Origin of the sequence: Bacillus cereus group sp. BfR-BA-01360 (genome assembly GCF_022663595.1) — a bacterium.
Lineage (GTDB): Bacteria > Bacillota > Bacilli > Bacillales > Bacillaceae_G > Bacillus_A > Bacillus_A cytotoxicus.
Window position 1 is genome coordinate 1 of sequence record NZ_JAKUFV010000010.1, and the last position, 57,671, is coordinate 57,671.

The window sequence follows — 57,671 nt, forward strand, 5'->3', positions numbered from 1 at the left end:
CTCAAGATTTTTTTGATTATAAAACATGAAAACGCCTCCTTTCTTTTTATTATTCTAGAAAAGGAGACATTTTTAAAGGTTTTTTTAAAAAATCGTATTGACAGAGTTGTTTTTCAACACTCTGAAAAAAAGAGAGGAGATTCTCCTCTCTTTTTTTTATGTGGAAAATCCATTGATTTCATTGTACTTTTAACTTCCCTATTAGGGTGAAATCATATAATATAGTACGTAGGTGTAAAGTAAGCAAGGGGGGAGTGGTCTTGGATGATTGAATGGTATTTTGAATATGAAATACATAAAAACCGACCTGGCTTGCTTGGTGACGTTTCTTCGTTAATCGGTATGCTTGGTATTAATATCGTCACAATTAATGGTGTGGATAATGCAAGGCGCGGTCTTTTGCTTATGTGTGATAATCAAGAGCAAATTTCGAGGCTTGAATCAATTTTAAATACGATGGATAATATAACGGTAACGAAATATCGTCCGCCAAAACTCAGGGACAGGCTAGCGGTAAGGCACGGCAGGTACATACAACGAGATGCTGATGATAAGAAAACATTTCGATTTGTACGGGATGAATTAGGGCTACTTGTTGATTTTATGGCAGAACTAATGAAAAAAGAGGGCCATAAACTTATCGGAATAAGAGGAATGCCTCGCGTTGGGAAAACGGAATCTATTGTTGCGGCAAGTGTTTGTGCGAATAAGCGTTGGTTGTTTGTTTCGTCTACCCTTATTAAACAAACGGTACGTAGTCAATTGATTGAAGATGAGTATAGCGACGATAATATTTTCATATTAGATGGAATTGTTTCAACAAAGCGCGCAAATGAAAGACATTGGCAGCTTGTACGTGAAATTATGAGGTTGCCCGCAACAAAAGTTGTAGAACATCCAGATGTATTTGTGAGTCAATCAGAATACACACTTGATGATTTTGATTATATTATTGAATTGCGTAACGATTATGATGAAGAAATTCAATATAACTTAGTAGATGAAATTGAGCAGGGAACGCAAAATAATTTCTCTATGTTTGACTTTTAAAGAAATATTGAGGTGTTAGCAGTGACGGAATTAGGACAAAAGCTGAAGGAAGCAAGAGAGGCAAAAGGCTTGTCTATTGATCAGCTACATGAGATTACAAAAATTCAAAAGCGTTATTTAGTAACAATTGAAGAGGGCGACTACAGTATATTACCGGGAACTTTTTATGTACGTGCATTTATTAAACAATATGCAGATGCTGTTGGATTAAACGGAGAGGAATTGCTTGTAGAATATCAAAGTACAATACCACAATCTGAATCTCATGATGTACCACAAGTATCAACCGGTCAAAAAACACAGGAAACAATACAAAAGGCAACATCGCTTCCCATTGCAGATCATATGCCGAAAATCTTAATTGCATTATTGGTAATTGCGTTAGGAGTAGTGATTTGGTTTGTTTTCCAATGGGTAACTGCAAAAGATGATGGTGCAGTAGCACAAAACAAAAGTGAACAAATTGAAGTGCAAAAAGCAAAGGATTCTCCGTTAGATGAGAAAAAAGATGAAAAAGGGGAAGAACTGAAACAAGAAAAAGCAAATCAGGATGAAACAAAAAAAGAAGAGCAAAAGAAGGCTGAGCAACAAGCGCAGCAACCATCGACAGGGCAAGATGAGATAAAGCTAGTTGGCACAAAAGAGAAAGTATCTACGTATGAAATCAATAATAAGGAATTACAACTAGAAATATCTGCCAAAGGAACGACTTACGTAGATATTAAAGATGAAAATGGTAATGAAATTTATAAAGGGACATTAGAGGCAGGGCAAACTGTTCCACAAAATTTAACAGAGAAAAAAGAAGTGCGATTAAATATCGGTAACGCACTAAATACAGAAGTTAAAGTAAATGGAAAAGTTGTGAATTACGGTTTAAATGCTGAGGAAGCATTGCACCAAAGAATGGTGATTAAAAACTTAGGGGGAGAACAACCTGCACAATAATAGTCATCGCTTCGATGACTTTTTTCAATGAACAAATGTTTGTGACATGATGGAGGAATAGTTGTGAACTTACCAAATAAAATTACGATATCTCGAATCTGCTTAATTCCAATTTTTTTGGTCATTATGATCGCGCCTTTTGACTGGGGTTCATATACAATTGGAAACGTAGATCTACCAATTCAACATTTAATCGGGGCGCTTATTTTTATTATTGCATCAGCTACTGACTGGATTGATGGGCATTTAGCAAGAAAATATAATCTTGTTACAAATTTAGGGAAATTTCTGGATCCATTAGCTGATAAATTGCTTGTTTCAGCGGCGCTTATTACATTAGTTGAAATGCAATATGTACCAGCGTGGATTGTAATTGTTATTATTAGTCGTGAATTTGCGGTTACAGGCTTACGACTTGTATTAGCTGGTACTGGAGAAGTTGTTGCAGCTAATATGTTAGGGAAAATCAAGACGTGGACACAAATTATTGCAATTTCAGCCTATTTATTACATGATGTGCCGCTAAACTTAATCCATATTCCAGTAGCTGATATTTTTATATGGATTGCATTGATTTTTACAGTTATTTCTGGATATGATTACTTTTGGAAAAATAGAGCTGTTTTTGTCAATTCAAAATAGCAGTTTATGGGGGAATCGGAATGAATGCCGAAATTATTGCGGTTGGAACAGAATTATTATTGGGGCAAATTACAAATACAAATGCGAAGTTTTTATCCGAAAAATTAGCTTCTATTGGAATAAATGTGTATTATCATACTGTAGTAGGTGATAATACACGTCGGCTACAAGAGGCTATTCGCACAGCTGAAAAACGTGCAAACATATTGATTTTTACTGGCGGACTCGGACCAACAAAAGATGATTTAACGAAAGAAACCATTGCATCGATTGTTAAGGAAGACCTTGTTTATGATGAAGCGGCACTAACATCAATTCGTGAATATTTTAATCGAACGGGTCGTGAGTTCACAGAGAATAATAAGAAACAAGCACTCGTTTTGAAGGGTTCAACTGTATTTGCAAATAATCACGGTATGGCGCCAGGCATGGGATTACATAAAAATGAAAAAGTGTATATTTTATTGCCAGGTCCACCGAAAGAAATGCAACCAATGTATAATAGCTATGTAGATCCATTCTTGCGCAATGTAACAACTGGTGAACATATTTATTCTCGTGTCCTTCGTTTTTTCGGTATTGGTGAATCGCAGTTAGAAGTAAAAGTACAAGATTTAATTGACAACCAAACGAATCCGACAATTGCACCGCTAGCTTCTGATGGAGAGGTAACGTTGCGATTAACCGCGAAACATCAGAATGTAGAGCAAGCGGAGTTATTAATTCAGCAGGTAGAACATTTAATCTTAGAGAGAGTAGGCGAATTTTTTTACGGCTACAATGAAGATTTCCTTCACCATAAGGCAATTGAGTTATTGAAGAAAAAAGGTTTCACTCTAGCCTGTGCTGAAAGTTTAACAGGCGGTCTTTTTGGCAATCAAGTAACGGAAAATGCTGGTGTGTCTTCTGTTTTTAAAGGTGGCGTAATTTGCTATCACAATGATGTAAAACAGCATATTTTACAAGTTCCTAAAGAGACTTTACAAACGGCAGGTGCGGTGAGTGAAGAATGTGCGCGTTATCTTGCTGAAAATGTAAAATTACTTTTAAAATCGGATATTGGAATTAGTTTTACGGGGGTCGCAGGACCGGATGCTTCAGAAAACAAAGAACCTGGAACTGTATTTATCGGTTTAGCAATCAAAGATGAACCGACAATAGTTTTTCCGCTTTGTTTAAGTGGGAGTCGTCAGCAAATTCGTGAACGTACTGTGAAATATGGATTTTATCATTTATACAAAAAGCTAGAAGAGATGTAAGTTTCTTCTAGCTTTTTTATAGTAAAAATGCGTTTTTATAAATTGGAAATAAAAAAAATCGAATAAATGTTCGATTTTTGTTGGCAAATTAAAATAAAAATAGGTATAATAAGATTAGCAATTGAGTTAAGGAGGAATTTGAATGAGTGATCGTCAAGCAGCTTTAGATATGGCGTTAAAACAAATAGAGAAGCAATTCGGTAAAGGTTCCATTATGAAAATGGGAGAGCAAGCTGAACGCAAAGTTTCAACAGTACCGAGCGGTTCGTTATCACTTGATGTAGCATTGGGAGTTGGTGGTTATCCACGCGGTCGTATTATTGAAATTTACGGACCTGAAAGCTCAGGGAAAACGACAGTTTCCTTACATGCGATTGCAGAAGTGCAACGTCAAGGTGGACAAGCAGCATTTATTGATGCGGAGCATGCGATGGATCCTGTATATGCACAGAAATTAGGTGTTAACATCGACGAATTACTATTATCACAGCCTGATACAGGGGAACAAGGGTTAGAAATTGCAGAAGCATTAGTACGAAGTGGTGCAATTGATATTATCGTAATCGACTCTGTAGCTGCCCTTGTACCAAAAGCGGAAATTGAAGGAGAAATGGGTGACTCTCACGTCGGTTTACAAGCACGTTTAATGTCACAAGCACTTCGTAAACTTTCAGGTGCAATTAATAAATCAAAAACAATTGCAATCTTTATTAACCAAATTCGTGAAAAAGTTGGAGTTATGTTCGGGAACCCAGAGACAACTCCAGGTGGTCGTGCATTGAAATTCTATTCAACAATACGTCTTGAAGTACGCCGTGCCGAACAATTAAAGCAAGGTAATGAAATCGTTGGTAATAAAACGAAAGTAAAAGTAGTGAAAAATAAAGTAGCACCGCCATTCCGCGTGGCAGAAGTGGATATTATGTACGGAGAAGGTATTTCAAGAGAAGGCGAAATTTTAGATATGGCTTCTGAATTGGATATCGTTCAGAAAAGCGGTGCTTGGTATGCCTATAATGAAGAGCGTTTAGGACAAGGACGCGAAAATGCAAAACAATTCTTAAAAGAAAATCCAGATATAAGAGATGAAATTGCATTCTTTATTCGTGAGCATCATGGAATTGGTGAAGATTCTGCTCCTGAAAATATGGAAGAAAGCACAACTCTTGATTAAAAAGACACGATTTCGTGTCTTTTTTTATACATGTAATCGGTATTTTCGAGCTGCATGTAAAATACAACATAATGAGTGGAAGATGGAGAAAGCATCACTGTTTAAAGTTTCATTTTATATGCAGTGCTTTCAGTAGGTGGTATTTAATTATTATATATATTAGATATATAGATTATTTATAACGGTAGTGCTACATTTTCTTTTTGTTTACGGAACATTTGAATGTTAAAGGTAAAGAAAGTAAAAGTAGACAACGCTTGACAACGAAAAATGCGATAGATACAATGAGAATGTATATTTTTTCTTATATACGATACACTCTTCTCAAGAAGAGAAGTAATATTCGGAGTAAGATTTCAATCTTGCCGAAATAATAATATGACATTTTAATTGTGAAATGAAGAAAGTCCCTTAAAAAAGTGGGACGACGGTCTTTGCTGTACGTTGCAATTCGATGTACATGCCGACAGTCTTTTTTCATTCATAGCAAGAGGAGGTGAAATCATGAGTAATACAGTTTGGATACTCATCTCCATTTTGCTTGCAACAGTCGGTGCAGTTGTTGGCTTTTTTGTTCGAAAGTCTATTGCTGAAGCGAAGATTAATGGTGCAGCTAATGAAGCGAAACGTATTTTAGACGATGCGAATCGCGAAGCAGAGGCACTTAAGAAAGAAGCGCTTTTAGAAGCAAAGGATGAAATTCATACACTTCGTACAGAAGCTGAATTAGAAATTCGTGACCGTAGAAGCGAATTACAAAAACAAGAAAATCGTTTAATGCAAAAAGAAGAGAACCTTGATCGTAAAGACGAAACGCTCGATAAACGTGAGCAAATGTTAGAAAAGAAAGAGGAATCTCTTGTAGCGAGACAACAGCAAATTGAAGAGTTGGAAAGCAAAGTGGGAGAGTTAGTTCAAAAGCAACAAACGGAATTAGAGCGCATTTCCAATCTGACACGCGAACAGGCGAAATCAATCATTTTAGGGAAAGTGGAAAACGAACTTTCTCATGAAATTGCCGCGATGGTAAAAGAGAGTGAAGTTCGTGCGAAAGAAGAAGCTGATAAGAAAGCGAAAGAGATTTTATCTTTAGCTATGCAAAGATGTGCAGCTGATCATGTTGCTGAAACAACCGTTTCGGTTGTAAATCTTCCAAATGACGAAATGAAGGGACGTATTATTGGGCGTGAAGGTCGTAATATTCGTACGTTAGAAACCTTAACAGGTATTGACCTTATTATTGATGATACACCTGAGGCGGTAATTTTATCAGGATTTGACCCAATTCGTCGTGAAACAGCTCGTATCGCTCTTGATAAGCTCGTACAGGATGGACGTATTCACCCAGCTCGTATTGAAGAAATGGTTGAAAAATCAAGACGTGAAGTGGATGAATATATTCGTGAAGTAGGAGAACAAACAACATTTGAAGTTGGGATCCACGGATTACACCCAGATTTAATTAAAATTTTGGGTCGATTGAAATACCGTACAAGTTATGGACAAAACGTGTTGAAGCACTCTATGGAAGTAGCTTACTTAACAGGACTTATGGCAGCAGAACTGGGCGAGGATGAAAAACTAGCAAGACGCGCTGGTTTACTTCATGATATCGGTAAAGCAATCGATCATGAAGTGGAAGGCAGTCACGTTGAAATTGGTGTTGAACTCGCAACGAAATATAAAGAGCACCCTGTTGTTATAAACAGTATCGCCTCTCACCATGGTGATACAGAACCAACTTCTATCATTGCAGTTTTAGTCGCAGCGGCCGATGCATTATCAGCTGCAAGACCAGGAGCTCGTAGTGAAACACTTGAAAACTACATTCGTCGACTTGAGAAGCTAGAGGAAATTTCTGAGTCTTATGAAGGCGTAGAGAAATCTTTTGCAATTCAAGCAGGTCGTGAAGTTCGTATTCTGGTAAAACCAGATACAATCGATGATTTAGAAGCTCATCGTTTAGCGCGTGATATTCGAAAACGTATTGAAAATGAACTAGATTATCCAGGTCATATTAAAGTAACAGTTATTCGTGAAACACGTGCAGTGGAATATGCAAAATAAAGTGGTGAAATACCACTTTATTTTTTTGGTTTGGAATTGGGTAAGATAAAATAAAACTTTCAGTAGTAAGGGGATACCGCTTACAATGTATCGGAAGAACTGTCTATAAAGGTTTGATTGATAGAGGCATATAGAGTAAAGCCTCATGTCAAGTGAGCGAAATAGTTCGAGTACAAAGGGGAATAAAAAGTAGTACATAGAAAGGATAGTAGACATGAGAATATTATTTGTAGGAGATGTAGTAGGTTCTCCTGGTAGAGGTATGATTCAACAATATGTACCAGCATTAAAGAAAAAGTATACACCGACAGTAACGATTATTAATGGAGAAAACGCAGCGGGTGGTCGCGGTATTACAGAAAAAATATATCGGAATTTTCTAGAGTGTGGTGCGCAAGCTGTTACACTTGGAAATCATGCTTGGGATAATCGCGAGATATTTGAATTTATCGATAAAGCCAAATATTTAGTGAGACCAGCTAACTTTCCAGAAGGAACGCCTGGAAATGGTTTGATTTTTGTCAACTGCAATGGAACAGAAGTAGCGATTATTAATTTACAAGGGCGCACGTTTTTACCGCCAATTGATTGTCCATTCCGAAAAGTAGATGAATTGATTGCAATTGCGAAAAAACGTACCAATATTATCTTTATTGATTTCCATGCTGAAACAACAAGTGAAAAACAAGCGCTTGGTTGGTACGTAGACGGTCGTGCAACTGCCGTAGTAGGAACACATACACATGTTCCAACCGCTGATAACCGTATTTTGCCAAGTGGAACAGCGTATATTACGGATGTTGGTATGACAGGTCCGTATGATGGCATTTTAGGTATGGATCGCGAAGCAGTCTTGAAAAAATTCTTAACGAACTTACCTGTTCGCTTTGAAGTAACAAAAGGCAGAACACAACTAAGCGCGGTATTAATTGATGTCGATCCAAATACAGGGAAGGCAAAAAAGATTGAGCGTATATTAATTAATGATGATCAACCGTTTTTTGAATAATCATCAAAAAATTAGAAAAAACATTATATTTTAATTTTTTAGAAAAATTATTAAGAATTTAGCAGGAATACGCTTCATTCCTCGTGAATATAAGTTAAAGTGAAATAATCGCTAATACTTTTATAAGAAACGAGGAGGAAACGAGGAATGGAAATATTAAAAGTTAAAGCAACTTCGGTCCCTAACTCTGTAGCCGGTGCACTTGCTGGGGTGATTCGCGAACGCGGAACAGCAGAAATTCAAGCGATTGGTGCGGGTGCATTGAATCAAGCCGTAAAGGCAGTAGCAATTGCAAGAGGATTTGTAGCACCTAGTGGCTTAGATTTAATTTGCATTCCAGCTTTTACAGATATTATGATTGATGGTGAAGAACGTACAGCGATAAAATTAATTGTAGAACCTCGTTAAGTTTGAACAACCTGTTTGCATGTGTGCAAACAGGTTGTTTTTATGAAAAAAGGGGGGACACGAATTGAAAGTTTTTGACGCGCACTGTGATGTTTTATTTCAATTGTGGAAAGCAAAAGGCAAAAAGGGTTTTCAAAATGACCCGAAGTTACATATTACTTTTGAACAGTTACAACAGAGAAAAGGAAGCATACAATGTTTTGCAATATATGTGCCGGAAACTGTACCATATGAAGAACGTTTTCAAGTTGCCTTAACAATGGTAGATTTATTTTATAATGAAATTTTATCCATGCCATATATAAAGTTTATACAAACAAAAGAGGATATAGACCGGCTGTTAAAACATGAAATTGGAGCTATATTAACATTAGAAGGATGTGAAGTGATTGGGAAAGATATGATGAAATTACGTTTATTTCATCGCTTAGGAGTGCGTTCTGTCGGTTTGACATGGAACTATGCTAATTTATTAGCTGATGGAGCATTAGAAACAAGAAGAGCCGGATTGACTTCGTTTGGAAAAAGAGTTGTACAAGAACTTAATACATTCCGTTTGTGGACAGATGTCTCTCATTTAAATGAAGAAGGATTTTGGGATGTGATGGAAATCGCTGAGTATCCGATTGCATCACATTCGAATTGCTATAAATTTTGTCAGCATCCACGCAATTTAAAAGATGAACAAATACGTGCGCTCATTCAAAAGAACGCTGTTATTGGTATTAATTTTGTTCCGGAATTTTTAGTGAGTCATCAGCCTGCATATATAGACGATATACTGCGTCATATCGAACATATATGTTCGATTGGGGGAGAGAAACATATCGGGTTCGGTTCAGACTTTGATGGTATTACAAACATGGTCGTAGGAATAGAAGCATATCGAAGTTATGAACAGGTAATAAATGAACTTTGTAAACGATATAGTGAAACAAATGTAAAAAGGTTTCTATATGAAAATTTTGTTGATTGTATTTCATTTTAAAGGATTAAAAGTATTTTATTCTGATAATTGTGAATATTTATGTAAATTGAAAATAAATGATTGATTTTTTTGTATAGTAGGGCTAGAATGGTAGACGAATTAAGATTATGCGAAAGATTCAGGTAAGTCAGAAGAGGTATAATTTGTGTACATTGTAGTTTATTTGTATAAAAAGTGCTAAACTAATACTGTAAAAAAATACACTACAATGAATGCAGCCAAAAGGGGTGTAGGAGATGATTAGTCAACTTTCATGGAAAGTTGGAGGACAACAAGGTGAAGGAATTGAAAGTACAGGAGAAATCTTCTGTATTGCATTAAACCGATTAGGATATTATCTATACGGTTACCGCCACTTCTCATCACGAATTAAAGGCGGTCATACAAATAATAAAATTCGTGTAAGTACAACGGAAGTACGCGCGATATCAGATGACTTAGATATTTTAATTGCATTTGACCAGGAAACAATTGATTTTAATTTCCATGAGCTACGTCCAGGCGGAATCGTTGTTGCGGATGCGAAGTTTAATCCAACAATCCCTGAAAATGCAGATGTAAATCTATATGTGATACCGTTTACAGATATTGCTTCAGAATTAGGTACATCATTGATGAAAAACATGGTTGCTGTCGGAGCATCTAGTGCGATATTGGGATTAGATGAAACAGTTTATTTAGAGGTTGTTGATGAAATCTTCGGCCGCAAAGGAGAGCAAGTTGTTCAAAAGAACATGGAGGCAATTAAGCGCGGCTCTCAATATATGAAAGAATTGCTTGGTGAAAAAGTAAACATGATGCAGCTTGAAAAAGCTGATGGGAAAAAGCGTATGTTTATGATTGGTAATGATGCAATCGCATTTGGAGCATTAGCTGGTGGTGCCCGCTTTATGTCTGCCTATCCAATTACCCCTGCTTCTGAAATTATGGAATACTTAATTAAAAAGCTTCCAAAAGTAGGAGGAACGGTTATTCAAACTGAGGATGAGATAGCTGCTTGTACGATGGCGATTGGTGCGAACTATGCGGGTGTACGTACGCTAACTGCATCTGCGGGGCCAGGTCTATCTCTTATGATGGAAGCAATTGGTTTAGCAGGTATTACAGAAACACCTCTTGTTATTGTAGATACACAGCGCGGTGGTCCAAGTACAGGGTTACCAACAAAACAAGAACAATCAGACTTAATGGCAATGATTTATGGAACACATGGAGAAATCCCAAAAATTGTAATGGCGCCAAGCACGGCAGAAGAAGCGTTTTATGATATTGTAGAAGCATTTAACCTAGCTGAGGAATATCAAGTGCCAGTTATTTTCTTAACAGATTTACAACTTTCTTTAGGAAAACAAACGGTGGAACCACTGAAATTAGAGAAAGTAGAAATCCGCCGCGGTAAGCTTGATTTACAAGCTGAGTTACCAGAGCGTGAAAATAAAGCGTATTTCAAACGTTACGAAGTAACAGAAGACGGTATTTCGCCACGTGTTCTGCCAGGTATGAAAAATGGTGTTCACCATGTAACAGGTGTAGAACATGATGAAACGGGTAAGCCATCTGAATCAGCTTTAAATCGTAAGGAACAAATGGACAAACGTCTTCGTAAAATGAAGAACTTGAAGTTCAAGACCCCTGTTTATAAAAATGTTAAGCACGATGATGCAGATGTGCTATTAGTTGGTTTTAACTCAACTCGCGGTGCAATTGAAGAAGCGATGGAGCGTTTAGAACAAGAAGGGTTAAAAGTAAACCATGCTCATGTTCGTTTAATTCATCCGTTCCCAACAGATGAAATGCTTCCATTAGTGAAAGATGCAAAACGTGTTGTAGTGGTAGAAAATAATGCAACTGCTCAGCTTGCTAACATTATGAAAATGAACCTTGGCAATGGTGAGAAGATTTCTAGTCTATTAAAGTATGATGGGAATCCATTCTTACCAAAAGAAATTTACAACGAATGCAAAAAAGGGGTTGTATTAAATGGCAACATTTAAGGATTTTCGTAACAGTGTCAAACCAAACTGGTGCCCAGGTTGCGGAGACTTCTCGGTGCAAGCTGCGATTCAACGTGCGGCAGCAAACGTTGGCTTAAATCCAGATGAATTAGCCGTAATCTCTGGTATTGGTTGTTCCGGTCGTATTTCCGGTTATATTAATTCCTATGGTGTCCACAGTATTCATGGGCGTGCGCTTCCAATTGCGCAAGGAGTGAAAATGGCAAACCGTGATTTAACTGTTATCGCATCTGGTGGTGATGGTGATGGTTTTGCGATTGGAATGGGGCATACAATCCATTCTATTCGTCGTAATATTGACATTACGTATATTGTCATGGATAACCAAATTTATGGATTAACAAAAGGGCAAACTTCACCACGTAGTGAGGTAGGCTTTAAAACGAAAAGTACACCACAAGGTTCAATCGAGCCGGCATTATCTGTTATGGAAATGGCATTAACAGCTGGTGCAACTTTTCTGGCACAAAGCTTTTCAAGCGATTTAAAAGAATTAACACAGCTCATTGAAGCTGGTATTAAGCATAAAGGTTTTTCTTTAATTAATGTATTTAGTCCATGTGTAACGTATAATAAAGTAAATACGTATGATTGGTTTAAAGAAAATTTAACAAAACTAAGTACTGTAGAAGGATATGATCCATCAAATCGCATGCTAGCAATGCAAACATTGATGGAAAACAAAGGTTTAGTAACGGGACTTATTTATCAAAATACAGAACAACCTTCTTATCAAGATCTTGTAAATGGGTATAGTGAACAACCATTAGTACAAGCTGATTTGCAAATGGATCAAAAAATGTTTGATGAGCTTGTTGCTGAATTTATGTGATAAAAGAGAGGCTACCGATTGGTAGCTTCTTTTGCTTTATTTTAAAAGAAGTTTACTTAGAAAGTTCTGAATGATAAAATAATTACAAAATCGTTGTATAAAAAATCACATTCGCTCATGATATAATCTGCTTTCGGAGTGCAGCCTCTTTGTTGTTAAATTTGGCTAAACACATTATACTATGGTAGTGTGTATAGAAATAAAGTAAGCTGCTTTTTAGGACAAGGTGAAAACAACAAAAATGGAAGTCTATTGATAGGAATAAAGATTCCATCGTTATAGGTTAGTGATATAGATAGTTCAAGTTTCAAAGGGGGAGCTATTTACTATATATCCTAGTCCTTAAGATGAATCTAGAATAGGCTACAAGTGTGTAGAGTTTTAAGGTTGAAAGGAGATTACCCATGAACGAGCAACAACGATTAGCAAGTCAACAAGCAAATGCTTCTACGAAGAAGGAAGAAAAAGATTATAGTAAGTACTTTGAACATGTTTATCAGCCACCTTCATTAAAAGATGCGAAAAAACGTGGGAAAGAACAAGTGAAAATCGAGCGTGATTTTGGTCTTCCAGAAGAATTTCGTAATTTTGGGAAAGGAAGAAAGTTTTATATCCGTACGTATGGATGTCAAATGAACGAGCATGATACAGAAGTAATGGCTGGTATTTTTACAACGCTTGGATATGAACCGACATTTACAACAGAAGATGCAGATGTCATTTTATTAAATACTTGTGCGATTCGTGAGAACGCTGAGAATAAGGTGTTCGGAGAACTAGGTCACTTAAAACCATTGAAACAAAAGAATCCAGATCTGTTAATTGGTGTATGTGGTTGTATGTCGCAAGAAGAATCTGTTGTAAACAAAATTATGCAAAAGCATCAACATGTAGATATGGTATTTGGTACGCATAATATTCATCGATTACCGTATATTTTGAAAGATGCAATGTTCTCTAAAGCGACAGTTGTTGAAGTTTGGTCTAAAGAAGGAGACGTAATCGAAAATCTTCCAAAAGTACGTCGCGGTGATATTAAAGCTTGGGTAAACATTATGTATGGATGTGATAAATTCTGTACATATTGTATCGTACCGTATACACGCGGGAAAGAGCGAAGCCGTCGCCCAGAAGATATTATTAAAGAAGTTCGCCATTTAGCAGCAAATGGCTATAAAGAAATTACATTGCTTGGCCAAAACGTAAATGCATACGGAAAAGACTTTGATGATCTAGAATATGGTCTTGGCGATTTAATGGATGAACTTCGTAAGATTGATATTGCACGTATTCGTTTTACAACAAGTCATCCACGTGACTTTGACGATCACTTAATTGAAGTGCTTGGAAAAGGTGGTAACTTAGTAGAGCATATTCACTTACCAGTACAATCTGGTAGCACGGATATGTTGAAGATTATGGCGCGTAAATATACACGTGAGCAGTACTTAGAACTTGTACGTAAAATTAAAAAGACAATTCCTAATGTAGTATTAACAACGGATATTATCGTTGGTTTCCCAAATGAAACAGACGAACAATTTGAAGAAACATTATCTTTATATCGTGAAGTAGAATTTGATAGTGCGTTCACATTTATTTACTCTCCACGTGAAGGTACGCCAGCTGCGAAAATGAAAGACAATATACCAATGGAAGTGAAAAAAGAACGTCTACAGCGTTTGAATGAACTTGTAAATGAATTCTCTGCGAAGAAAAATAAGAAATATGAAGGACAAATTGTTGAAGTATTAGTTGATGGAGAAAGTAAAAATAATCCAGACGTACTTGCAGGCTACACGCGTACGAATAAACTTGTAAACTTCGTTGCACCAAAATCTGTAATCGGTCAGCTTGTAAAAGTAAAAATTACTGAAGCGAAAACTTGGTCTCTAAACGGGGAATTAGTTGAGGAGCCGATTGAGGTGAAATAATGAAAGTCTATACAAAGGATGAAATTGTTGAGCAAGCGAAAGAGTTAGCAAAAATGATTTCTGAAACAGAAGAAGTAGATTTCTTCAAGCGCGCAGAAGCGCAAATTCATAAAAATGAAAATGTAAAACGTATAATTGATGAAATAAAAGCTTTGCAAAAACAAGCTGTAAACTTGCAACATTATGGAAAATGGGAAGCTTTGAAAAAAGTAGAAGCAGAGATTGATGCTCTTCACGATCGGTTAGATGGTATCCCTGTTGTACAGGAATTCAAATCTTCACAAACATATGTAAATGATTTACTACAGCTTGTAGCGAGTACAATTTCTAATAAAGTAACAGATGAAATTTTAATTTCAACTGGCGGTGATGTACTGAAAGGTGAAACCGGTGCAGAAATAGAAAGTAAAAAAGGAAATTGCGGTTGTTAAAAGAGATGCCCGAGTGGCATCTCTTTTTATTTGCAGAAAGTTGGATGTAATGAAGTTAATAAGAAGATAACGAATAAGACTAGCCCAAGTTATAGTAGTAGATTCAAAAAAAGAATGACACATTCCGCGATTGTCCCGCATATGATTAAATGAATAGCGATTGAGGAGGGTTCCGAATGTCCGAATTCAGAGAGATTATTACAAAGGCAGTAGTTGGAAAAGGACGTAAGTATACAAAATCGACTCATACATGTGAATCAAATCATGAACCGACAAGTATTCTCGGATGTTGGGTAATAAATCACACATATGAAGCGAGAAAAAATGGGAAAATCGTAGAAATTGAAGGGTATTATGATGTGAATACATGGTACTCATTTGCTGAAAATACGAAGACAGAAGTCGTAACAGAACGAATCAATTATACAGATGAAGTAAATGTTGGATATCGGGATAAAAACTTTTCTGGGGAAGATTCCGAAATTATTGCTCGTGTCATTCAACATCCAAATTGTTTAGAAGCAATCATTTCGCCAAATGGTAACAAAATTGTTGTAACGGTAGAACGTGAATTTGTTACAGAAGTAGTCGGAGAGACGAAAGTTTGTGTAAGTATAAATCCAAATGGATGTCAAGAAGATGATAGTGAATTTGAGATTAGCGATGACGAATTTGAAGAATTAGATCCCAATTTTATTGTTGACGCAGAGGAAGAATAATGGAAAGCTAGGGAGGTCGTTCTTCCTAGCTTTTTACGTATGAAAGTTATAGGGACATGATTCCTCATTAAAATATGCTATAATGAAGAAAGACTCCTAAAAGAGGAGATAATATGGGCCGTGAAGTGCGGCATATGGAGATATAGCACATTTTTGATAAAATATGGAGGAAACAAATGGCGCAGTATACACCAATGATACAGCAATATTTAAAGGTCAAGGCAGACTATAAAGATGCCTTTTTATTTTTTAGATTAGGTGATTTTTATGAAATGTTTTTTGAAGATGCGGTTAAAGCAGCTCATGAACTAGAAATTACTTTGACAAGTCGTGATGGCGGCAGCAGTGAGCGGATTCCCATGTGTGGTGTCCCGTACCATGCAGCGCAAAACTATATTGAGCAGCTCATTGAAAAAGGATACAAAGTTGCGATTTGCGAGCAGGTAGAAGATCCAAAAACGGCAAAAGGGGTCGTTCGACGCGAAGTTGTCCAATTAATTACACCAGGGACGATGATGGAAGGGCGTACAATTGATGAAAAAGAAAATAACTTTTTAGCAGCATTGACGCGTTTTGAGGATGGCTCATATGCATTAGCTTGTAATGATTTAACAACTGGACAAAATACAGTAACTTTATTAACAGGTTCTGTAGAAGATGTTTTATTAGAAGTGTATGCAACGGGTTCAAAAGAAATTGTTGTAGATTCAACATTTTCACAAGATGAATTAAATAAGTTAACTGAAACGTTAAAAATGACAGTTTCATATGAAGAGGAAACGAAAATTCCAGAAGGATTAGAACCTCTTGTTAAAAAAGTAACGCAAACAAAGTTAGTGACAGCAGTCGGACGGTTATTCAACTATGTACTTCGAACACAAAAACGATCATTAGATCATTTGCAGCCGGTAGAGATTTATTATACAAATCAGTTTATGAAAATTGATGTACATTCCAAGCGTAATTTAGAGTTAACAGAAACATTGCGAACAAAAGAGAAGACAGGTTCTTTACTATGGCTGTTGGATAAAACAAAAACAGCTATGGGCGGTCGTATGTTGAAACAGTGGATGGAGCGTCCGCTTATTCAAAAAGAAAAAATTGAAGAGCGTTTAGAAATGGTTGAAACATTTGTAAATGACTATTTCTTACGTGAAGATTTAAAGGAAAAATTAAAAGAAGTATATGATTTAGAGCGTTTAGCAGGTAAAGTTGCTTACGGTAGTGTAAACGCACGGGATTTACTTCAATTAAAACGTTCCTTACAACAAGTACCAGCTATTTTAGAAGCGATTAGCTTATTGGACAACTCTTACGCTGCCAAGTTAATTGAAGGGGCAGATCCTTGTGAAGCCCTAACAAAACTACTAGATAGAAGTATTCAAGAAAATCCACCTCTTTCTGTGAAAGATGGAGATATCATTAAGGATGGTTATAATGAGAAGCTTGATGAATACCGTTATATAAGTAAAAACGGTAAGACGTGGATTGCAGAGCTTGAAAAACGCGAACGTGAAATAACGGGAATTAAATCGCTGAAAATTGGGTACAACCGTATTTTCGGCTACTATATTGAAGTTACAAAAGCAAATCTTTCTTTACTTCCAGAAGGGCGTTATGAGCGAAAGCAAACATTGGCGAATGCAGAACGTTTTATTACAGACGAATTAAAAGAAAAAGAAACATTAATTTTAGAAGCTGAAGAAAAGATTGTTCAGTTAGAATATGATCTATTTACTGCACTTCGCGAAGAAGTGAAAGTATTTATTCCAAAATTGCAGCATCTAGCAAAAGTAATTAGTGAATTAGATGTATTACAAAGCTTTGCGACAGTGAGTGAAGAAGAACAATTTGTAAAACCTGTTCTAACTAATAAACGCGAAATCTTTATAAAAGATGGGCGTCATCCTGTTGTTGAAAAAGTATTAGATGGCAAGCTCTATGTTCCAAATGATTGTATGATGCCAGAAAATATGGATGTCTTTTTAATTACGGGTCCAAACATGTCAGGTAAAAGTACGTATATGCGTCAATTGGCTCTTGTGACGATTATGGCGCAAATCGGTTGTTTTGTACCGGCAACAGAAGCTATATTACCAGTCTTTGATCAAATCTTTACAAGAATTGGTGCAGCGGACGATTTAATTTCCGGCCAAAGTACATTTATGGTTGAAATGCTAGAAGCAAAAAATGCGATTGCAAATGCATCGGAAAGAAGTTTAATTTTATTTGATGAAATTGGCCGCGGTACTTCCACATATGATGGCATGGCGCTTGCACAAGCAATTATTGAACATATTCATGACCAAATTGGTGCAAAAACATTATTCTCTACGCACTATCATGAATTAACAGTGTTAGAAGAAAGTTTGACTCATTTAAAAAATGTACATGTTTCCGCTATTGAAGAAGACGGAAAAGTTGTCTTCTTGCATAAAATTCAAGAAGGTGCAGCGGATAAAAGTTACGGGATTCATGTTGCCCAACTTGCAGAACTTCCAGATAGCTTAATCGCTCGCGCAAAAGAAGTGTTAGCTCAGCTAGAAGGACAAGAAGAAATTACAATTCCAAAACGCGCGGAAGTAAAAGAACAGCCGGAACGTATGCAACAACCGGTAATAGAAGAACAACCAGTTATAAAAGAAGTAGCAGAGGTGCAACAAGAGAGCGAAGAAATCGTAGAAGAATCGCAGCTTTCATTCTTTGAAACTGAAGAACGAATGGAAAAACAAGAAAAACCTGTACTTGATGCTAAGGAAACAGCTGTGTTAGCACAAATTAAAAAAATTGATTTGCTTGATATGACGCCTTTAGAAGCATTAAATGAACTGTATCGCTTACAGAAGAAATTAAAGAAAGGATGAGTAAGTAGATGGGGAAAATTCGCAAACTCGATGAACAACTCTCCAACTTAATTGCAGCTGGGGAAGTAGTAGAGCGTCCTGCTTCTGTCGTGAAAGAACTTGTGGAAAATTCCATCGATGCGAATAGTACATCTATTGAAATCCACTTGGAAGAAGCTGGGTTATCAAAAATTCGCATTATTGATAATGGAGACGGTATTGCTGAAGAAGACTGCATTGTCGCATTTGAACGCCATGCGACAAGTAAAATAAAAGATGAAAATGATTTGTTTCGCATAAGAACGCTCGGTTTCCGAGGAGAGGCATTACCGAGTATTGCATCTGTTAGTGAATTAGAATTAGTTACAAGCACAGGAGACGCACCGGGTACACATCTTATTATTAAAGGTGGAGAGATTATAAAACAGGAGAAAACCGCGAGCCGTAAAGGAACGGATATTACGGTTCAAAACTTGTTTTTTAACACACCAGCACGTCTTAAATATATGAAAACCATTCATACAGAGCTCGGAAATATTACAGATATTGTGTATCGCATTGCCATGTCTCATCCAGAAGTGTCATTGAAATTATTCCATAATACGAAAAAATTACTTCACACATCTGGAAATGGTGATGTGAGACAAGTACTAGCAGCGATTTACAGTATTCAAGTTGCGAAAAAATTGATTCCAATTGAAGCGGAGTCGTTAGATTTTACCATTCGCGGATATGTAACATTGCCAGAGGTAACGAGAGCTTCTCGCAATTATATGTCAACAATTGTTAATGGCCGTTACGTGCGAAACTATGTATTAATGAAAGCGATCCAGCAAGGATATCATACATTGCTTCCAGTTGGTCGCTATCCGATTGGTTTCTTATCCATTGAGATGGATCCAATGTTAGTGGATGTTAACGTTCATCCGGCAAAACTGGAAGTGCGTTTTAGTAAAGAACAAGAACTTCTGCAATTCATTGAACAAACATTACAAGATGCCTTTAAAAAAGTCCAGCTTATTCCAGATGCCGGCGTAACAACGAAGAAAAAAACAAAAGATGAGAGTGTTCAAGAACAATTTCATTTTGAACATACAAAACCAAAAGAACCATCTATGCCTAATATCGTTTTACCGACTGGAATGGATGAAACGCAAGAAGAGGAAAGCGCAGAAAAACCATCAGTAGCGCCGCAATTATGGCAACAGCCAAAACAAGAATGGCAACCGCCACAACAATCCCTTGTAAGAGAAGAAGAGAGTTGGCAATCAACTTCGAAACCGCTCATTGAAGAAAAGGCGGCTCATAACGAACAAGAATGGGATCATCATGAAGAAGAATTTGAATTAGAAGAATTGGATGAATTGCAGAATATCGAAGAAATTGAAATGAACGGGAATGATTTACCGCCTCTTTATCCAATTGGACAGATGCATGGAACGTACATCTTTGCTCAAAACGATAAAGGGCTATATATGATTGACCAACATGCGGCACAAGAACGAATTAACTATGAATATTTCCGCGATAAAGTAGGACAAGTGACACAAGAAGTTCAAGAATTGCTTGTCCCATATCGTATTGATTTATCATTAAACGAATTTTTACGTGTCGAAGAACAACTAGAAGAATTGAAAAAGGTAGGATTATTCCTAGAGCAATTCGGCCATCAATCTTTTATCGTTCGCTCGCACCCAATATGGTTTCCAAAAGGGAAAGAAACAGAAATCATTGATGAAATGATGCAACAAGTTGTGAAACTGAAAAAAGTAGACATAAAAAAATTGCGTGAAGAAGCAGCCATTATGATGAGCTGTAAAGCATCCATTAAAGCAAATCAATATTTAACAAACGATCAAATCTTCGCACTTTTAGAAGAACTACGCACAACAAGCAACCCTTACACATGCCCGCACGGTAGACCGATTATTATACATCATTCGACCTATGAACTGGAGAAAATGTTTAAGCGGGTGATGTAGGTAGATTGTGTAGGAATAAAAATTAACTTTACTGAGTTAAAAATGAATGTTGTATAATATAACATTAGATTGTTATTTTGATAAAATATTAGATTCAACTATATAAACTTAATGTTAATTTATAAAAAACAAGGTGCAGTTATACCTTGTTTTTTATTGTTGTTTGGATACATCTCGATTGATAGTATTCAATAAGCCATATAATTGCAGAATAATATTTAATTAAATATGTCAAAGAAGAATAAAAGATCATAAGAGGGAAGTGAAATTAATATTACTTTTAATGAAGTTATTATAGTTAAGGAGGATATTACTTCGGCTAGTGAAAAATATGAAATAATAAGGATTGGTACATTTTACGGTGAAAGAAAACCAGTATTAATAAAAACTACCAAAAGAGATGATATAGCTTTTATGTTTAAAGTAAGATAATAATGAAATTGTTGTAAGAGTTCTGGTTACTCACAACTCTTACAATTTTAATTTCAAAACATTTTTAGCAACACTCTACACAACGAGGGTTTAATTTCCGACTATTTCTTCGTCTCTCGAATAGATTAATCACCTTATTTTTATTGGAGTTATTTGAAACTAACTTCAAAACTTTTGCTTGTGTTCTTTCTTTTTCTTGTTTTTGTTTCGCAAACATTAAGAACTCATATTCATTGATCAATGTGATCCCATCCCCTCTTAAAAAGATAAAGCCGATTTATGTTAATAATAATTGCAAATAGGTGTTATGAATTTTTATCTTCTTTTAATAAGGAAATACTTTTTGTGAAGTATGGAATGGCATGGTTAAAATCGCGGATATGTGCGTAATACTTACCGTGGATCCAATTTAAAATTCCTATAGCATACTTATTTACATCTGGGTGGTTAAAATAGTCTTTTTGTTCAATGAAGACTTTCACCTTATCCCATAGGTTTGCGGTAGTGTGATTTTCTGCCGCTTTAATATCTTTCTTTATTTGAGATATAGTTGATTCTTTCTTTTCACGACTACGATTTGATTCTGTTTTGTGCTGAGAGATTGGTAGTAAGAACGTCTCATTATCCCAAGAGCATTGCTTGTCATCTCGGATTCTCGCATACTAATCTAAGTTCTTTTGGTTCAGGAAAGAGAATAAATACATTCATGCGAACACTTTTGAGTATTATCAGTCAACCGGCTCATATAGGTATGTTGACTACCTTGTATAGCGTAACATCATCAATGGTAAAGGGGGGCAATATATTAGTCCAGATGGAAAAGGTGGTAAAAAAGACTATTCTAAGAGTGATGAGAGTATCGAAAAATTATATGATTCTCGCATGGCAAACAAGTTATGAGATGTTTCTGAAGCTTTAATAGACGTATCCTTTCAGTTTGATAGATGTTTTTTTATTCAGAGAGAAGCAATGAGTTGTTGGTGCCAGGCAAGGGAGTGGAATGAGACTACTGCGCCATAACTACTGACAAGTACTTTATCGAAAGTCTGGCATCCCTTAATATGAATTAAATGAATAACTGTTTCCTTAACGTATAGGGAATCGGTTGTGTCCAAATTATTTCTAATCGTACAATTTTCTTTTTTGATGTGATGATTCCTATAACGAAAGCAACAAATGCCGAAAGAGTTTTGCGTCATAACGTCGTTGTTTTCGTTTCAAAATGTATGAATAGTTACTAAAATAAATACGTGTAACAAGAATTTTTTGTGATTCAGCCATAAAGATGAATATGTAACAGGATAGGAGATGATGAAATGATACAGAGAATAATCCGGTTAGGGATTATTGTATTATTGTTATTTTCAACGATAATTAATATGTTTATTCCAACGGTCATGGCTGAAGATAGAAACAAGGTTGTTTTAGATAATCATGCGCAAGCCGTTCTATCTAAAACATGTGGGAATCCAATTCGAACTGTTAATGGTAGCTTTGAAATTCCGCGAGTAGATAACAATGACGGAATGGGGTTCTTTCATCCTAATCAAGTACCTGGTTGGGATACAATTCCTTTTCGTCCTTTAACAGATGAGGAATATGCGATAGAAAAAGGAGGAGTGGATAAATCTGGAAGAGCTATTGAAATTCAAAGTGAGAAACTTGGTATAACCAAAGCAAAAGAGGGAACACAATACGCAGAATTAAATGCAGTTGTAGGTGGGGTTTTATTCACAACAGTTCCGGTTCCTGTCCCTAAAAGAGATGTGTATATTAGCGTGTTCCACAAACAACGTGAAAGTTCACCTGCAGAGAAAATGTATATTGTAAGTGGTCTAGGCACACCGGAAATTCAGGTAAGTGGAAGTGGAGAAAATATGAGGGGGGAAGTAGTTAATACTATTTATAAATCTCCCGAATATACTGCCACTGCAACGTGGGAAGAGCGAAAAGTCAAGATACCTGCAAGTAGCCTTCCAGATAGTGGTGATATATACTTAGGATTTTATACACCAGATGTTAATAGGAGTGTTGGTAATTTAATAGATAATGTACATTTTGGTACCCCTGCATGTTTAGAATATGAGAAAAAAGCTCCTGAAAAGGTACATGTTGGAGAGACATTCAATTATACTATTACTGCGAAAAACGTCGGAGGATACCCTGCCAAGGAAATTAATTTAAAAGATGTGTTACCTGAACAAGTAGTGGCAAACGGTAAACCGACGGCAAAGGTCATAAATGCTACGACAAAACAAACAAAGAGTGTAGATTTACAATTTATATCTCAAAATGATTATAGTCAGATGAAGTATAATGATAAAATAGGTATTGATGATAGTATTGAATTTACGATTCCTGTAAAAGCTGTATCAGCAGGTGAAGCTAAGAGCCAATCCTCTCTCATGTATAAGGATACAGCTACAAATGCAGATGTAGCGTGGGAACAAACAAATACGGTATCGACCTTGATAGAATGGGAACAAGCAGATGTGTCCATTCAAAAATCGATAAAATCAAGTGATGGTATAGATGAAATTTTCCCAGGACACTTAATGGAGTATGTCATTGAGGTGAAGAATCATACTTTAAATTCAGAAATCACGAACGCTATTGTAGAAGATCTTTTACCAGAAGGAGTCGAATTAGCAGGAGATATAAACATAATGAAACAGCCTGAAAAACTTGAAATGACAACTCAACATACAGGAAAACAACTATTATACAAGATTCCTAAATTACAAGGAAATGAATCTATCTCGATACGAATTCCTGTAAAGGTGTTACCTGCTGCCATGCAAACGACAGTCAGCAATACAGCTAAATTAACGTATCAACAACCAAATCAGCAATTGGTAACGAAAGAAAGTACAGCTGATTTTAAGGTATTACCACTTAACCCGCTTATAAAATTAAAGAAAAAGGTAGAAAAGGTTGGTGGTGGAGATACTTATAACGTAGGCGATCGTGTGAAGTATATCATTACTGCGGAAAATACGATTCCAAGTTCTATCGCAGACGCTATCAATTTGAAAGTATTTGATAAATTACCGGAAGGAATTACAGTAGATGAATCCTCGATTCAAATGAGTGTACCAGAAGGGACGTATACGTTTGATCCAAATGTAGGACAATTGAGTTTCCATCTTGGACAGTTAACAAGTGGGAATGTAGCTACGATGACATTTGAAGGTGTTTTAAATGAGAAATCACTGGAAAAGGTTGTTGTAAATACTGTTTCAGCTAAAGTAGACCTTCCAAATGGTGGCGGAGAATTTGAGCCCAATCCAAGTAACCCAGCAACCATCATGATTCAATCAAAAGAACCTAAATTAGTTGGAGAAAAGTCACATAAAGATGTAAATGGTGGCAAAGTAAAAGTTGGAGATACGATTCAATATACAGTTCGTGCTAAACAAGAAGAAGTAGGGGCATCATTGAAGAATACGGTCATTGAAGATACATTACCTGAGTATTTACAGTACAAAGAAGGTAGTGGAAAGATTATCAAAATGATAGATGGAAAGCAACAAGAAACACAGCTTCCAGTTCATGCCCAAAATAATAAACTTGTCGCTCAGCTTGGTGATATTCGAAATGTAGAAGAGTATATTTTTACGTTTGAAGTAGAAGTATTACGATCTGGGGCGGGAAAAGCTTTTTCAAATGAAGCCCATGTAAAAGGAAATAAACCAATTATAGATAAAGATGGAACTGTTAAGTTAGGGAAAGAAGTAAACCTAACTGTTCAAGATCAAGGCGAGTTAGCTATCAAGCCGTATGATGAGCCTACAAAACCGATGGACCCAGAAAATCCAAAAGAGCCTATCGATCCAGTAGATCCAACCACCCCAGATAAGAAACCAAGCGAAGGTACGAAAGGGCCTTTAAGTATAGATTTCGTGTCCTCCTTACGATTTGGGGAACAAGTCATATCTTTTAAGGATAAAACATATTTTGCAAAAGCCCAAGAATTTGCAGATGGTTCTCAAAAAATGAACTATATCCAAATAACAGATAATCGTATGAATGGGGCTTCTTGGACACTATCAGTAAAACAAAATGGACCATTGAAAGATGAGGAAGGCCATGAATTAGATGGAGCTAAAATTACATTCCACAATGCGGAAGTGTTATCCAGCAATCAAATGCCTGAATTATCACTTGTAAAGGATTCGTTCGAGGTCACAAATGATATACAGGATGTTTTAGTAGGGAAATCTGGTACAGAAGAATCCACATATGTATATCGTTTTGGAGATGAAGAAACCAAGGAATCGAGTATTCAATTAGAAGTACCTGGTGAAACACCGAAGTATGCAACAACATATAAAACATCATTAACTTGGTTATTAAGCGATGTACCAGTGAATTAGTAGAAGGTACAATCCTATACAAATACAAACCATTTGTAAATGAATGAAAATGCTCCCGAAAACGGGACACATATCAAAATAGCCAAACCGTCTATTTTCTATATTCTTTAAGGGATAGGTGGTTTGTTTTTTCTTGAATTCGCACATAATTGTAGCAATAAATATATTCTCATACACTTGTAACCGTCAAGTAGTATGTAGAATGGAACACTTTTTGCTAAAGATGTTGTTCCAGTTCTAGGAACATCTTCTAAGAGAACATGTCCCTTTGCTATAATAGCAATGACCGCTAATTCAATTGCCTCGTTTTCACCTATCATTACCTTTTTTGAGTGGAATAAACTTTTTACATTTATAAGTAGGAAAGACTATGGCCGTGGCCTGTCCTACTAATCTGAGTATGTTTTTGATTTTATGATTGCTAAGAAGAATGTAATAATAGAAAAAATGATGCAAAAAGTAAAAATAAGAATAAACAAACTAGTAAAACTACAATTGAGACTAATACTGGTTGGAAATATACAAAGATTAAATTTTTTAAATTCATCCCCACATTTACATATACTTAACTACTTTCAATACTGCTCTTTATTTTGGATAGCCAACACAAATAGAAGGTTTAAAGGTTCCGAATTTCTAATGTCACTTTCTAGTTTCTTGATATACGGATTTCTAACTAAAAAATAATTGTATTTTTCAGATAAATAACTTATTATAAAATAAGTTATTTTAGAAAAAGAAGGTAGGAGATTAAATTTCTGATTATTTAAATTATTGAGTCGTTTTTTGAAAAAGAGAGAAGATGACGCTTGCTTTATTTGTTGTTATACCATATTTTGCTTATAAATGATAGGTGAGGAGGAAAGAAAGTGGCAAATACAGAACTGAAAAGAGGATTGGAAGCTCGTCATATTCAGATGATTGCTTTAGGAGGTACGATTGGCGTTGGTCTATTTATGGGATCAGCCAGCACGATTCAATGGACGGGTCCATCAGTCATGCTCGCTTACGGAATTGCCGGAATTTTTATATTTTTTATTATGCGTGCGATGGGAGAAATGTTATATGTAGAGCCTGGAACAGGTTCGTTTGCGACATTTGGTCATAAGTATATCCATCCGTTAGTTGGTTATATGACAGCATGGAGTAACTGGTTTCAATGGGTTATTGTCGGAATGTCAGAAATTATAGCAGTTGGAGCATATATGCAGTATTGGTTTCCCAATCTTCCAGCGTGGATACCAGGTGTGATCGCAATGGTCATTCTTGGATCTGCAAACTTAATTTCAGTGAAATCATTTGGTGAATTTGAATTTTGGTTTGCGATGATTAAAATTGTAACGATTGTATTAATGATTGTTGCAGGATTTGGGCTTATCTTTTTTGGGCTTGGTAACGGTGGGAGTGCTATTGGATTGTCGAATCTTTGGGAACATGGTGGCTTTTTTACAGGCGGTCTGTCAGGATTTTTCTATGCTTTATCGCTTGTTGTTGGTGCCTACCAAGGTGTTGAATTAATAGGGATTGCTGCTGGAGAAGCAAAAAATCCGCAGAAAACATTAACAAAAGCGATTCAAAGTACCATTTGGCGTATTTTAATCTTTTATATTGGTGCAATTTTCGTTATTGTAACTGTGTATCCTTGGGACCAATTAAATACAATTGGAAGCCCGTTTGTTGCAACGTTTGCCAAAGTTGGAATTACAGCAGCTGCTGGATTGATTAACTTTGTTGTTATTACAGCCGCAATGTCTGGTTGTAATAGCGGAATTTACAGTGCAGGCCGAATGCTTTATACGTTAGGAAGGAACGGACAAGCACCAAAATATTTTACAAAGATTTCTCGTAATGGTGTTCCTTTATTCGGTACAATAGCTGTGTTAATTGGATTAGCAATTGGCGTTCTATTAAGTTACATTGCACCAAAAAACTTATTCGTATATGTTTATAGTGCAAGTGTACTTCCTGGTATGATTCCATGGTTTGTTATTTTAATAAGTCAAATTCGGTTTAGAAAAGGAAAAGGGCATGAAATAGAGAATCATCCATTTAAAATGCCATTTGCACCTGTATCAAATTATGTCACCATCGCCTTTTTGATTATGGTATTAATTGGAATGTGGTTCAATGACGATACAAGAGTTTCACTCATTGTAGGAGTAATTTTCTTAGCAATTGTTGTCATTAGTTTTTATGCTTTTGGAATCGGGAAACGCATTGTAATAGAAGAAAAAGATGGAATGATAAATAAATAATACTGCTTGCGCCTAAAGATGTTTAGAGTGAGAAAAAGAGAGTGAAATATCATGTTCGATTTTCGTTTTATAGCATTTGGTAACGGTGCAAATGTGATATTCTATGATTTCACGTGCGAAAGAAGGCATTTGTATCGGGAATCATAAAATATTACGATCGATTGCAACTGAATCTCTACATGCTAGTACATTGTGAATAAACTGAACGATTTGTCGAAAAAGTATGAGAATCTACAGATACAATAATAAAGAGAGCAATATGTTTACAGCGATTTTTTAAGCATGGCGTATCACTGCCATGCTTTTTAAGTGTATGTTGCTATTTGCAGGTGATACTATGTTTGTTTCCACTTTCATGTCATTCATATAGAAAGTCATCTTAAAATAAAGTAGACAATGGACGTAAGCTTATCCACGCAGCCATTGATAACATTTCCAAATGAGAAAAAAGAACATTATATATCCAAAAAAAGAATATGAATGATGCCAGTTTTCACTATGAGTAAACAATCCCAAATGTTCAGCTATTCGTTCAGAGAGACTGGCACAAATACCAATAAACATAATGAAGAGACTTCTTGAAAGAGTTGATAGATTGGTGGATACATATAGGAAGATGACAGTAAAGATTGGTAAGAGAAAACATGTAAAAGCAATATTCATTGTAAAGAGAGTCGGGAAAGGTCTTATCGGAAAATGATACATTTGTTTTTGTACGAAGAAAAAATCTAAGTACGTTCCAATGAAACAAGAGAGGATGACTGTAGTGATAAGCGCTAGATGATTATGCTTCTGATTCTTCCTCTTCTCTAAGAAAGATATTTTTCTTTGCCATAATAGCCAATTCAATTTTTTCAAGTGTTTTACAATAGTTATCCATAATTTTCTCATTGTGAGGTTCTCCTTTATCTATTAAGTAGTTCACAATTCTCCAATCGGTAAACCAGTCGCCTTTTTCAGCTTCTGTATGTGTAATGTTTTGCCAAGCATAGAGTAATTCGGGACTATAGATACGATGTGCTCCTTTCCGTAATTGGCATTTTTTTATGCGCCGTCGATATAGTTCCCGATAAAAAGATTCATTTACATTAGAAAATAAATGTGGCCAGTAATCTTTTCGAGATCCTGTATGTGGATGATTGTGTGCCCAAGTTATAATTTTGGCTAAGCGTTCTTTATTATGAAATAACAATGTATATAGCCGTTTACCGAGCATAATTCTCTCATGTAAAGAGGTAAAATGTTTCATCGTGTCACCAAGAAGCAATGCCTTTTTGTGAGTATCATCTTCATAGTATGGGAAAAGGATATGATTAAAACGGAAGAAATCAAAAAGCTTAAATGCAACGCTATTTAGGACAATCTTTTTAAAATGAGCATTTTGTATGATGCGTTTTTCTAAGTAACTTTGTTCATTAATAATGGTTGCTATGGCTAATGTATAGCGGTTACCTGTTTTCCAAAAATGGTTCCACATTGTTTCCATAAACGTTGAAACATGTAAATAAGGCAGGAGATAAAAGAGAGCTTTCGAACGTTTCAAGCTTTGTTCGTACAATAAAAATTGTGGATATACATCTTGGAAGATGAACCAGTTTCCACGCTCTAAGAAAGAGAAAAAGACAAATTGATCCTTTTCTGATAATAGCCTTGTATATAAATCCCCCTTTAAATCTGTCATATTCCAGCCGCCATTACGCGAGACCATATGTCCAAGTAAAGCCCATTGTATTTCAGGGTACTTTACATAAAATTGATAATAAGCCCGTGTTCTCGTTACATTGTTTTTATTTAAATGTTTTGTTTGCTCTTGAATATAATGAATTATCCATTTTTCCTCTTGGGTTAACTTTGATACAGGAGGGAAAGGTGCTTTCATCTGACTTTTTTTCTGCAATTCATTTTTGATTGCGATAAGGGAGAGTGGGATTGTTTTGGAAGACCGGTCCCAGTCGTAATTATATTTGTTCTGATCCATTCTAATCCCCCGTTCATATCCAGGTATTATTATGCTATTACGTACAGAAAGAATAAATGAGAAGTGTTTTTCAAAGGGAGCGAATTGTTCACACTCTTTTGTACAACCTTTTCATCATACGAATGAGGGATTTCATTTATGTAGTAGCGTATTAGTATAGTAATGGATAGAAGTATTATACAATTCACATGAAGGGGAAGGAATGATGAAGAATTGGGTTCAATTTAGAATTGCACGTCCAACTGATAAGTTTGAAGAGGTAATTACATTTTATAACAAAGGGTTGGGGTTAAAGCAAATTGGAGAATTTTATAATCATGAAGGATATGATGGGGTGATGTTTGGGCTACCTGATGCAGAATATCATTTAGAATTTACAAGACATCATAATGGTAGCCCATGTCCAGCTCCAACAAAAGATAATCTACTTGTATTCTATTTCACAAATCAATCTGAAATTCACAAAATAGCAAAACGATTACATACACTGGGATATGGTGAAGTAGAACCTGAAAATCCATATTGGAGAGAGAAAGGCATTACGATAGAAGATCCTGATGGATGGAGAATCGTACTTATGTATATAGAAAAGTAAAGGAGGATCAGATAGAGCTTTTGGCTATTTCATTTAGAAATTAGGTTGTTACTGGGAGTTGAAATATTATTCTTATATGAAAAAGAGCTTATGGAGATGGTGGAATCTTCATAAGCTCTTTTGTTTTTCTATTTATCAACTATTGTTAGAATGTTAAATTAATAATTAATTATGCGGTATATGAATAATTGTTATTTATTTTTTGGGGGAGAAAAAACTTTTAAATTTGACAAAATTCCAAACGATGGATTTCTATACAAATATAAAAAATAGTGTAGAAATCTGTCATTTAATAGACGTTTACATTGGAACTGATTCTGTATAGTCTTTGTGGTGTAAGGGCATCTATCCCTTATATAAAAATGATAAGGAGGTTATAAAAATGAAAAAAATGAAAAAATTTGCTGGGGTGGCGTTAACAGGAATAATTGGGTTAAGTGGATTGCTTTTTTTAGAACCGAATGTGAGTGCTGCAAAAATACCGGAGCTTGGGGATGAAAACTTTAACACAATTACAGTCTTTTTGAAGCAAAATGAGGGATATATACTGAGTGGGAGAAGTATTGATATTCTTTCAGGTGATGTTGAAGCAGTTATTTTAAATAAATATACCATCCAATTTGAAAAGCCTGGCCAATACATTGTTCGAGTGAATGGCTGTATTTATAATGATGTTTATACTTTTATAGTTGAAGAGTAGAAGAGTATATGATGGAATGGTTTGCATGAATCAGCAGTAGCGAAGAATCCACTTTTAGTTTAGAAAGTGGATTCTTTTACTTTTTAAATGTGAAAAGATGCATATGTGTGGCAAAATGAGATGAATACAGTCAAAAAAGTTAAAAAATTTAGTTTTAAGGATTATAATAGAAGGAGATGGAGAAAAAGGGAGTGACGATAGATGAGACAAGAATTAATAGAAAGATTTACACGATATGTAAAAATTGATACACAATCGAATGAAGAAAGCCATACAGTACCATCAACACCAGGGCAAATTGAGTTTGGAAAACAATTAGTTGAAGAATTAAAACAAATTGGTTTGATTGAAGTAACGATGGATGAAAATGGATATGTCATGGCAACACTTCCTGCCAATACAGATAAAGATGTTCCTGTAATTGGATTTTTAGCTCATTTAGATACAGCAACTGATTTTACCGGGAAGAATGTAAAGCCGCAAATTCATGAAAATTTTGATGGGAAAGCTATTACATTAAACGAAGAATTAAATGTCGTATTAACACCAGAGCAGTTTCCAGAGTTGCCGTCTTATAAAGGACATACTCTTATTACAACTGATGGAACGACGCTTCTTGGTGCGGATGATAAAGCTGGTTTAACAGAAATTATGACTGCGATGAATTATTTGATACATAATCCACAAATTAAGCACGGAAAGATTAGAGTGGCATTTACACCGGATGAAGAGATAGGACGCGGACCTTCTCATTTTGATGTGAAAGCGTTTGGAGCATCTTTTGCTTATACAATGGATGGAGGTCCACTTGGAGGATTAGAATATGAGAGTTTCAATGCTGCAAGTGCTAAACTCACTTTTAAAGGGAATAATACGCATCCAGGTACAGCAAAAAATAAAATGTTAAACGCTAGTAAGATAGCGATGGAATTCCACAGTCAGTTACCGGCCGAAGAAGCACCTGAGTATACGGAGGGGTATGAAGGGTTTTATCATCTTCTTTCTTTAAATGGAGATGTAGAGCAAAGTAAAGCATATTACATTATTCGTGATTTTGATCGCGGTAATTTTGAAGCTCGAAAAAATAAAATCAAGCAAATTGTAGAGAAAATGCAAGAAAAATATGGCGAAGAAAATATTATTCTTGAGATGAAAGATCAATATTATAATATGCTTGAGAAGATCGAACCAGTAAAAGAGATTGTGGATATTGCTTATGATGCGATGAAAAATTTAAATATTGAGCCAAATATTCAGCCGATTCGCGGAGGAACAGATGGTTCTCAATTATCGTATATGGGATTACCGACTCCAAATATTTTTACAGGGGGAGAAAATTACCATGGAAAATTTGAGTATGTTTCTGTAGATAATATGGAAAAAGCTACACATGTCATTATAGAAATAGCACGGTTGTTTGAAGAACGAGCGTAAGAAAGAAATCCAGGTAGTAAAATAAAATTTGCTATCTGGATTTTTTACCATATACAAAGGGGATAGGGACCATGAATCAAGATGAGCTAATAGGGTTTATTGGTACGTATACAAAGGGAGAGAGCGAAGGGATTTATCGTTTTATTTTAGATGTGAAATTAAAGGAAATAAGAGATATAGAAGTGGTAGTACATATAGAAGATCCGACTTATTTTGCGATTCGTCATGATAATCAATATTTATATTCTGTTGCAAAGAACAATGGATTGGGCGGAGTAGTTAGCTTTTTGATTGACACGAACACAAAACAACTGACCGAACTCAATAGGCAAATGGTTAAAGGGCCATCGCCGTGTCATGTAAGTATAAATTCAAAGGGTAATAGAGTGGTGGCTGCAAATTATCATAAAGGGACACTCCAATTTTATATGGTGAATCGAGAAAATGGAATATTAGAAGGAGCATCGATTACGTATCATAGTGGTTCTGGTCCAAATAAAGAAAGGCAAGAAAGACCACATGTTCATTATGCTGGATTTGCGCCTAACGAAGCATATGTTATAGCAGTCGATTTAGGCACCGATCAGTTAATGACTTATAAAGAAAAAGAGGGAAGGTTAACAGAAATACAGAGCTTATCTGTTCATCCAGGAAGTGGTCCAAGGCATCTTGTGTTTCATCCAAATGGTAACTATGCATATGTATTAACTGAACTGAGTTCAGAAGTCATCGTATTGACATATGATAAACAAAGGGGAAGATTTCAACAAATCCAATCTATTTCAGCTTTGCCTAAAGCGTATGGCGGAAGTAATTATGGAAGTGCGATTCAAATTTCTTCTGATGGAGAGTTTATATACGCAGCAAACCGCGGGCATAATAGTATTGCAATTTTTCGAGTCAATCAAGATTCTGGGAAATTGACATTTTTAGAGGCTATATCAACGGAAGGAAATTGGCCACGAGATTTTACACTTGATCCGACAGAACATTTTATTATTGTTGTGAATGAAAGATCTAACAATCTTATTTTATTTTCTCGAAATAAGACTACTGGACAATTAACACTTGTACAATCGAATGTAAGTGTGCCTAGTCCAGTGTGTGTGAAGTTTTTGCATAAAGAATAAAAAGAAACCTATTTGTCTTTCTTCTCAGATAAATAGGTTTCTTTTTGTGTGTTTTATTAAAATATTTCAAATCATTCTTGAAATATTTTTGTATGGAATATATAATTAATAACGATAATCATTATCATTATCAATTGGAGTGGAAGATTATAGAATAGAGGAAGTGGATGCATGCGGTTTATTGTAGGGTAGAGGATATATTATTAGAAAAAAGATATAACATGCAAAATATATCAATTTTTTGTGATATTTAATATTGGGGAGGAGAAGTATTCAAATGAACAAGAAATTATTTACACTAGGAATGGTGACAGTATTAAGTATTGGCCTTGCTGCTTGTAACAGTGCAGACAAAAGTTCAGGAGAACAGAAGCAAACATCGAAAGCAACAGAAACAAAAAAAGATGAAAAAAGAAAAATTACATATTTAGGGAAAGAATATACGGTGCCTGCGAAAGTGACAAATATCGTAACATCTAGCTTAGAGTCAATGGAAGATGCAGCTGTTCTTGGTATTAAGCCAGTAGGTGCAATAACAGTAGGGGGAAAATTACCTGAGTATTTAGCAAAAGATTTAGAAGGTGCGAAGTCTGTTGGGGAGAAAATGCAACCGAACTTCGAAACGTTACTTCAACTAAAACCAGATGTCATTACTTCTAGTTCAAAATTCCCACCGGAAACAGCTGAGAAGTTTACAAAGATCGCTCCAACATTCCCAGTATCACATATCTCAACAAATTGGGAAGAAAACTTAAAATTAATGGGAGAGTTATCTGGTAAAAAAGAGAAAGCGGAAAAAATTATTAAAGATTACAAAGCTGATGCCGCAAAAGCGAAAGAACAAATTGGTGATACATTAAAAGATAAAAAGGTTCTTGTTATTAGACTAAGAGCTGGTAACTTATATCTGTATCCAGAAAGTGTATACTTCAATCCTGTTATTTATAAAGATTTAGGATTAACTGTTCCAGAAGAAATCAAGTCTGTAAAAGCACAAGAAGCAATCTCTTTAGAAAAATTAGCTCAGAGCAATCCAGATTATATCTTCTTACAATTTGAAAAGAGCGAGAATAAAGATAAACCACAAGTATTAGAAGATTTGCAAAAAAATCCAATTTGGCAAAGCATTAATGCTGTAAAAGATAAAAAAATATTTATAAATGCTGTTGATCCAATGGCGCAAGGTGGTACTGCTTGGAGTAAAACAACGTTTTTAAAAGAAGCTGTCAAAAATTTATCTAAATAATTCAATAAGTAAGGTGCGTTGAATGATATGCGGAAAATAAATTCAGTACCAATGATAATTTTATGTTTCGCACCCATATTTATTTTATTTACAATGATGCTTTCTATTTTTTATGGGGCGAAAAATATTGATTTTGAAACAACTTGGAATGCATTATTTCATTTCGATTCAAGCAATGTAAACCATAATATTATTATTACTTCTCGTTTACCAAGAGTAGTTGCGGCTCTTTTAGTAGGAGCATTTTTAGCCATATCAGGAGCACTTATGCAGGGGATGACAAGGAACTATCTTGCATCCCCTTCTATTATGGGGGTAACAGACGGTTCTGCATTTGCCATTACCATTTGTATGGTGTTTTTACCAGGAATATCTTCTGTTCAAATGATTTTATGTTCTATGATTGGTTCGGCGCTAGGAGCAGGAATGGTTTTCGGCTTTGGTTCATTATTGCGAAATGGTTTATCACCAGTTCGATTAGCGATTATCGGAACTGTAATAGGTACCTTTTTAAGTAGTGTTTCAGCTGCGATTGCATCGTATTTTCAAATTTCTCAAAATATTAGTATGTGGTATAACGCGAAGTTGCATCAAGTAGATCCAAATATAATCAAATTGGCAATTCCTTTTGGGATAGTTGGGATTATATTAGCACTCATCATTTCAAAATCTATTACGATTCTTTCATTAGGAGAAGAGGTTTCTATTAATTTAGGACAACGTACAAACCTTGTAAAAATAACTGCAATTATAGCAGTTGTATTATTGACAGGTACAGCTGTTGCACTGGTTGGAAAAATCGGATTTGTAGGATTAATTATTCCACATATGACCCGTTTTTTAATCGGGGTGGATTATAAATGGATTATTCCTTGTGCAGGAGTAATTGGTGGTGTGTTTCTCGCTTTATGCGATGTATTAAGTAGATTTGTAAATTATCCATTTGAAACACCAATCGGAGTTGTTACCTCTCTAATTGGAATTCCTTTCTTCCTTTATTTAATTCATACAAGAGGAGGAGAGAAACATGTTTAGAGATTTAAATAAGCGTTATGTCATGACAATGGGGATTACGATCTCTTTCATTTTGGGTGCTATTTATATAAGTGTAACAAATGGAACTTTCGATATTTCCATTATAGATGTATTCCGAACAATATTTCGGATTAATCCTGTACCTGAACATGACTTAGTTATATTTGATTTTCGGCTACCGCGAATTATCATTGCCGCATTTGTAGGACTCGGTCTTGGAATTGCTGGTGCAGTGGTTCAAGGGATTACAAGAAATGGATTAGCGGACCCTGGTATTTTAGGAGTTAATGCTGGAGCAGGAACGGCAATCGTTATTTTTATGTTTTTCTTTCAAGGACAAATGAAGAGTACAGACTGGGTTTCTATTATGATGATGCCATTGTTTGGTTTAGTTGGCGGCTTAGGAGCAGCTATATTAATCTATATGTTTTCTTGGCGAAATGGAAGATTAGATTCACAGCGTCTTTTATTAACAGGAATTGCGATTGGATCAGGATTTGGAGCTTTCTCTATGTATATATCGTTAAAAATGAAAGCGACGGACTTTGAAATGGCTGCTGTTTGGGTTTCTGGAAGTATATATAATTCAAACTGGCAATATATTGTTGCGATGTTGCCGTGGCTAATTATCTTAATTCCAATTGTGAAAAGAAAAGCGTACTTGCTTGACCTGTTTCAATTAGAAGAAACAAGTATCACGAGTTTAGGGGTTTCGGTAGAAAGAGAAAAATCGATTTTACTATTAAGTAGTATCGGCTTGGTAAGCGCCTGTGTTTCTGTTGCAGGAAGTATTGGATTTGTAGGATTAATGGCACCACATATCGCAAAACGTTTAGTCGGCATTCAACATAAGTATGTTATTCCTACATGTGGTGTAATTGGTATGTTACTTGTCATTGTTTCAGACTTTATTGCCAAAACAATTTTTACACCTGTAGAGTTACCGGTTGGAATTGTCATTTCCATTATTGGTGTACCATATTTTCTCTATTTGTTATACAAAGCGAAAGCGTAAGAGGAGGGAGAAATCGTGAAAGTATTACGTACAGAACATCTAGAAACAAGTTATGAGAAATTGACAGTATTTCGTGATTTAAATGTAGAAATACAAAAGGGAAAGGTGACAACCATTATCGGCCCGAATGGATGTGGGAAATCTACTTTATTAAAAACAATGGGACGTATTGTAAAACAAAAAAACGGTAAAGTATATTTGCAAGATCAAGATTTACATACGATTCCAACGAAAGAAATCGCAAAGCAACTCGCTTTACTTCCGCAAAATCCGATTGCACCAGGAGAGCTGAAAGTAGAGGAATTGATTTCTTATGGTCGTTATCCACACCGGAAGAATGTGAATAAACGATCAGCTGAGGATACAGAAGTGATTGAATGGGCTTTAGAGATTACAAAAACAGCAGCATTTCGCAATCGTCAAATTGCAAATTTATCGGGCGGTCAGAGACAAAAAGTATGGTTGGCGATGGCGTTAGCACAGGAGACAGAGGTTCTTTTGTTAGATGAACCAACAACCTATCTTGATATGTCCCATCAATTAGAAGTGTTACAAATTGTGGAACGATTAAATAAAGAACATCATTGTACGGTTGTAATGGTGTTACATGATATTAATCATGCGGCGCGGTTTTCAGATGAGATTATTGCGATGAAAGATGGGAAGATCATGATGACTGGAAGTCCTGTAGAAATCATTACAAATGAAGTATTAAGAAGTGTGTTTCATATTAATGCACGCGTTATGATAGATCCTTACAATGGTGCCCCTGTATGTTTTGGGTATGATAGTGTTACGAACGAAGATATAGACTTGTATGCAACAAGCTAAGAAAAGAAAAAAGAGAGGCGATCATTATATGAATACATACATAGAAAGAGAGACTGTTATCGTTTCTGGAGCAGAGCAATGGGAGATGTATTCAGATATTGGGAAGCGTAAATATCGAATTTATATTTCAAAGCCTAAGCAGCCAGCTCCAGACAGTGGATATCCTGTCATTTATGTATTAGATGGGAATGCATACTTTCAAACGTTTCAAGAGGCGATGAAGGTTCAGTCAGGAAGAGCTGAAAAAACAGGAGTTCCTGCTTCTATTATTGTTGGGATCGGCTATCCAATTGAAGGAGTGTTTGCGGGTGCAGAAAGATGTTACGATTTTACTCCTTATCCGCTCTCAGTAGATGCACCGCCGAAGCCTGATGGAAAACCGTGGCCAAAGTCGGGAGGAGCAAATAAGTTCTTAGCATTTATTCAAGAGGAATTGAAACCACAAATTGAGAAAAACTTTACTATTAATCCAAAAAAACAGACAATATTTGGACATTCATTTGGTGGATTATTTGCATTGCATATATTGTTTACAAAAGTCAGTGCGTTCCAAAATTATTTCATCTGCAGCCCCTCCATTTGGTGGAACAATCAATTGGTTCTTGAAAATGAATTGAAATTTATAGACAAATGGAGCCAAATGAATGATGAGGTTCGAGTTTTCCTTACAGTTGGCGGAGCAGAAAGAGGCCATATGCTTCAAGATGCAAATGCATTATCAGAACGTTTATCCAAACTGGAGAATCATAAGTTTCAATTTGCTTTTTATGAAGCGGAAGGAGAGAATCATGCATCAGTAGTCCCAACGGTTTTAAGTAAAGGATTGCGCTTTGTAAGTAATATCCTTTAGTTATTCCTTTAAACAACCAAGAGATGTGTGATTTATATAATCATGCTAATCTATTAACTAGAAACTTTGAAGCGAGCGAGTCGGTTTTCTTATTTGAATCGTTTTATCTTGCACCTTTAAAAGAAGTAAGGGGAAGATGAAGCGTTTTTTCTTTTTGAAGAAAAATCATCGTTCACGTTTTTTCCACTATTTGTGGGAAGCTATATTCCCATCGTAAACAAAGAAACGAAATAGAAGTGGGTAGGATTTTCCGTAAAAGTTGAATTGGTGAAGGCTTTTATGGAATAGTAAGTGAAGGAATTCAATGATTCTTTTTATAAGTATAATAAGTTCTTGTCCCCCATCAATAGGAATAATAAAACTATTTTTGAAAACATGGATGTATAGAATAGAAGGAAACTTGTATGAAGAGTCTTATTAAGGTTTAATGGTATGAATAAAGTACTTAATTGAAGATGTTTATGTAGAGTATATCTGTATGTATATTTTATGCTATAAATGTTATACTCCGAGTAGATGATATTATACTATAGATGAATTGGAAAATAATTTTATGAATGAATATCTATTTGTTAATACAATTGAAACTTTAAGAAGGTGATAAAATGAGCCATAATGAACAGAAAGCAGCTACTACGCATAGATCGGATAAAGAAAAAGAACAAATTATAAATCGATTAAAGAGAATTGAAGGACAAGTTCGAGGTATTCAAAATATGATTGAAAATGATCGATATTGTGTGGATATTTTAGTACAAATTTCTGCCATTAATGCAGCGATGAAGAAAGTCGGAATGAGTATTCTCAAAAATCATACGCATCATTGTGTTTCTCATGCTATTCAAGATGGTAATGGGGATGAGGCAATAGAAGAGCTAATGAGAGTCTTTGAAAGGTTTTCGAAAGCGTAAAAAAAGCGAGCTAGTAAAGAACTAGCTCGTTTTTTTACTGATTATTTTACGGCTTCTTTTAATTCTTTGCCGGCTTTAAATGCAGGTACTTTAGAAGCTGCAATTTGCATTTCTTCACCTGTTTGTGGATTACGACCTGTGCGAGCAGCTCTTTCACGTACTTCGAATGTACCAAAGCCGATAAGTTGTACTTTTTCGCCAGCAGCTAAAGTATTTGTAATAGATTCTACTACAGATTGTACAACAACAGTAGCTTCTTTTTGAGAGATTTCTGCTTTTTGTGCTACGCTTTTAATTAATTCTGTTTTATTCATTTTTTTCACCTCATATGTAATACTATTTGTATTTGAGTTGTTATTATAACGCATAAAAGTGTGGAGAACAAGTGTACGCTGATAGATTCACAAAAAATACATTGTTTGTATCGAAAACAACACTATTTTCCCCATTCATAAAGAGAATTATACCATTTGAACCAATATTTTATAAGGATGATATACGATTTACCATACGATAGTTTATGTTCATAATGTAAAGTTGCTGTTTATAAAGCATAAATCAGTGCATTTAAACAGATACCGATTTTTTTTCAGTAGATGCCGTTGTTATTTTCGATTGCTGTTTATAAGCTAGGAAATAAGGAAGAGCTACAAACAGCATCCCTCCTACTAAATTTCCAAAAAAGACAACAATAAAATTTGGAAAATAGTCTGCCCAAGTGACATGACCCGCGAAGATAGCAGCTGGAATGACAAACATATTTGCAACAACGTGCTGAAAGCCTATTGCGACAAAAGTCATAACAGGAAACCAAATGCCAATCATTTTCCCACTAAACTCTTTACTTCCCATGCTGAGCCAAACAGCTAAACAAACGAGCCAATTACATCCAATAGCAGAAAAAAATGCTTGTATAGCTGTATCATGAAGTTTTGATTGTGCGATAGATACCGTTTTTGCTAAAAATTGTCCTTCAGTTAGTCCAACGATATGTCCAAAGAAATAAGCAACAAAAACAGCGCCAATAAAGTTACAGATTGTAATAATACATAAGTTCTTTACAACGTTGAAAAAAGTAATACGCTTTTGAAACCAAGCCATCGATATTGTCATCATATTACCTGTCACTAATTCGCCACCAGCAAGAATAACAAGAATAAGACCAATCGGGAAAACAGCTGCCCCTAGAAAAGTAGAAAATGATCCTAACGCTTTTGGCATTGTCCCAATCACACGAATATCAAGCAAATACCCTAACGCTATGAAAGCGCCGCCAAAAAAACCGAGAATAAGCATCGGAAGTAGAGGCAGTAATGCTTTCTTCTTACCTAAATCAGCTGCCAAATTGGCAATTTCATGAGGTGCATAAACAGACATAAGAAATCCCCTCCGTTGTTTCGCATCATCATTATGAATCATTAGAAAATATGAAAAAAGATTGTAAATAACAATGATGTCTTCTCAATTATTCTATATAAAATTTGTATCTATGCTATAAGTTAGCGAGATGAATAATGTATTTATTCATAATGATTATGTGTTGTAGTATAGAACCAATTGTTGAATAAGAAAGACGTCATTCAATATGTTATAAAATATGTATAAATTTGTCAATTGTATTAGAATAGTAAAAAGGAGGAGAGAATCCTGTTTTACGCAATTTTCTATAAAATCATACAAGTGAATGTTTAATCGGTGGGGCTTCATCCCCACCGATTATGAGTCTACCTTAACATATCGGATAACATCTACTAAACTGAGTTTTACTTATAACAAGACAATATGTTTTAGCAAACTTTCAAATGCTGAGATATAAAGAAAGTAGGTTATGAATATAAATAGAGAAAAGTTTTTAAAGTCGTAACTAACATTATTTTAGATTATGAAGTGTATGAAAGTATGTTCGATAAGTATGAGAACATACATAGTTATTTTTGGCACCCCAATTGAAGAAAATAGAGAGTAAGGATATGGCTCATGAAACTATTCTACTAACGAATTTGATAAAAGTGACCATGCTATTAACCCATGCATGACTAGAAAAAATACATATGTTAGTAGTATAGCCAGTCTTATGGTTAAACAGATACAAAGGAGAGAATCAGTATGAGTAATTTTCAAAATGAAGATCCATGTCCAATTGAAGTACCTTGCGAAGTGACAGGGCAAAATAGAGTTCCACTGTCAGATGTCGGTGCAACGCCTATCCTTACTCCAGGAACACCGATTGTAAAAGTTCCAGTTGTATTAGCGGAAAGAACACTTCAAATTGTCGTTGAAGCGAATGTTCCATTAGAGCCAGCAGCATCGGAGATTAAGCGTGTGTTAAAAAATGCATTTTTAACACAATGTAAATTAGTACCAGTAGCGTTTACTCCTATTCCTGGTACTAATTTTCGTCAAGTGACAAGAGCGAAACTATTTGTAGAAGGTTACATTCGAAAAAATATTGAATATGCTTCTGGTGATTGTAATGCGGCATTACTTGATAGAATCGCACACATTCCGTTTGCTGGTTTTGCTGATTTAACAGAAGCAGATTTTTTGACACGGCCTATTATCGCATCTTCGTCTGAAGCTACTTCTCGCTTTATCAACCCTCATAATGGAGATTTGTCGCGATTGGACAAATACTACTTTGAAAATACTGTTTTTTATAATGAACAACCATATTGTGAATTAATTAGTGCGGCTTTCTTTGAACTGGATTATTCACCTCGCCCAACTAATTTGAATGAGGTGTTCACAGAGCTTCGAGAAAAAATCGTTTTAGACCTTACTGTGAAAGTATTACAAACACAGCAAGTACAAGTAACAGGATTATAATGAAAAAGGACATCCTCTTTTTTGTGAAAAGAGAATGTCCTTTTTTTGCAGAGAGGGCATATATAACGTTGACAATAAATATATACATAATTATAAAGAGGCGATTTCATTCATCAGTTAGGAAGTGATACATGATGAATAAACCATGGATGAATTATGAAGAGATGAGTAACATCATTTCTAAGCAAAATGCTGTATATAAAGTTATTCAATTTGCAGATAAAGAGATGTATCCAGGTTGTGAGAGATACTCTAAATTTGTTAAAACTCCTTTTTCGATTATGAGGGATATAAAAGATTTTCTTATGCCTCCCATTATAAATGTGGTTAATGAAGAAATGTTTGTATATAAAAATCAAATATCCAATGAAAGAGATTCACGATTAGTAATGACGATCCAACAATATAATGAACAGCCGCATTGCTATTTGAAATCTACAAAAATTGTAGAAGACCGATCTCTTATAGAAGTTGGCAATGATTTTACTACAAACAATATAAATACAGGAAAGATGCAACAATCGTCTTTAACTTCTCTACATCAAATTGTCCCACCAAAAGAAAATGAAGAAAAAAATCTTTCTTTTCTCGCAACAAGGCTGCCTGTTCTGTTAGGAGATTATAAAATAGAATTAGCTTTAGAAGAAATGGTAATATTTCCTGGGAAGGTAGAAATAAGAGGAATCTCAAAGAATATTGTTGTAACGAGCAGTGGATTTATTCCAAAAGAAAAACTTAGGGCACACAAATATGTAAATAAAATGAAAGCAGGTAAGCTTTGGATTGAAGGATATGTGTTGCAACAGATTGATTATAAAATGCATTCAAAATATGCTCAAAGGTATCAAATGAAACAAAAGATGTTTGTAGAGCTAAGAGTGCAATTGTTGCAAAAACAAGAAGTACAGTTGGAGGATATAAAAACAATATTTTCATAGTAGATATGAAGCAATTTTCTTGACTTTTTATGTAGATATAAGGAAAATAGTTGAAAAGAAGGAGGGGTGATGATGGAAGAGTACGTATTAGAGCTCTATAACATGTTATATACGACAGATTGGCAAGATGTTATTTCCTTTCTGGGAATATTGTTTTGTATGAAGATGGTTCTTTTATATATGGAAGAGCATCGTATGTTCTATTCTTTCTCATCCCTGTCGGATTTACAGCAGGAGCCGATTTTCAAAAATATCCATATGTATAATCAGGAATTGCCGTTTATCCTATTCTTTATGATTCGCTTTATCACAGCGGTTGTAAAGAAAAAGGAAAGCGAAGAAGAAGACTGTGATGATCCCCCTTGTCATATAGCGCATGCTTTATAAGCTTAAATATAAGGAGGAGATTTACATGTGGTTTCGATTTCTTATGATCGGTTTCTTTTCAGCAACAGCCATTTTATTAATGGGATATCAAGTGTCTGAAATTTTTCAAGCGTATAGCGATATGTTTTTTAAGAAAAACTAATCGCATTGCTATTTCAACTCATAAGCGATACAATCCTTCTTAAGAAAGAGAATTAAGGAGGATTTTTTCTTTTTTGAACTTGTTTGTGTCAAAGTATTGTCACATTTTCACTATGCATAATATGTTAAAATAGTGAAGTTCATGATACATATGGAAAAGAAGAGGGAGTGAACAAATTGGCGGGTCATTCAACAAATCAGAAAAGCTATGCTTCCATTGTGATAACGCTTTCTATAATTGTTAATGCGATTATTTTATTTTTATTTTTTGGACCTGTAGGTTATAAGGGAGAAGTACATTTTGATGTAACGATCTTACCGATGTTAAATGCGATTTTTAACAGCTTTACATTTGTTTTCTTATTGGCGGGATTATTCTCCATTATTAAGAAAAATGTAAAAATGCATCGCGGTTTTATACTTGCGGCATTTACGACAACTTTGTTATTTTGTGTATCGTATTTAACGTATCATTACTTAGCACCAGCAACACATTTTGGAGGAGAAGGTGTCATTAAATATGTATATTTCTTTATTTTAATTACACATATTTTTCTCGCGGCCATTATCGTACCGCTCGCTTTATTCTCACTTGTGTTCGGTTTTACAAACCAGTTAACACGCCATCGTAAAATTGTGCGTTGGACGATGCCAATCTGGTTATATGTAAGTCTTTCTGGTGTTATTGTGTACTTAATGATTTCACCTTATTATTAATCAAAAATCTCAGCTATTAAAAAGGCTGAGATTTTTTTTTATGGACAGTGAATATTTCTGAATAACAAGAAAAAACGGTATGCAAAAATTTCGTAATCTAACGCAGCTTATATTGGTCAAGGGGGCAATTAGATGAATTGAGAAATGAAATTCCATTATTTAAGGAAACGGTTCTTCTCGTATATGGAGGAAGATAGAAACATATAGTGACCTTCTTGATGTATTCCGAGAAGGTTGTTTTTGGATGAGTTTGAATGTTTTTGGTTGATTTGTGTGAGGGTTTTTATTATACTGTAATCAAAGAAGAGGTGAATGATATGTTAACGCCTGAACGTCATCAGCTTATTTTAAAGCTTGTGAAGGAATATAATGTTGTGAAATTGCAGGAGTTAGTAGAAAGGACAAAAAGTTCGGAATCAACTATTCGTCGTGATTTAGCACAGCTAGAAAAACAACGCTTATTAAAAAGAGTGCATGGTGGAGCTTCCGTGTTATCGGGAAAAGGTCAAGAGCCTACAATGGTTGAAAAATCAACCAAAAACATTCAAGAAAAACGAGCGATTGCTAGTTTGGCAGCTTCTTTAGTTGAAAAGGGTGATTGTATTTATTTAGATGCAGGGAGTACAACGTTTGAAATGATTCCATATTTAATAAATAAGGATGTGACAGTTGTCACAAATGGATTGATGCATATAGAGGCTTTAGTTGAAAATCATATTCGTGCATATCTGCTTGGTGGAATGATGAAAAGTCAAACAAAAGCTTTAATTGGTGCAATGGCACAAGAAAGTATGCAGAAATATCGATTTGATAAATGTTTCTTAGGAGCAAATGGTGTGCATGAACAACTTGGATATACAACGCCAGATCCAGAGGAAGCACTACTAAAAAAAATGGCATTAACATTAGCGAATGAAGGATATTTTTTAGTTGATGAAAGTAAGTTTTCCGAAGTTGCGTTTGCTAAGATTGCTAATATTGAAGATGCGAAAATGATTACTAACGCACTAGAAGAGATAGAAGAATATAGGAAAAAAACGAATGTGATTGAGGTTGATAAATCATGATCTATACAGTGACATTAAATCCATCTATTGATTATGTTGTTCAAGTAGAGCCCTTTATGTTAGGAACTGTGAACAGAGCGGAAAAAGATATGAAATTCCCCGGAGGAAAAGGAATTAATGTATCACGCGTACTCCATCGTCTTGGTGTTCAAAATATTGCTCTTGGTTTTACAGGAGGATTTACAGGAGAATTCATTAAAAGTGTATTGAAAAGTGAAGATATTAATACTGATTTTGTTCAAGTAGATGGAGATTCAAGAATCAATGTGAAAATAAAAGGAAAAGAAGAAACGGAATTAAATGGCCAAGGTCCAATGATTACAGAAGAGCAGTTTCAGCAGCTTATGAAGAAGTTTGAAAAGATGCGAGCGGGGGATTTTGTTGTATTGGCTGGAAGCATTCCGTCCTCTATTCCTAAAAATTTCTATGAACAAATAGCGATGTATGGAGAAGAACGTGGTATTCAAGTAGTTGTTGATACAAGTGGTAGTGCTTTAAAGCATGTTATGAAAAATAACCCTTTTCTATTGAAGCCAAATCATTATGAACTTGGTGAATTGTTTGGAAAGGAACTTTCAACTGTAGAAGACATCCTTCCGTATGGAAAGAAATTAATTGCACAAGGTGTACAAAATGTTATTGTTTCTATGGCAGGAGAGGGCGCATTATTGTTTACAAATGATGGTGTGTATGAGGCAACTGTACCGAAAGGACAAGTTGTGAATTCCGTTGGAGCAGGAGACTCTCTTGTTGCAGGGTTTGTAGGAATATATGAACAAACAAAAGATATAATAAAAGCATTTCAATATGGTGTTGCAACAGGAAGTGCAACCGCGTTCTCAGCAGACTTATGTACGAAAGACAAGGTAGAAACATTATTATCGCAAGTAATCGTTACAAAACGATAGGGGGAACAGTATATGAAAATTACAGAATTGCTAAAAAAAGATACCATTATTATGGATTTGACAGCTTCAGATAAAGAAGCTGTCATTGATGAATTAGTAGAACGGTTGGAGAAAGCAGGAAGGTTAAATAGTCAAGCGGAATTTAAAGAAGCCATTTTAAAGCGAGAGGCACAAAGTACAACAGGAATTGGAGAAGGGATTGCAATCCCGCATGCGAAAACAAAAGCAGTTAAAGAACCTGCCATTTGTTTTGGAAGAAGTGTAAGCGGTATCAATTATGAATCTCTTGATGGACAACCTGCACACTTGTTTTTTATGATTGCTGCAAGTGAAGGGGCGAATAATACACACTTAGAAACTTTATCCCGTTTATCTACGTTATTAATGGATGAAGAATTTCGAAAACAACTATTAGAAGCGACAAGTCAAGAGGAACTTCTTCGTTTATTCGATGAGAAAGAGAATGAAAAAGAAGAGCATGTTGAGAATGTGAAACTTAAGAAAGATGAACCATATGTATTGGCAGTAACTGCTTGTCCGACTGGTATCGCTCACACATATATGGCTGCAGATAGTTTGAAAGCAAAAGCAGCGGAGTTAGGGATTGCGATAAAAGTAGAAACAAACGGCTCAACAGGTGTTAAAAATACTTTAACAAAAGAAGATATTGAACGAGCAACAGCTATTATTGTTGCAGCTGATAAACAAGTGGAAATGAATCGTTTCACTGGAAAATATGTAATACAAGTGCCGGTTGCAGATGGAATTCGGAAATCAGAACAACTCATTCAACGTGCGATTAAACAAGATGCACCGGTTTTCCAAGGAGTAAAAGATAGTGGAAACGCTGAAAAGACGGAAGAAGAACAAGGATTTGGTATATATAAGCACTTAATGAATGGCGTAAGCAATATGTTACCGTTTGTAGTTGGCGGCGGTATATTAATTGCATTAGCGTTTTCCTTTGGAGGAATTAAAGCGGAAGGACCTATAGCAGAGATGTTAATGAGTATTGGCGGCGGGAAAACGGGTGCGTTTCTATTTCTCGTTCCAATATTAGCAGGATTTATTGCGAGTTCTATTGCTGATCGTCCTGGATTTATGCCAGGGATTGTCGGTGGATTTCTAGCAGCACAAGCAAATGCTGGTTTTCTTGGTGGACTAATTGCGGGTTTTTTAGCAGGATATGTTGTTCTTGGTTTGAAAAAGGCATTTGCGAATTTACCAGTTCAGTTAGAAGGGATTAAGCCAGTTTTACTATATCCAGTCTTTGGACTATTAATTACAGGAATTTTGATGACGAAAGTTGTAAACCCACCTGTAGTTGCGCTGAATGAAGTTTTAACAAATTGGTTAAATAGTTTAGGTGGAACAAATGCTATCTTACTAGGGCTTATTTTAGGTGGTATGATGGCTATTGATATGGGTGGTCCAATTAATAAAGCTGCATTTACATTCGGAATCGCAGCAATTGAAGCTGGGAACTCTGGGATACATTCAGCTGTTATGGCTGGGGGAATGGTTCCTCCGCTTGCAATTGCACTTGCGACAACAATTTTTAAAGCAAAATATACAGAGGCAGAGCGTAAATCAGGGTTTACTAATTACATTATGGGAGCATCGTTTATTACGGAAGGTGCAATTCCGTTTGCAGCTGCAGATCCAATTCGTGTTATTGTAAGTTGTGTAGTTGGTTCAAGTATGGCTGGTGCATTATCGATGTTATTTCATATTACATTGCCCGCTCCTCATGGTGGCTTATTTGTTATTATGTTAGTGAATAAGCCCCTGTTATATATTCTGTCTATTGCAATTGGATCTATGATTTCTGCTCTTATGATGGGAATATGGAAAAAGAAAATACAATAAAAAATGTAAAGAACGGCTATCTAGTAGGTAGCCGTTCTTTTTTATAACGGTATATGTAATATTACCTTTTTAATTTGTAATAAAAAGGTAATATTATTTTGTTTCATGTAAAAAAATATGTATAGAAATAGAATAGAAATCTATTAAAAGTGATGTGAATCAAGGTAGAAAGGTAATTTTTTATATTCAAATGTATATTACAGACTATTAATAATTTGTTACGAATCGTTTGTAATTGTGTGATTTTCTTCATTAAAAAAAATCTGTTGTTATAATGAGGACACAAAAACAAAGCGAATGGAGGCTATTCATGAAAAAAATAGTTGGTATAGCAATAGCGGCGTTTTTTGGTTTTGGAATTTATGATTCTTCGGCTAAAGCGGAAACAGTTGTAACAACAGATGTACTCAATGTACGAGAAGAACCAACTGTGGAATCAACAGTTGTAGGAAAAGTGTTAAAAGGTCATGAACTACATGTTGTAAATACAGAAAATGGATGGTCACAAATTAAATGGAATGGTAAGGATGTATTCGTAAGCGCAGCGTTTACGAAAAATATGTATTATGTAACTGCAAATGCATTGAACGTACGTGCAGGAATGAGTGCGAGTTCAGAAATTCTCGGTACGCTAAAGAAAGATGATTTGATTGAAACAACGAATCAAATACAAAATGGTTGGCTACAATTTCATTATAATGGAAAAACAGCTTATGTTTATGCTTCTTTCTTAACAGAAAAAGCGCCTGTAAAAGTTGTAACACCTGTAAAGGAAAAAGCACCAGTAAAACAAGTGCAAACAAAGGCGCAAGTTGTACAATCAAAACCGGTAGTACAAGAAAAAAAGCAGACACAGGTAGTGCAATCAAAACCGAAAACTACAAGTGAACCTTCAGGTGGACGTGAACTAACGGTTGAAGCTACAGCATATACAGCTCATCCAAGTGAAAATGGTACATATGGCGGTCGAGTATTAACAGCAATGGGTCATGATTTAACAGCCAATCCGAATATGAAAGTGATTGCTGTTGATCCGAATGTGATTCCGTTAGGATCAAAAGTGTGGGTAGAAGGGTATGGAGAAGCGATTGCTGGTGATACTGGCGGTGCAATTAAAGGTAACCGTATTGATGTGTTAGTTGGCTCTGATGGAACTGCTAACCAATGGGGACGTAAGCATGTGAAAGTGAAAATTATAAAATAGTATATCATGAAAAAACCTGTTAGGAATTTCCTGACAGGTTTTTTGTATGTTAAAAGGGATATATAGTTCGACCAGTAATAATTTTATACATGCTACAAAATTGATTCTGTATATATTGTAGTGAATTGGATGATAATGAATCTTTATCAATTACTGTATGAAAGGAACGAAGCAGACAGTTTAACGCAAAATATAATTCTTCCTTGGTACAATCTTTTTCTTTTGTTGATATAGCAAGAATAAGTTCGTTTGTTAATTTTGAAAAATCAATAGGGGCTTGTCTTACATTCATGCTATCCTCTCCGATCATATTTTTTTATCATATATATGAAGAAGTGGAGAAATTATGTCTATTGTAAGAGTTTTATTAATATAATTTCATTTACCGAATTGAAAGAACTTGCATTTTAACAGTTAATATTGGTAAGATTGGATATAATGACGGAGTACATTACATAAAGAGAGTTGAAATATATGGAAGAAAAGCAACGTGAGAAAGTTGTTGTCATCATCGGTCCGACAGCTGTAGGAAAGACGAAGCTTAGCATTGAACTTGCAAAAGCGTTGAATGGTGAAATTGTTAGTGGAGACTCTATGCAAATTTATCGTACGATGGATATTGGGACTGCTAAAGTAACAGCTGATGAAATGGAAGGGATTCCGCATTATATGATTGATATTAAGGATCCAGAAGATTCGTTTTCTGTAGCGGAATTTCAAGAGCTTGTTCGCGGACATATTCGAGAAATTACAAAACGTGGGAAATTGCCGATTATTGTTGGTGGAACGGGTCTTTATATCCAATCTGTTCTATATGATTATCAATTTACAGATGAAGCAGGAGATACTGCATATAGAGAACGAATGGAAAAATTAGCTGAAGAACAAGGGGTAGAATTTGTACATAAAAAATTAGAAGAAGTAGATCCAGAAAGTGCAAAGCGTATTCATGCTAACAATGTAAGGCGTGTGATTCGAGCGCTAGAAATTTTCCAGACAACCGGGAAAAAAATGAGTGAGCAACTTGAAAAACAAAAAAATGAATTATTATATGATGTTGTCTTAATTGGCTTGACAATGGATCGTACAATGCTATATGATCGCATCAACTTACGTGTTGATCTTATGATGGAACAAGGGTTAGAGCAAGAAGTGAAACGCTTATATCAAAATGGTGTACGAGATTGTCAATCTATTCAAGCAATTGGTTATAAAGAGTTATATCGTTATTTTGCAGGAGCTACCTCGTTAGAAGAGGCGATATCGCAATTGAAAACAAATTCACGTCGATATGCGAAACGTCAATTAACTTGGTTTCGTAATAAAATGGATGTAGCATGGTTTGATGTTACAGATGGTGAAAAAACAGCAGAAATTTTGCGATATATAGAAGGAAAGCTCCAACTAAAGTCGAATAATAATTGAGTAGAGAAAAAGAGGAGGATTCGACATGAAGCAATCAATCAATATTCAAGATCAATTTTTAAATCAACTACGTAAAGAAAATACGTTTGTGACGCTGTACTTATTAAATGGTTTCCAGCTTCGTGGATTAATTAAAGGGTTTGATAACTTTACAGTTTTATTGGAAACAGAAGGTAAGCAACAGCTTATTTATAAACACGCTATTTCTACATTTATGCCTCAAAAGAATGTTGCAATTGAATTAGAATAGCAAATAAATGTACATAACAAAAAAGAGCGAGAAATCTCGCTCTTTTTTTATTTATCTTGCACTTTCATGGAAATAACAAGAAACATGATTTAGGTTAAGCGATTCTAAATATAGTAAGTCGGATGTTAGTATCGCCTGTAGCAGGAATTGAGATTTCACCTAGAGTGGATTGAACAGTAATATTTGTGCCGGCTGTCAATGTTTCAATTGTTGTGAAAGAAAGAGAAGAACCAATTACATTACCAGAGAAATTATCACTTGGTACGGCTCCGTTTTGCGAAATACCTACTCCGAATGGTGCGCAAGCAGGTGCAGTGATAGAAATTGAAAAACTGATAACATAAACGCCATCTTCAAGAATAGTAAGTGTGTCAGTCCCATTGAAATTAATATTTCTAAGGTTAGAACTTGTGCTAAAGACGAAATTTTCCCCTAAATCTACAGTTTGAGAGTTAGAATTTTGTAGAACGGCTGTTGCGACTGGAAAGCTAGCTCCTGTTGCCCCAGTAGGCCCTTGAGGTCCGGTAGCGCCGGTAGGTCCTTGGATGCCTTGAGGTCCTTGAGGTCCAGTAGCGCCGGTAGGTCCTTGGATACCTTGAGGCCCTTGAGGTCCAGTAGCGCCGGTAGGCCCTTGGATGCCTTGAGGCCCTTGAGGTCCTTGAGGTCCAGTAGCGCCGGTAGGCCCTTGAGGTCCTTGAGGTCCAGTAGCGCCGGTAGGCCCTTGAACGCCTTGAGGCCCTTGAGGTCCAGTGGCCCCTGTAGGCCCTTGAGGTCCGGTAGCGCCTGTAGGTCCTTGAACGCCTTGAGGCCCTTGAGGTCCAGTGGCCCCTGTAGGTCCTTGAACGCCTTGAGGCCCTTGAGGTCCGGTAGCGCCGGTAGGTCCAGTAGCGCCCGTAGGCCCAATTGTTCCAAATGGTGCAAATTCAATGAGTATAAGTTGTAATTCTTCAATTTGATCAATGATGCATTCAAGTATACAATCATCTAATCGGAATAATTTAGTGATGTATAGTAAATAGTTGACCAAGTTTTGAAGTTCAATAAATACGGCGCCTGGAACAAATGTAGGATTTTCTAATATGGTTATTAAATTTTTTATAATCGCAAGTCCGATTGCTTTTTGAGAAGAAGAAGTCTCTAAACATTTAATAAACTTTTTTAATAAGCATAATGTATCTATAAAATCTTCAATGGTCGATGGAGAAGGATTAAGGAATAGGTTAGGGATGGTTTTTGTTAAATGGGAGATAATTGCTCGGAATGTTCGAAGTTGGGATTTAGAAATCGGGATGGAGCTTAAGATTGGGATGCGTCCAGAATTATTAGGAAAACACGGTTTAGGTAGTTTATCATGACTATCAAAATAAGACATTCTTTTTTCTCCTTTCTTTTGGGATACGAACGAATTCATAATAGTAAATGCAAACAGGAAACAATCGGGACTAGTGAAAGTGGCTTGTTTCCGGAAAAATGAAGAAAATGCCTATTTTTAGGCATTTTCTGTTTGTGTTGCATAGAGATAATATCTTTTTAATGAAATTTTCGATTTAAAGCCGACTAATTTTATGATTTCTTGTTCAGGTATTTGTTGTTTAATTAATCGTAAAATAAATGTATTTCGAAAATGTTGGCTGGAAATACCTTTACGTAAGTTAGCTCTTTTTACTTCAAGGCGAATCATTTTCTGAATTGCAATTTCAGTCAGTGCCTTCGGTGCATCATTTTCATATACCCAGCGATATGTACCACGGTTAAAATCAAATGCAATGAAAAAGGGATCATCGCTATGATAATTAGGTCGAACTGGTTTAGGGATATTTTTATAATAAGTGTATAGCTGTTTCTTATCGTCGGTAGTTAAGATTATAGTTCTTTCGACCCCAGAAACTGCAGGGACAGAAATCGAGTTTGTTTCAAAATGAATATGATGCATATTTAGTGATACAAGTTCTTGTAAAGATAAGCCATAATCAATGAGTAAAATTAAAATAGAAATATTACGATCTATTAGTAATGGACGAACGGATTGCTGTTTTTCTGATAATCCCTCTAGTGAAGTAACAATACGTTTTAAACGTTGTTCTTCTTCGGGTGAAATAAAATCTTCATCCCGTAATGCTCGATTCGGTTGAATGACGATTTCCATATTTTTTAATGGATTTGGTAGGTTTAAAAATTGATACAATCTGTTCAACACGATAAATACGCGGTGCATTGTTTTTTCGGAGTAGTGTCGCTTCATTTTTAAATCATAAAAATAATCTTCATAGTCTTTTGTACAAAGTGTGGACCATATATTACTAGAGGGAAGCCTTTTATTTTTTTTTAGCCAATGTCCGAAATCTTCAATATCATAAACGTACCTTTTAATGGTTGAAGGCTTTCTACCTTTACTTAATAAAAAAGTAGAAAAGGCTTGCACTGTATCATGGAGCTCTGTTGTTTCCATAGTTCCACCACCCTAGTTATTTCTTATATTATAGCAAACTTTTCTGAAAATAGCCGTTTATAAGGTGAATATATGAATAGTATTATTGGATAAGTAGATAAAAAGAGGTGAGTACATGGAACAATCAATGCGAAAGAAAAATAATAATCAAATTAATATTGTGTTAAATCACCGAAAAAAATTTTCAGTACCTGCTTCGGAAAATAAGGCGCTTCTTTCTAATGAAACAGCTACAAAACATGAGATGCTACAGAAGATTGAAGAGGAGATGGGAAAGCTTGTTGGAATGGAAGAAATCAAAAAAATTATAAAAGAAATCTATGCTTGGATTTATGTAAATAAAAAGAGGCAAGAAGCAGGACTGAAATCAGAAAAACAAGTACTACACATGTTGTTTAAAGGGAATCCTGGCACAGGAAAAACAACCGTTGCAAGATTGATTGGGAAATTGCTATTTGAGATGAATGTTTTGTCGAAGGGCCATCTAGTTGAGGCAGAACGTGCTGATCTTGTTGGTGAATATATCGGACATACCGCACAAAAAACGAGAGATTTAATAAAAAAAGCGATGGGTGGCATTTTGTTTATTGATGAGGCATATTCGTTAGCGCGTGGTGGAGAAAAGGATTTTGGGAAAGAAGCAATCGATACACTTGTAAAGCACATGGAAGATAAGCAACATGGTTTTGTGTTAATTTTAGCTGGATATTCAAGGGAAATGAACCATTTTCTTTCTCTGAATCCAGGTCTACAATCGCGTTTCCCTTTTATCATTGAGTTTGCTGATTATACAGTAAATCAATTGTTGGAAATTGGGAAAAGAATGTATGATGAGCGAGAGTATCAGTTGTCGAAAGAGGCGGAGTGGAAGTTCCGCGATCATTTACATGCTGTAAAATATTCATCCCAAATTACATCTTTTAGCAATGGGCGATATGTTCGGAATATTGTGGAGAAATCCATTCGGACACAGGCGATGCGTTTATTGCAAGAAGATGCGTATGATAAACGTGATTTGATTGGGATAACGAGTAGTGATTTAACACTTGAAGAGGAAACGCACAGTCTCTAAACTGTGCGTTTATTTTTTATTTCGTATTTTTTGTTTTTGCGCGGTATTCTAATTTGCTTTTCGGACTTTGATCTGCTGCATCTGATGCAAGTCCTTGTGGATTAACACTATTACTTTGCCCGCGATTTCGTTTGTTATTTCCCTTAGCCATTAAAAAACCTCCTATTTTTCTTTTGCTTTTCGTTGATAGGCATTATGATAACGCTCCATCTTCAAACTTTTTTCATGCGCAGAATTAGGGTCGTGTTCAATTTGATTAACAGAGCTTTTTTGAGCTCCTTTGTTTACGTGATTGGTCATTAGATTCACCTCTCTTTAAAATTTAGTATGAGCACTCTAAAGAGAAAAAAACAATGGAAAAGAAAAAACCTCTTTACGTTACGTAGTAAAGAGGTATGATTGCTATTTATGAAGGGAACGCTCCTTATTTTCCAATCGTCTATGTGGTAAGTGCCATTTATAATGAATGGAAATCATACGGAAGCAAACAATGAAAATAAACAATGTATATAGAGCCCAGTCACTTACGATTATTTTGGCGCCGATTAAAAAACCTGCTAAAATCGTCCAAAAAGCATAGACCTCTGCACGAAGGACGAGAGGCTTACGACGTGCTAGTAAATCTCGAATGATACCACCGCCAATTCCTGTTAAAACAGCTGCAACAATTGTAGCACTAATAGGTAAATGAAGCTTTTGTGCATAAAGTGCACCTTGTACTGCAAATGCAGATAAGCCGATAGAGTCTGTTATATTTTCCCACCTTTTCCAATGTTTAATTAATTTATTAGGAAATAAAAAAATAATTGTCATTGACAATAGCGCGATTTGAAAAAGCATATCTTGTTGCCAAAACGCGCCGATTGGATAGCCGATGAGTAAATTGCGGAGGGCACCTCCCCCAAATGCAGTTGCCATTCCTAAAATATATACCCCAAAAATATCATAATCTTCTTCCATTGCAACAATTGCTCCGCTAAGTGCAAAAGCGATTGTACCAATGATACTAAAAATCTCCCATGCCATGAATTTTCTCCCCCGCTAACTAGATGAAATGTGCTTCCTCTGCTATTATATTAGAAGGCTTAAAATTCGAAAAGGATGAGTGAATATATTTGATGGAAGAAAAAGAAAAAGTCATATTAGTTGGTTGTCAGTTACCACAAGATGATGATGAACGGTTTATGTATTCAATGACAGAACTTGCTTCACTTGCAAAGACGGCGCGTGCAGAAGTCCTTCTTTCCACAACACAAAAGCGCCCGAAATTTCATCCAGCCACTTATATTGGAAAAGGAAAATTAGACGAACTTGTCACGCTTTCAGAGGAATTAGAACCGGATGTTATTATATTTAATAATGAATTAACACCTAGTCAAATTCGTAATATATCTTCTGTTTTAGATGCGAGAGTCATTGATCGAACGCAACTCATATTAGATATTTTTGCTCAGCGTGCAAAATCAAGAGAAGGGAAGTTGCAAGTTGAGCTGGCTCAGCTACAATATATGATGCCGCGTCTTATGGGACAAGGATTAGTGTTATCACGGCTTGGAGGTGGAATTGGTACGCGAGGCCCAGGTGAAACGAAACTGGAAACAGATCGAAGACATATTCGGTCTCGTATTGATGAAATTAAGAAGCAGTTAGCAGTCGTTGTAGAGCATCGAAAAAGATATCGCGAACGACGAAAAAATAATCAAACATTCCAAGTAGCATTAATTGGTTATACGAATGCCGGAAAGTCTACGTTATTTAATAGATTAACGGAAGCAGATGCATTCGAAGAAAATTTACTGTTTGCAACGTTAGATCCAACGACAAGAAAAATGCAATTACCTTGTGGTTATACGGTATTGCTTACTGATACAGTTGGATTTATTCAAGATTTACCGACTTCATTAGTTGCCGCGTTTCGTTCGACTTTGGAAGAGGCCGGCGAAGCTGATGTGATTTTACATGTTGTTGATGCTGCAGATCCGAATTATGCAGGGCATGAACAAACAGTAAAACAATTATTAACGGAACTTGGGATTGATCATATTCCGGTTATTACAGTGTATAACAAGAAAGACAAATTACATCAAAATTTTATTCCATTTCCGAAAAGCGATTTTCTTATGACAAGTGCATTTCAAGAAAATGACTTATTCAATTTAAAACAGGCAGTGGAAAAGAAAATGATTGAAGAGATGGAACCGTATAAAGTTAAGATTCCTCCAAGTGAGGGGAGGTTGTTGGCGCTTTTAAAAACGGATACGGTATTAACGAGTATGGTATTTAAAGAAACTGAATTGTTATACGAGTGTACAGGGTATATATTTACTCATTCTGCACTCAACGAATCACTGCAAAGATTTTTAGTGGGAAAAGGAGAATAGAAGCATCATGTTTGATCGTTTGAAAAATGGAGAAAAACTTGCCCCAATTGTAAAAGAAATAGAAAGTCAAATTCAAGACATACATAAACGTGTGGATGAAGTAATTGAAAGCAATCAATTTCGTGTATTAGAAAGTTTTCGTAAACATAAAATTAGTGATTCACACTTTATCCCGACAACAGGGTATGGTTATGATGATATTGGGCGAGATACGTTAGAAAAAGTGTATGCAGATGTATTTGGAGCGGAAGCTGGACTTGTTCGTCCGCAAATTATTTCCGGTACGCACGCAATTTCGACAGCTTTATTTGGTATATTACGCCCAGGTGATGAATTATTATATATTACAGGAAAGCCATATGATACGTTAGAAGAGATTGTTGGTGTACGTGGTAAAGGTGTTGGTTCTTTTAAAGAATATAACATTGGATATAATGCAGTTCCATTAACAAGTGAAGGGCGCGTTGATTTTAAAGCAGTGGAAGCTGCGATTCATGAAAAAACAAAAATGATTGGTATTCAGCGTTCAAAAGGATATGCAACTCGTCCATCATTTACAATTGCAGAAGTGAAAGAAATGATTTCATTTGTAAAGGAAATCAAACCAGATGTTGTTGTATTTGTAGACAACTGTTACGGTGAATTTATTGAAGAGCAAGAGCCATGTCATGTTGGCGCGGACTTAATGGCTGGCTCTCTTATTAAAAATCCAGGCGGCGGTATTGTAAAAACAGGCGGCTATATTGTCGGAAAAGAAGAATATGTAGAAGCTTGCGCTTATCGCCTGACATCTCCAGGTATTGGAGCGGAAGCAGGTGCGTCTTTATATAGTTTGCAAGAGATGTATCAAGGCTTCTTCTTAGCGCCGCACGTTGCTGGTCAAGCGCTAAAGGGAGCGATTTTTACCGCGGCCTTTTTACAAAGGTTAGGGATGAATACATCGCCAAC

At 35.6% G+C, this 57,671-nt stretch carries 53 protein-coding genes and 1 pseudogene (1 of these 54 running past the window's edge); 43 read left to right on the plus strand and 11 right to left on the minus strand.

Features of this window, described 5'->3' with window-relative positions; translation table 11 throughout:
- From MR056_RS11215 to MR056_RS11300, 19 genes are all read left to right on the plus strand, one after another.
- Positions 1 to 210 (plus strand): hypothetical protein (locus MR056_RS11215; RefSeq protein ID WP_242136558.1); only part of this gene is annotated, 210 nt, incomplete at its 5' end.
- Between the two features lie 54 nt (positions 211 to 264).
- Complete coding sequence (locus MR056_RS11220) at positions 265 to 1,050, plus strand: DUF3388 domain-containing protein (RefSeq protein WP_012094875.1); 786 nt, start codon at positions 265 to 267, stop codon at positions 1,048 to 1,050.
- Positions 1,051 to 1,071: 21 nt separating this feature from the next.
- A complete protein-coding gene (locus MR056_RS11225) occupies positions 1,072 to 1,998 on the plus strand; it encodes a helix-turn-helix domain-containing protein (RefSeq protein WP_012094874.1) in 927 nt (308 codons plus the stop codon).
- Positions 1,999 to 2,061: 63 nt separating this feature from the next.
- Entirely contained in the window at positions 2,062 to 2,640 is a 579-nt protein-coding gene (gene pgsA / locus MR056_RS11230; protein WP_012094873.1) for a CDP-diacylglycerol--glycerol-3-phosphate 3-phosphatidyltransferase, read from the plus strand.
- A gap of 20 nt (positions 2,641 to 2,660) precedes the next feature.
- On the plus strand, positions 2,661 to 3,899 hold the full coding sequence (locus tag MR056_RS11235; protein ID WP_048723313.1) for a competence/damage-inducible protein A: 1,239 nt from the start codon (positions 2,661 to 2,663) through the stop codon (positions 3,897 to 3,899).
- A gap of 142 nt (positions 3,900 to 4,041) precedes the next feature.
- Positions 4,042 to 5,073 (plus strand): recombinase RecA, encoded by a 1,032-nt coding sequence (recA, locus tag MR056_RS11240; protein ID WP_012094871.1) that lies wholly within the window; start codon positions 4,042 to 4,044, stop codon positions 5,071 to 5,073.
- A 504-nt stretch (positions 5,074 to 5,577) separates the two neighbouring features.
- On the plus strand, positions 5,578 to 7,140 hold the full coding sequence (rny, locus tag MR056_RS11245) for a ribonuclease Y (protein WP_012094870.1): 1,563 nt from the start codon (positions 5,578 to 5,580) through the stop codon (positions 7,138 to 7,140).
- Between the two features lie 214 nt (positions 7,141 to 7,354).
- Positions 7,355 to 8,149, plus strand: coding sequence for a TIGR00282 family metallophosphoesterase (locus MR056_RS11250; RefSeq protein WP_012094869.1), 795 nt, complete (start codon positions 7,355 to 7,357; stop codon positions 8,147 to 8,149).
- A 147-nt stretch (positions 8,150 to 8,296) separates the two neighbouring features.
- Positions 8,297 to 8,557: a stage V sporulation protein SpoVS gene (gene spoVS, locus MR056_RS11255; RefSeq protein WP_000404341.1), complete on the plus strand. Its 261-nt coding sequence runs from the start codon at positions 8,297 to 8,299 to the stop codon at positions 8,555 to 8,557.
- Positions 8,558 to 8,621: 64 nt separating this feature from the next.
- A complete protein-coding gene (locus tag MR056_RS11260) occupies positions 8,622 to 9,545 on the plus strand; it encodes a dipeptidase (RefSeq protein WP_012094862.1) in 924 nt (307 codons plus the stop codon).
- 236 nt (positions 9,546 to 9,781) lie between these two features.
- The gene (locus MR056_RS11265) at positions 9,782 to 11,539 is read left to right on the plus strand and encodes a 2-oxoacid:acceptor oxidoreductase subunit alpha (protein WP_012094861.1); all 1,758 of its coding nucleotides are present in this window, start codon (positions 9,782 to 9,784) and stop codon (positions 11,537 to 11,539) included.
- Positions 11,526 to 12,392 (plus strand): 2-oxoacid:ferredoxin oxidoreductase subunit beta, encoded by an 867-nt coding sequence (locus tag MR056_RS11270; RefSeq protein ID WP_012094860.1) that lies wholly within the window; start codon positions 11,526 to 11,528, stop codon positions 12,390 to 12,392. The genes MR056_RS11265 and MR056_RS11270 overlap by 14 nt, the downstream gene beginning before the upstream one ends.
- A 404-nt stretch (positions 12,393 to 12,796) precedes the next feature.
- Positions 12,797 to 14,326, plus strand: a complete 1,530-nt coding sequence (gene miaB, locus MR056_RS11275) for a tRNA (N6-isopentenyl adenosine(37)-C2)-methylthiotransferase MiaB (protein WP_012094859.1) — start codon at positions 12,797 to 12,799, stop codon at positions 14,324 to 14,326.
- Complete coding sequence (locus MR056_RS11280) at positions 14,326 to 14,757, plus strand: YlbF/YmcA family competence regulator (RefSeq protein WP_012094858.1); 432 nt, start codon at positions 14,326 to 14,328, stop codon at positions 14,755 to 14,757. Before miaB ends, MR056_RS11280 begins: the two co-directional genes overlap by 1 nt.
- 176 nt (positions 14,758 to 14,933) lie before the next feature.
- The gene (gene cotE, locus MR056_RS11285) at positions 14,934 to 15,476 is read left to right on the plus strand and encodes an outer spore coat protein CotE (RefSeq protein WP_012094857.1); all 543 of its coding nucleotides are present in this window, start codon (positions 14,934 to 14,936) and stop codon (positions 15,474 to 15,476) included.
- Between the two features lie 176 nt (positions 15,477 to 15,652).
- A complete protein-coding gene (gene mutS, locus MR056_RS11290) occupies positions 15,653 to 18,340 on the plus strand; it encodes a DNA mismatch repair protein MutS (protein ID WP_087098982.1) in 2,688 nt (895 codons plus the stop codon).
- 8 nt (positions 18,341 to 18,348) lie between these two features.
- Positions 18,349 to 20,301, plus strand: coding sequence for a DNA mismatch repair endonuclease MutL (mutL, locus tag MR056_RS11295; RefSeq protein WP_087098980.1), 1,953 nt, complete (start codon positions 18,349 to 18,351; stop codon positions 20,299 to 20,301).
- A gap of 273 nt (positions 20,302 to 20,574) precedes the next feature.
- Positions 20,575 to 20,733: a SunI/YnzG family protein gene (locus MR056_RS22870; RefSeq protein ID WP_420950783.1), complete on the plus strand. Its 159-nt coding sequence runs from the start codon at positions 20,575 to 20,577 to the stop codon at positions 20,731 to 20,733.
- A gap of 1,316 nt (positions 20,734 to 22,049) precedes the next feature.
- Positions 22,050 to 25,109: a WxL domain-containing protein gene (locus tag MR056_RS11300; protein ID WP_087098976.1), complete on the plus strand. Its 3,060-nt coding sequence runs from the start codon at positions 22,050 to 22,052 to the stop codon at positions 25,107 to 25,109.
- A gap of 206 nt (positions 25,110 to 25,315) precedes the next feature.
- Here the strand turns inward: MR056_RS11300 and MR056_RS11305 are convergent.
- A pseudogene (locus MR056_RS11305) lies at positions 25,316 to 25,429 on the minus strand (AAA family ATPase); the annotation flags it as partial.
- Positions 25,430 to 25,978: 549 nt separating this feature from the next.
- Here MR056_RS11305 and MR056_RS11310 point away from each other — a divergent pair.
- On the plus strand, positions 25,979 to 27,364 hold the full coding sequence (locus MR056_RS11310; RefSeq protein ID WP_087098974.1) for an amino acid permease: 1,386 nt from the start codon (positions 25,979 to 25,981) through the stop codon (positions 27,362 to 27,364).
- A 408-nt stretch (positions 27,365 to 27,772) separates the two neighbouring features.
- On the opposite strand, the gene MR056_RS11315 is transcribed toward MR056_RS11310, so the two are convergent.
- Together MR056_RS11315 and MR056_RS11320 are read right to left on the minus strand one after the other, a co-directional pair.
- Positions 27,773 to 28,255, minus strand: a complete 483-nt coding sequence (locus MR056_RS11315; protein WP_087098972.1) for a CBO0543 family protein — start codon at positions 28,253 to 28,255, stop codon at positions 27,773 to 27,775.
- Positions 28,149 to 29,342 carry a DUF2515 domain-containing protein gene (locus MR056_RS11320; protein WP_087098970.1) on the minus strand — a complete coding sequence of 398 codons (1,194 nt, stop codon included), beginning with the start codon at positions 29,340 to 29,342 and terminating at the stop codon, positions 28,149 to 28,151. The genes MR056_RS11315 and MR056_RS11320 overlap by 107 nt, the downstream gene beginning before the upstream one ends.
- Before the next feature lie 205 nt (positions 29,343 to 29,547).
- On the opposite strand from MR056_RS11320, the gene MR056_RS11325 reads away from it, so the two are divergent.
- The 10 genes from MR056_RS11325 to MR056_RS11370 all read left to right on the plus strand — a co-directional run bounded on the left by MR056_RS11325 (position 29,548) and on the right by MR056_RS11370 (position 39,089).
- Positions 29,548 to 29,937: a VOC family protein gene (locus MR056_RS11325; RefSeq protein WP_087095223.1), complete on the plus strand. Its 390-nt coding sequence runs from the start codon at positions 29,548 to 29,550 to the stop codon at positions 29,935 to 29,937.
- A gap of 382 nt (positions 29,938 to 30,319) precedes the next feature.
- The gene (locus MR056_RS11330; RefSeq protein ID WP_012094847.1) at positions 30,320 to 30,637 is read left to right on the plus strand and encodes a hypothetical protein; all 318 of its coding nucleotides are present in this window, start codon (positions 30,320 to 30,322) and stop codon (positions 30,635 to 30,637) included.
- Positions 30,638 to 30,838: 201 nt separating this feature from the next.
- A complete protein-coding gene (pepT, locus tag MR056_RS11335) occupies positions 30,839 to 32,071 on the plus strand; it encodes a peptidase T (protein ID WP_012094846.1) in 1,233 nt (410 codons plus the stop codon).
- Between the two features lie 71 nt (positions 32,072 to 32,142).
- Positions 32,143 to 33,201 carry a lactonase family protein gene (locus tag MR056_RS11340; protein ID WP_012094845.1) on the plus strand — a complete coding sequence of 353 codons (1,059 nt, stop codon included), beginning with the start codon at positions 32,143 to 32,145 and terminating at the stop codon, positions 33,199 to 33,201.
- Positions 33,202 to 33,478: 277 nt separating this feature from the next.
- Positions 33,479 to 34,447, plus strand: a complete 969-nt coding sequence (locus MR056_RS11345; protein ID WP_087098968.1) for an iron-hydroxamate ABC transporter substrate-binding protein — start codon at positions 33,479 to 33,481, stop codon at positions 34,445 to 34,447.
- 27 nt (positions 34,448 to 34,474) lie between these two features.
- Positions 34,475 to 35,482: a FecCD family ABC transporter permease gene (locus tag MR056_RS11350; protein ID WP_012094843.1), complete on the plus strand. Its 1,008-nt coding sequence runs from the start codon at positions 34,475 to 34,477 to the stop codon at positions 35,480 to 35,482.
- Positions 35,483 to 35,504: 22 nt separating this feature from the next.
- Positions 35,505 to 36,497 carry a FecCD family ABC transporter permease gene (locus MR056_RS11355; RefSeq protein ID WP_375293714.1) on the plus strand — a complete coding sequence of 331 codons (993 nt, stop codon included), beginning with the start codon at positions 35,505 to 35,507 and terminating at the stop codon, positions 36,495 to 36,497.
- Between the two features lie 15 nt (positions 36,498 to 36,512).
- On the plus strand, positions 36,513 to 37,328 hold the full coding sequence (locus tag MR056_RS11360) for an ABC transporter ATP-binding protein (protein WP_087098965.1): 816 nt from the start codon (positions 36,513 to 36,515) through the stop codon (positions 37,326 to 37,328).
- A gap of 28 nt (positions 37,329 to 37,356) precedes the next feature.
- Positions 37,357 to 38,178 (plus strand): alpha/beta hydrolase, encoded by an 822-nt coding sequence (locus MR056_RS11365; RefSeq protein ID WP_087095222.1) that lies wholly within the window; start codon positions 37,357 to 37,359, stop codon positions 38,176 to 38,178.
- A 605-nt stretch (positions 38,179 to 38,783) separates the two neighbouring features.
- Positions 38,784 to 39,089, plus strand: coding sequence for a metal-sensing transcriptional repressor (locus MR056_RS11370; protein ID WP_012094839.1), 306 nt, complete (start codon positions 38,784 to 38,786; stop codon positions 39,087 to 39,089).
- A gap of 41 nt (positions 39,090 to 39,130) precedes the next feature.
- Here the strand turns inward: MR056_RS11370 and MR056_RS11375 are convergent, their stop codons facing one another.
- Both MR056_RS11375 and MR056_RS11380 read right to left on the minus strand, forming a co-directional pair.
- The gene (locus MR056_RS11375) at positions 39,131 to 39,403 is read right to left on the minus strand and encodes an HU family DNA-binding protein (RefSeq protein WP_012094838.1); all 273 of its coding nucleotides are present in this window, start codon (positions 39,401 to 39,403) and stop codon (positions 39,131 to 39,133) included.
- Between the two features lie 253 nt (positions 39,404 to 39,656).
- Positions 39,657 to 40,466, minus strand: coding sequence for a formate/nitrite transporter family protein (locus MR056_RS11380; RefSeq protein WP_012094837.1), 810 nt, complete (start codon positions 40,464 to 40,466; stop codon positions 39,657 to 39,659).
- Between the two features lie 729 nt (positions 40,467 to 41,195).
- On the opposite strand from MR056_RS11380, the gene MR056_RS11385 reads away from it, so the two are divergent.
- The 8 genes from MR056_RS11385 (at position 41,196) to MR056_RS11420 (ending at position 49,146) form a co-directional block, all read left to right on the plus strand.
- Positions 41,196 to 41,915, plus strand: a complete 720-nt coding sequence (locus tag MR056_RS11385) for a CsxC family protein (RefSeq protein ID WP_087095218.1) — start codon at positions 41,196 to 41,198, stop codon at positions 41,913 to 41,915.
- A 131-nt stretch (positions 41,916 to 42,046) separates the two neighbouring features.
- On the plus strand, positions 42,047 to 42,853 hold the full coding sequence (locus MR056_RS11390) for a DUF7852 domain-containing protein (RefSeq protein WP_012094835.1): 807 nt from the start codon (positions 42,047 to 42,049) through the stop codon (positions 42,851 to 42,853).
- 69 nt (positions 42,854 to 42,922) lie between these two features.
- Entirely contained in the window at positions 42,923 to 43,240 is a 318-nt protein-coding gene (locus MR056_RS11395) for a hypothetical protein (protein WP_081428391.1), read from the plus strand.
- Between the two features lie 318 nt (positions 43,241 to 43,558).
- The gene (locus MR056_RS11400; RefSeq protein WP_012094832.1) at positions 43,559 to 44,098 is read left to right on the plus strand and encodes a DUF420 domain-containing protein; all 540 of its coding nucleotides are present in this window, start codon (positions 43,559 to 43,561) and stop codon (positions 44,096 to 44,098) included.
- Positions 44,099 to 44,415: 317 nt separating this feature from the next.
- On the plus strand, positions 44,416 to 45,165 hold the full coding sequence (locus MR056_RS11405) for a DeoR/GlpR family DNA-binding transcription regulator (RefSeq protein ID WP_012094831.1): 750 nt from the start codon (positions 44,416 to 44,418) through the stop codon (positions 45,163 to 45,165).
- The gene (gene pfkB, locus MR056_RS11410) at positions 45,162 to 46,073 is read left to right on the plus strand and encodes a 1-phosphofructokinase (protein WP_087095214.1); all 912 of its coding nucleotides are present in this window, start codon (positions 45,162 to 45,164) and stop codon (positions 46,071 to 46,073) included. Before MR056_RS11405 ends, pfkB begins: the two co-directional genes overlap by 4 nt.
- Positions 46,074 to 46,085: 12 nt before the next feature.
- A complete protein-coding gene (locus tag MR056_RS11415) occupies positions 46,086 to 47,942 on the plus strand; it encodes a PTS fructose transporter subunit IIABC (protein WP_087098963.1) in 1,857 nt (618 codons plus the stop codon).
- A gap of 310 nt (positions 47,943 to 48,252) precedes the next feature.
- Positions 48,253 to 49,146: a 3D domain-containing protein gene (locus MR056_RS11420; protein WP_012094828.1), complete on the plus strand. Its 894-nt coding sequence runs from the start codon at positions 48,253 to 48,255 to the stop codon at positions 49,144 to 49,146.
- Positions 49,147 to 49,195: 49 nt separating this feature from the next.
- On the opposite strand, the gene MR056_RS11425 is transcribed toward MR056_RS11420, so the two are convergent.
- The gene (locus MR056_RS11425; RefSeq protein ID WP_012094827.1) at positions 49,196 to 49,438 is read right to left on the minus strand and encodes a hypothetical protein; all 243 of its coding nucleotides are present in this window, start codon (positions 49,436 to 49,438) and stop codon (positions 49,196 to 49,198) included.
- Positions 49,439 to 49,620: 182 nt separating this feature from the next.
- On the opposite strand from MR056_RS11425, the gene miaA reads away from it, so the two are divergent.
- Both miaA and hfq read left to right on the plus strand, forming a co-directional pair.
- On the plus strand, positions 49,621 to 50,571 hold the full coding sequence (miaA, locus tag MR056_RS11430) for a tRNA (adenosine(37)-N6)-dimethylallyltransferase MiaA (RefSeq protein WP_012094826.1): 951 nt from the start codon (positions 49,621 to 49,623) through the stop codon (positions 50,569 to 50,571).
- Positions 50,572 to 50,596: 25 nt separating this feature from the next.
- The gene (gene hfq / locus MR056_RS11435) at positions 50,597 to 50,821 is read left to right on the plus strand and encodes an RNA chaperone Hfq (protein ID WP_012094825.1); all 225 of its coding nucleotides are present in this window, start codon (positions 50,597 to 50,599) and stop codon (positions 50,819 to 50,821) included.
- Between the two features lie 94 nt (positions 50,822 to 50,915).
- Here hfq and MR056_RS11440 read toward each other — a convergent pair whose 3' ends face one another.
- Positions 50,916 to 52,193: a Gly-Xaa-Xaa repeat protein gene (locus MR056_RS11440; protein WP_242136559.1), complete on the minus strand. Its 1,278-nt coding sequence runs from the start codon at positions 52,191 to 52,193 to the stop codon at positions 50,916 to 50,918.
- Positions 52,194 to 52,310: 117 nt separating this feature from the next.
- Positions 52,311 to 53,270, minus strand: a complete 960-nt coding sequence (locus tag MR056_RS11445) for a tyrosine-type recombinase/integrase (protein WP_048723335.1) — start codon at positions 53,268 to 53,270, stop codon at positions 52,311 to 52,313.
- Positions 53,271 to 53,385: 115 nt separating this feature from the next.
- Between MR056_RS11445 and spoVK the strand changes: the two genes are divergently transcribed.
- Complete coding sequence (gene spoVK, locus MR056_RS11450; protein ID WP_012094822.1) at positions 53,386 to 54,342, plus strand: stage V sporulation protein K; 957 nt, start codon at positions 53,386 to 53,388, stop codon at positions 54,340 to 54,342.
- Positions 54,343 to 54,358: 16 nt separating this feature from the next.
- Here the strand turns inward: spoVK and MR056_RS22270 are convergent, their stop codons facing one another.
- The 3 genes from MR056_RS22270 to MR056_RS11460 all read right to left on the minus strand — a co-directional run bounded on the left by MR056_RS22270 (position 54,359) and on the right by MR056_RS11460 (position 55,368).
- A complete protein-coding gene (locus tag MR056_RS22270) occupies positions 54,359 to 54,493 on the minus strand; it encodes a hypothetical protein (RefSeq protein ID WP_255815853.1) in 135 nt (44 codons plus the stop codon).
- 11 nt (positions 54,494 to 54,504) lie between these two features.
- Positions 54,505 to 54,642 (minus strand): hypothetical protein, encoded by a 138-nt coding sequence (locus MR056_RS11455; RefSeq protein WP_012094821.1) that lies wholly within the window; start codon positions 54,640 to 54,642, stop codon positions 54,505 to 54,507.
- A 102-nt stretch (positions 54,643 to 54,744) separates the two neighbouring features.
- Entirely contained in the window at positions 54,745 to 55,368 is a 624-nt protein-coding gene (locus MR056_RS11460; RefSeq protein WP_012094820.1) for a trimeric intracellular cation channel family protein, read from the minus strand.
- A 92-nt stretch (positions 55,369 to 55,460) separates the two neighbouring features.
- Here MR056_RS11460 and hflX point away from each other — a divergent pair, with 92 nt between their 5' ends.
- Together hflX and MR056_RS11470 are read left to right on the plus strand one after the other, a co-directional pair.
- Positions 55,461 to 56,723: a GTPase HflX gene (gene hflX / locus MR056_RS11465; protein ID WP_048723337.1), complete on the plus strand. Its 1,263-nt coding sequence runs from the start codon at positions 55,461 to 55,463 to the stop codon at positions 56,721 to 56,723.
- 7 nt (positions 56,724 to 56,730) lie between these two features.
- Positions 56,731 to 57,671 carry the 5' portion of a methionine gamma-lyase family protein gene (locus MR056_RS11470; protein WP_012094818.1) on the plus strand. It continues 331 nt past the right edge of the window, so the window shows 941 of its 1,272 coding nt (coding positions 1–941); the start codon lies at positions 56,731 to 56,733; the stop codon falls past the right edge of the window.

Coding starts and splice junctions, on each gene's coding strand:
- MR056_RS11220 (WP_012094875.1), top strand. CDS start 265: ATGATTGAATGGTATTTTGAATATGAAATACATAAAAACCGACCTGGC.
- MR056_RS11235 (WP_048723313.1), top strand. CDS start 2,661: ATGAATGCCGAAATTATTGCGGTTGGAACAGAATTATTATTGGGGCAA.
- recA (WP_012094871.1), top strand. CDS start 4,042: ATGAGTGATCGTCAAGCAGCTTTAGATATGGCGTTAAAACAAATAGAG.
- rny (WP_012094870.1), top strand. CDS start 5,578: ATGAGTAATACAGTTTGGATACTCATCTCCATTTTGCTTGCAACAGTC.
- MR056_RS11250 (WP_012094869.1), top strand. CDS start 7,355: ATGAGAATATTATTTGTAGGAGATGTAGTAGGTTCTCCTGGTAGAGGT.
- spoVS (WP_000404341.1), top strand. CDS start 8,297: ATGGAAATATTAAAAGTTAAAGCAACTTCGGTCCCTAACTCTGTAGCC.
- MR056_RS11265 (WP_012094861.1), top strand. CDS start 9,782: ATGATTAGTCAACTTTCATGGAAAGTTGGAGGACAACAAGGTGAAGGA.
- MR056_RS11270 (WP_012094860.1), top strand. CDS start 11,526: ATGGCAACATTTAAGGATTTTCGTAACAGTGTCAAACCAAACTGGTGC.
- miaB (WP_012094859.1), top strand. CDS start 12,797: ATGAACGAGCAACAACGATTAGCAAGTCAACAAGCAAATGCTTCTACG.
- MR056_RS11280 (WP_012094858.1), top strand. CDS start 14,326: ATGAAAGTCTATACAAAGGATGAAATTGTTGAGCAAGCGAAAGAGTTA.
- cotE (WP_012094857.1), top strand. CDS start 14,934: ATGTCCGAATTCAGAGAGATTATTACAAAGGCAGTAGTTGGAAAAGGA.
- mutS (WP_087098982.1), top strand. CDS start 15,653: ATGGCGCAGTATACACCAATGATACAGCAATATTTAAAGGTCAAGGCA.
- mutL (WP_087098980.1), top strand. CDS start 18,349: ATGGGGAAAATTCGCAAACTCGATGAACAACTCTCCAACTTAATTGCA.
- MR056_RS11300 (WP_087098976.1), top strand. CDS start 22,050: ATGATACAGAGAATAATCCGGTTAGGGATTATTGTATTATTGTTATTT.
- MR056_RS11315 (WP_087098972.1), bottom strand. CDS start 28,255: ATGAGAAAATTATGGATAACTATTGTAAAACACTTGAAAAAATTGAAT.
- MR056_RS11320 (WP_087098970.1), bottom strand. CDS start 29,342: ATGGATCAGAACAAATATAATTACGACTGGGACCGGTCTTCCAAAACA.
- MR056_RS11325 (WP_087095223.1), top strand. CDS start 29,548: ATGAAGAATTGGGTTCAATTTAGAATTGCACGTCCAACTGATAAGTTT.
- MR056_RS11330 (WP_012094847.1), top strand. CDS start 30,320: ATGAAAAAAATGAAAAAATTTGCTGGGGTGGCGTTAACAGGAATAATT.
- pepT (WP_012094846.1), top strand. CDS start 30,839: ATGAGACAAGAATTAATAGAAAGATTTACACGATATGTAAAAATTGAT.
- MR056_RS11340 (WP_012094845.1), top strand. CDS start 32,143: ATGAATCAAGATGAGCTAATAGGGTTTATTGGTACGTATACAAAGGGA.
- MR056_RS11345 (WP_087098968.1), top strand. CDS start 33,479: ATGAACAAGAAATTATTTACACTAGGAATGGTGACAGTATTAAGTATT.
- MR056_RS11350 (WP_012094843.1), top strand. CDS start 34,475: ATGCGGAAAATAAATTCAGTACCAATGATAATTTTATGTTTCGCACCC.
- MR056_RS11355 (WP_375293714.1), top strand. CDS start 35,505: ATGACAATGGGGATTACGATCTCTTTCATTTTGGGTGCTATTTATATA.
- MR056_RS11365 (WP_087095222.1), top strand. CDS start 37,357: ATGAATACATACATAGAAAGAGAGACTGTTATCGTTTCTGGAGCAGAG.
- MR056_RS11370 (WP_012094839.1), top strand. CDS start 38,784: ATGAGCCATAATGAACAGAAAGCAGCTACTACGCATAGATCGGATAAA.
- MR056_RS11375 (WP_012094838.1), bottom strand. CDS start 39,403: ATGAATAAAACAGAATTAATTAAAAGCGTAGCACAAAAAGCAGAAATC.
- MR056_RS11380 (WP_012094837.1), bottom strand. CDS start 40,466: ATGTCTGTTTATGCACCTCATGAAATTGCCAATTTGGCAGCTGATTTA.
- MR056_RS11385 (WP_087095218.1), top strand. CDS start 41,196: ATGAGTAATTTTCAAAATGAAGATCCATGTCCAATTGAAGTACCTTGC.
- MR056_RS11390 (WP_012094835.1), top strand. CDS start 42,047: ATGATGAATAAACCATGGATGAATTATGAAGAGATGAGTAACATCATT.
- MR056_RS11395 (WP_081428391.1), top strand. CDS start 42,923: ATGATGGAAGAGTACGTATTAGAGCTCTATAACATGTTATATACGACA.
- MR056_RS11405 (WP_012094831.1), top strand. CDS start 44,416: ATGTTAACGCCTGAACGTCATCAGCTTATTTTAAAGCTTGTGAAGGAA.
- pfkB (WP_087095214.1), top strand. CDS start 45,162: ATGATCTATACAGTGACATTAAATCCATCTATTGATTATGTTGTTCAA.
- MR056_RS11415 (WP_087098963.1), top strand. CDS start 46,086: ATGAAAATTACAGAATTGCTAAAAAAAGATACCATTATTATGGATTTG.
- MR056_RS11420 (WP_012094828.1), top strand. CDS start 48,253: ATGAAAAAAATAGTTGGTATAGCAATAGCGGCGTTTTTTGGTTTTGGA.
- MR056_RS11425 (WP_012094827.1), bottom strand. CDS start 49,438: ATGAATGTAAGACAAGCCCCTATTGATTTTTCAAAATTAACAAACGAA.
- miaA (WP_012094826.1), top strand. CDS start 49,621: ATGGAAGAAAAGCAACGTGAGAAAGTTGTTGTCATCATCGGTCCGACA.
- hfq (WP_012094825.1), top strand. CDS start 50,597: ATGAAGCAATCAATCAATATTCAAGATCAATTTTTAAATCAACTACGT.
- MR056_RS11440 (WP_242136559.1), bottom strand. CDS start 52,193: ATGTCTTATTTTGATAGTCATGATAAACTACCTAAACCGTGTTTTCCT.
- MR056_RS11445 (WP_048723335.1), bottom strand. CDS start 53,270: ATGGAAACAACAGAGCTCCATGATACAGTGCAAGCCTTTTCTACTTTT.
- spoVK (WP_012094822.1), top strand. CDS start 53,386: ATGGAACAATCAATGCGAAAGAAAAATAATAATCAAATTAATATTGTG.
- MR056_RS22270 (WP_255815853.1), bottom strand. CDS start 54,493: ATGGCTAAGGGAAATAACAAACGAAATCGCGGGCAAAGTAATAGTGTT.
- MR056_RS11455 (WP_012094821.1), bottom strand. CDS start 54,642: ATGACCAATCACGTAAACAAAGGAGCTCAAAAAAGCTCTGTTAATCAA.
- MR056_RS11460 (WP_012094820.1), bottom strand. CDS start 55,368: ATGGCATGGGAGATTTTTAGTATCATTGGTACAATCGCTTTTGCACTT.
- hflX (WP_048723337.1), top strand. CDS start 55,461: ATGGAAGAAAAAGAAAAAGTCATATTAGTTGGTTGTCAGTTACCACAA.